Origin of the sequence: Desulfovibrio sp. (assembly GCF_034006445.1) — a bacterium.
Classification (GTDB): Bacteria; Desulfobacterota; Desulfovibrionia; order Desulfovibrionales; family Desulfovibrionaceae; genus Desulfovibrio.
The window spans coordinates 1-57,671 of the sequence record NZ_JAVESS010000007.1; the positions used below are offsets into that span (position 1 = coordinate 1).

The following is a 57,671-nucleotide window of genomic DNA, read 5'->3' on the forward strand; positions in this document are numbered from 1 at the left end:
GCCCCGCCTTGCCGCCCGCCGGAGGCGGCCCAAACAACAGAAAAGAAAAGCTCCCGTGCCCGCAGGGCACAAAAGCCACCTCTCAAAGGACAAGCCCTGCTTCATTTTCTTCAGAGCGCCAGTCCGCTGACCTACACATCGCCGCCCGCCGGAGGCGGCCCAAACAACAGAAAAGAAAAGCTCCCGTGCCCGCAGGGCACAAAAGCCACCTCTCAAAGGACAAGCCCTGCTTCATTTTCTTCAGAGCGCCAGTCCGCTGACCTACACATCGCCGCCCGCCGGAGGCGGCCCAAACAACAGAAAAGAAAAGCTCCCGTGCCCACAGGGCACATGCCGTCACCTGGGCTATTGGTCAGCCGTAGTGTGCCCAATGTGTAACCGGGCAAAACAACCTTCACCATCATGGACGTAGTAACGCTGCGCGGCTATTGCTGCGGGAGCTTCCTCGCTTCGCTCGGTGATCTTCCTCCGCGCCGCGCAATGCAGCGCACGCTTTCACCTTGAATATAAGTTCGGTAAAGGCGTGTCATTGATTATTGGCTCCCGCATCCATCCAGCATGACGGGACTTTTTTTTTGACGGGTTTCGGCGTATTCTGTCTCTAACACAGATTAGTGATTGGAGTGATTTGAATGTCCATTTTCAGGCAAAAAATACATATATCAGCGCAGGATATCGACCGGCAGGGCCGGGTCAACAATGTTTGCTATGTGCAATGGATGCAGGACCTTGCCACAGCACACACCGCCGACAAGGGCTGGGACATGGCCCGCTATGAAGAGCTGGCGCAGGGCTGGGTAGTGCGTCGTCACTCTGTTGTCTACAAGCGTCCGGCCTTGCTTGGTGAAGACATTGTGGCTGCCACATGGATATCCTCATTCGCCTCCCGCCAGTGCATACGGCGTTACCGCTTTGTGCGTGAGTCTGATGATGCCGTGCTGGTTGAGGCCGAAACCCAGTGGGTATACATCGATCTCACCAGTGGGCGGCCTGTCAGAATACCAGATGAGCTCAAGGCCGTGTTTGCATGTATTGCTGACGACAATGGAGACAAAGATTTTTTGCTGGCGTAGCGCGAATTGCCCATGCAGCGCGTACACCCGCCAGAGCATGGCACCTAAAAATGTTTTGTTGACGAGCAACCTTTTAGTAAAAGGGGCTGATCAACCACGTCCCACCTCCTAAATGACTTAGTGAATTTTATCTTAGGCAAAGAGTTTTCTGATCCCAAGCTGGGGGAACAGCGACAGTCCTTCCAGCGTCACGCCATCGGTAAACATCTCAGTTCTATCTTAACAACATCCTTGATTTAAAATTTATTTGTATTGCCGTGTGGACGAACGGCAATGCTTGTTCCTTTGTTTCAGCGCAAAGGATTTTACGTGCAGGGCAAAGGGCATGTAAAAAAATATTGAGTAACAGTAGGGTGTTGAAAAATTAAATGCTCGGTGCTCACAAAAGTGTCGTCCATACTACATTGGCCAGTGGTGAACTCTGTCACAACCAAAATTATCCTCAATGGGAGGAAAATTCGTACTTCACGTGAACAGAGGAGTGGTTATGAGAACGAGGTTCAAACGCCTTACGCTTCTGGTTGTTGCCTTCGCTGTTTCTTTTGCCGTCAATGCGGTTGCCTACGAGCTTCATAACGGGCCCACGGGCGTATTGTATTACGAGAAAGACAAGTGTTTTAACGGGTATACACTATTCACTCCCACTGAAAAAAACAAAGTCACCTATCTTATGGATATGGAGGGCAATATTGTTCACACATGGGAAGTCAAAGGCGCTGAGGGTTCCAGTTTTCACTCCCGTCTGCTGCCCAACGGCAATCTGCTCCTGTTGCGCAACGTAAAGGATGAAGATGCCAACGCACAGATCGGTGGCTGGGCGGGCATTCTTGATGAAGTGGATTGGGACGGCAATGTGGTCTGGTCGTACCGCATGGCCGACAAGGATCATATCTCGCACCATACCTTTGACCGCATGCCCAACGGCAACACCCTGATTCTGGGTTGGGAGCGGATCTCTAACGACAAAATGGCCGCCAAGGGGCGTGACCCCAAAACCATCCCCTCTGAGCCCGTAATGATCAAGGGCAAGCCGCACACCGACTTCTGGGTGGACTTTGTGCGCGAAGTGGACAAAAACGGCAAAACCGTGTGGGAATGGCATCTTATGGATCATGTGGGCAAGGGACAGGACCAGCTCGACCCCAACTACGTCGTCCCCAAAAAAGTTGGAGTAGGGTACGACAACTATGACTGGTCGCACTTTAACACGGTGGAATTTGTGCCTGGTAAAGACGGAAACGATAAAGTTCTCGTGAATTCGCGCAATTTTTCCGAAGCCCTGCTTATCGACAAAAAGACTGGCAAAATTGAATGGCGCTGGGGCAACCCCTCGTCCCACGGCAAAGGCCAGGGTCCTACATGGTATGACGATCAGTCCCAGATCATTTTTGGCTCACATAATGCCGCTATGATTGGGGAAAACATGATGTCCATATTCGATAACGGTTCTGAGCGCGCCGAGCCCAACCGCTCCCGCGTGCTGGAAGTGGACATGACCACCGGCAAGATTGTTTGGGAATACGCGGCCAATGACGGCAACAGTTTCTTCAGTTACCGCCAGGGCGCAGCGCAAAAGCTGCCCAACGGCAACTATCTTGTTACCTCTACTCAGCACGGCCATCTTTTTGAAGTCACCCGCGACAAAAAGGTTGTGTGGGAATTCATCAGCCCCATCATGGAAGGCAAAAACACCCCGATCATGCTGGATGCCGAACACGTGCTGCGCACCCCCAAAGGCGTTCCTGTAACGCACATGTACCAGAACATGATCCATCGTGCGTACCGTTACGGCCCCGACTACCCCGGCCTCAAGGGCAAGGATCTTTCGCCCAAGGGCTATATCGTCACGGGCGGGCAAAAGTGGTTTGAAATGAATAAAAAGTAGGCGTGTCAGCAAAGGCGCACCGCACAGTATTGTAACCGGCGCGGATGTGAAAGCATCCGCGCCGTTTTTGCGACATATGAGGTTTGTTTGGTCACTATTGGAGTGGTTTTGCTTGCCTTTGTACTATTAAACAACGAGGATAAGTGCTCAACGCAATTTTTTTACTTTTGAAAGGTGCAGCAATGGACACTGCCTACGCGCAAAGAATTTCAATGTTAAAAGCGTCAGAAATACGCGAGCTTTTAAAGATTACCGAACAGCCTGATGTTATATCCTTTGCCGGAGGCTTGCCCGCGCCCGAACTTTTTCCCACTGAAGCCATCAGCAATATATGCGTTTCAGTGCTGGCGCACGACGGGCAAAGAGCCTTGCAGTATGCCACTACCGAAGGATACCTTCCTTTGCGCCAATGGATAGCGGGCAGAATGAACGCCACATTGGGCACTGCTTTTAGTGAGGACAATATCCTGATAACCAATGGTTCGCAGCAGGGACTGGATCTCAGCGGCAAGGTTTTTATTGATGAAGGCGACGTTATTCTGTGCGAAAGCCCCACCTATCTTGCGGCTATTACCGCTTTCAGGGCTTATGGCTGCCGTTTTGTGGAAGTGCCCACCGATGAGGACGGCATGTGCACGGATGATCTTGCCAAACTTCTTGAAACGACCACGCGGGTCAAGGCGATTTATGTGATCCCCAACTTTCAGAATCCCACAGGGCGAACCATGAGTTTGGAGCGCCGCAAGCGCCTTGCAGAACTGGCCGCCCAGCACAGGGTTATGGTTCTGGAGGATAACCCCTATGGCGAACTGCGCTTTGAGGGCGAATTTCTTCCGTCAGTGCAGTCGTTTGACAGAGATGGCCGGGTCATTTCCTTTGGGTCGTTCTCAAAAATACTCTGTCCGGGTTTTAGGATTGGCTGGGTAGCTGGCAGCAAAAATATCGTGCAAAAATACGTTCTTGTTAAGCAAGGCGTTGATCTGCAAAGCAATACTTTTGTCCAGGCCGTCATCGCCGCCTATCTTGAAAAACATGATATTGATGCTCACATCAAGAAGATCCTTGGCGTGTATAAAAACAGGCGGGATGTTCTGCTTTCTGCCCTGGGGCGTCATTTTCCGCAGGGTGTTCGCTTCACGCGGCCGGAAGGGGGGCTTTTTGCCTGGGTGACCTTGCCAAAATCAATGGATTCTCGAAGTATTCTTGATGCCTGTATAAAGCGCAAAGTCGCCTTTGTGCCGGGCGGGCCATTTTTCCCAAACGGCGGACAGGAAAATACCCTGCGCCTGAACTTTTCCAATATGGAAGAAGCCCGTATTGAAGAAGGCATTTCCATCATTGCTGATGTGCTCAACGATTATGTGGACAGCGCGCAGTAAAAGCGCGCTTTCCGGCAGGGTGCCGGGCCACGGAGCAGGCGCACAAAAAAACTGGAGGGCCATATGCCATTCGTGAATATCAAGGTGACAGGCGGTAAAGAAGCTCCCACTGCGGAGCAGAAGGCGGAACTTATCAAGGGCGCAACAGACCTGCTGGTGCGTGTGCTGAATAAAAATCCTGCCACCACCGTGGTCATTATTGAAGAAGTAGATATGGACAACTGGGGCGTTGGCGGGCAGAGCATCACCGAACGCAGAAAAATGGGCTAGCTATAAAGGGGGCAGTATAGGCAAGCCCCTTTGTGTCTCCGGCAAGGATGGAGGGCAGCGTCAGGATTTTCGCCGTACGGCCCGCAGGAAGCGCGACAAGGCCGAGCTGCCCAAAGACTTCCGCCCTCTGCATGGCCTGCGTCATTGCTATGCAAGGATGCTCATCAGCAGCTGCCAGGTTGACCTTTACAGTCTTTAAAAGCTGCTCGAACACAGAAGCCCGGCCATGACACAAAATATAGCCATTTGCGGGATGAGGCTCTGTGCAAGGCAGCCAGTGTCATTGATACCCGCAGGGATATCAGCATGCGGGAAAAAGGCTGAAAATTTACCCCTTGACGACTTACCAAAAAATAGTAAATACAGTATCAAAGGGCAGGACATGAATTGGACTGTGACCATTCTGAAGCGTGCGCGGAAGCAGATTCAGGATATGCCGCGCCCCGTATACGAGGCCTTGTTTCTTTTGGTCGCCGACATACAACAATCCGGCCCGGTACAGGGCCAGTGGCCTAATTATAGCAAACTTTCTGACAGTCGCCACCATTGCCATATTAAAAAGGGCAAGCCCTGTTATGTGGCCGTATGGCAGGTGACGGATAAAAAGATCAAACTGATCGAGGTGCTTTATGCTGGAACGCACGAAAAAGCCCCCTATTGAAACGGTGCCCCTTTCCTTCGCGGTTCCCCCGGCGCTGGTTGCAGAAGTGCGCGCCTTCATGCGCCTGAAGGGCATTGCCGAAGAAAAGGAAGCATATTCCATTGAGGAAGTGTTCCCCTTCAGCAATGAGGAAAAGCCCACCGTTTATCTGCGGGGCGCGCGCTATCGGGAAGACTTGACCCAGGTGCAGCTTGCGGAAGCAACGGGCATCCCCGCCCGCCATATCAGCGAAATGGAAAACGGCAAGCGCCCCATTGGCAAGAAGAACGCCCGGCTTCTGGCCGATGCCCTGAACATTGATCCCCGTCGCTTGCTGACGGTATAGCATAAACATACATAGTAGACCTTGCAGGTCTTTTGAAAGCCTTCTCGATTCGTCGAGAGGGCTTTTTTGCGTTCTGCCAGTACGTGACGGGGGCGATATCATCCATCTATTTTAAAAAGCACTAAAATTTCTAGTTAGTGACAGCTAGGCGCGGAACTTCATTATAGCGTGTGGAGTCGGGCGGCTAAAAAGAAATGGGCAAAATTCAGGAGAAGATTTCTGCGTAGTCGGCAGGTTAAAGAAATTACGCACGGAATGCCATGCTTGAAGTTATTCCACATTGAGGAATGTTGTGGCTCTCATGTCAATCCCCACTTTGACTCGTCATCCCTACCCATGTCGCGCTTTGCTGCGCAGGCCCAAAATCTCATGGTACAGATTAATCAATTTGGATGATGGGCGCATGTCGAAAGTGGAGATTTTTTCATGAACCAGCGGCAAAAAGTATGTCAATCCCCCGGTTAGCTGTTCCTAGCTGTACAGAGCTGCACACGGGGAAAACCGGGTGGTGCATTTTGCACAAAAGAATATCGAAGATGGAGGAAGAGGGGAGAGGCTAAAAATAAGTGGAGCAAACTGGGAAGGAAAACCCTGTCAAGTAGGCTTAGACGCTTCTTAGATACCCTGCGGTGTGTCAAAGCAAATAACCCCCAAAACGCATGTTACGTTCAATGAAAAGAAAGGGTGCTGCCGCAAATAGGTAGAGCGTAAAAGAATGTCAATGGTGCTTATTGCCGAAATAATCCGGCTTATTCCCCAGGATCTATAAGGATTTCAAAAAGCCGTGATAGCGTTTTTTCAAAACATGGAGGTAATTTTTATGCAGATTCGTGAAAGTAACTCGGGCACAAAGCCCACCGGGAAGAATGCCTTGCAATTTGGAACCAATCTCCAAACTGCTGGAGAAGAACAGACCGCTGAGATTACTGGTTTTACGGTTAAGTCGCTCCAACAGCGCAGGTGGCTCGGTAAGCCATCCGCCTTCCTCAAGGTCGGACGTCTGGTGCGTTGCGCCAATGACGCCACCGGCTTTGCACGTAATTTTGAAAGACTGACCACCTTGTTTTTTGCTAATGTGGAAGATTCTTTCACGAAGATGCTGACCACGGGCAAGATGAACTTTACGGACTTTATCAGCTCTTTAATCAACAATCTTGCCCGCCTCGCTATCCGTCAATTCATCCTTGGCCCGCTGGTGAGTGGCCTTGGCAGCCTGATGGGGGATATGTTCTGTAGCTGGACAACAAGTTCCGCAACCTCGGGCGCGATGGCTGATGCAATTGCGTGGGTAAGCGGTTCGGCTTTGAGCTTGACGAACCCGGCGACCCTGGCACTTTTTAGGTGAGGTTATTGTACAAGAAAGCCAAGGTCGAAGGGAGTGAGCATAATAGCCCGAATTAGCCACCAGACGGGTTGAAACAAAAATCCCGGCTCAAGTTCATGGGTCGGGATTTTTTGCGGCCTTAATCCGTGCTGCGGGGGGGCAAACCTGTCCAGATTCCCTCTGCCGGGCAAAAAGGAGGGCTGTTACAAATATGCGCCGACCAGGAGGTTAATCGGGCTTTTTTTGCCTGATTGTTTTTATGATACTGTGAATTTATTTAATATATTTAATGCACCGCCTCGGTCTGCCAACAGTTCATAAGCCCCATTATGGTCAGGCGTGGCAGAAAGAGGAGCGACCTCGCCGGTAGGAGCAGCTTGTTATGCGTGCGGGAATGGTGCGGGGAAAAGTAAAAGCTCTTACGGTGTTTCCACCGTAAGAGCTTGATTTTTCTGGCGCGCCCGAGAGGAATCGAACCCCTGACCAAGAGCTTAGAAGGCTCCTGCTCTGTCCAACTGAGCTACGGGCGCGTGATCCGTATGCCATTGGCATCCGGCTTTGTGGCGCACCACTATAGGGAGAGCGCCTCTGCTCGTCAATATCTTACTCTGACGACAGGCATGTCCGATCTTACGCTGACGAAAGGCATATTCCGGCAGCGGGTTGGCTGCAAGTCGCGACGCTTCTGGGCCCTTCCAGGCCCTTTTAGGGCGTGACTCGCGGTTTGGGCTCTCCCGACCGTACAGATCTGTTTCGTTTTTCTGCCAGCCATGCGCTGTCAGGCTCTGTTAATTGCCGAAAACAAGCGGCTCTTCAGCCAGGGTTGCCACCATCACGGCCTTGATGGTGTGCAGGCGGTTTTCCGCCTCTTCAAAGGCCATGTTGCGCGGCGATTCAAAAACTTCGTCGTTGACTTCCATGCAATCAATGCCGAACCGCTGGAAGATTTCTTCGCCAACGGCTGTGCTGCGGTTGTGGAAGCTCGGCAGGCAATGCAGAAACTTGCAGTCGTCATTGCCCGTCAGGCGCATGGTGTCGCCAGTGATGCGGTAGGGAGTGAGCAGTTCTATGCGCTCTTTCCACACATCGTCAGGTTCGCCCATGGAGACCCATACGTCCGTTGACAGAAAGTCGCAGCCACGAACGCCGTCTTCAACGCTCTCGGTGCGGCTGATACGGGCCCCGGTTTCTTGGGCGATCTGGCAGGCAATTTCATACACCTCGTCAGAAGTCCACAGCGCCCGAGGGGCCACAGAACGAAAATCCACGCCCAGCAGGGCAGAGCCAACCATAAGCGAATTGCCCATATTGTAGCGCGCGTCGCCGAGATAGGCCATGGTCTGACGGTTCAGCGGCTTGGGGCAGCATTCGCGCATGGTCAGCATGTCCGCCAGAAGCTGGGTGGGATGCCATTCATTGGTCAGCCCGTTCCACACCGGCACAGAAGCATGTTCGGCCAGCGCTTCAACCCTTTCCTGGCCAAAGCCGCGGTACTCGATGCCGTCATAAAAGCGGGAAAGCACGCGGGCGGTGTCGGCCAGCGACTCTTTTTTGCCCATCTGCGAGCCGGAAGGTCCAAGGTAGGTTATGTTCGCGCCCTGGTCATACGCAGCCACTTCAAAGGAACAGCGGGTTCTGGTGGAATCTTTTTCAAACAGGATGACAATGTTTTTGTCCCGCAAAAACTTTGGCTCCCGGCGCGTTTTTTTGGCCTGCTTGAGGTTGGCCGCCAGGTCCAGCAGATAGGTGAGATCTTCCGGCGTGAAGTCGGTTTCCTTCAGAAAGTCTCTTTTTTGCAGTCTGTTCATGCGCTGTTCCACCTTTGAATGGAGTGATGGGCCTGCCGTATGGTAAAACGGGCCGGCCCTGCTGTGCTGATTAAAGCCGTTTTTTTGCTGCCGTTTGCGCCGTCAAAAGGGCGCGGGACGTCATAGCGGCAGAAGCATGGCTATTTCGTCACAGCAGTAGAATTTGGGGCATTTGCTGCATTCGACCCAAACGCTTGGGGGCATGTCGTCCCTGTCAAATTCCTTGAAGCCGCATTTGGCGAAGAAGTCCGGCACGAGAGTAAAAACAAAGACTCTCGGCAGGGCAAGGCTGCGGCAACGCTCCACCAGCATTGACACAAGACGCCTGCCAAAACCCTGTCCCTGGCAGGACGGATGCACCGCCACAGAGCGGATTTCGCCCAGGTCGGCCCAGAGAACGTGCACGGCCCCGCAGGCCACGATGACATCGCGGCCGCCGTCCGCTGCGGGCGCTGTGGCCACCATGTAGTCCTGTATGTGTTGGTACAGGTACTGGGGGCCACGGGCCAGCATGACGTTGGCCGAAGCATACTGGTTGATAAGCGCCGACATGCCGTGCACATCCTCAACCGTAGCGGGCCGGATGACCAGCTTTGAAAGGTCGCTTATGCAGACATCGGGAACAATGGGCCTATCATCAGCGCCTGAGCGCGGAATGGCGATGGGCATCTTTTTTGCCTCTGGTTCTGGGGGGTAAAGAATTGAAAACCGCCAGCCTGTGAAATGCCTGGCGGCAGGCACAACCTGAAAAACGCAAGCCGTAAACGGCGAAATTTTGAAACAAAGATTTCACATAGCACTATTGCTTTTTGGGCGCAAGATACTTTTAGGCTGGCTGGGTACTGGCGGGGTATTGGCGTGCTACTGGCGTGCTACTGGCGGGGTGCTGCGGGAGACTGCGGGGTACTGCGGGAGACTGCAGCGGCTGCAGGTGCAGGCCGCGTCGCAGTGCGTAAAACTTGGCCGGATGGCGTGGGGGGCAAGCCCAAAGCGGGCGGCCGTGGCAGCAATGCACGGGCTTTGTGACAGTGCGGTGTGCAACTATCCAGACTTACAGATGTTTACTTGCGCTAGTCTGCGGGCAACCGACGCGCCCTGGCGTGTGGTAACCACCGGGTATAGGTATACGCAGACGCCGCTGCCTGGAGCAGTATCACTTTGAAAAAAAGTACACGTCTCACACTGCACGAGGGCGCAAAGCGTTGTAGCATGGTGTGAATTCCGCCAAAAGTCGTATTTTCGACAGAGTGGCAAATTGAAACGTAAAGCATTGCAACGTTAGGGAAGCACTGATTCAAGAACCTTCTGGAAACGCGTAGTTATTTTCTTTGGCAAGGCGCGATCTTTTGTTGAAGCAGGAGTGGGCTCTTCCGTCCTCGACTGTTTCAAAAAAGTGAAGCAACGCGCCAAACGGAATAACTACGCGTTTTCTTAGTCTGCTCTAGCTGCAGAGACTGAGGGCATGCTCGCAGATATCTTCAGTATAAAAGCGAAAGGCGCTTTCTTCCGCAGTTTTGGCCACAAGCAGTGCGATGCTGGCCCTGTTTATCATTTCCATAAAGGGCAGTTCTTCTTCCTCAATGGCATCTGTCGTGTAAATGCCCGCATGCAGGTGAAGGGGAAAAACATTGGAGGGCTCATATGCGCCGCGCTCTATCTCGCTGGCGGTATGCGCAAAGGTGGCGATCAGGCTTTCATGGTCTGTAAAAGGCATAATTCCGGCAAAAGTATCGCCAGTGATGTGACAGCAGCGGGCAAGCGGGCCACGGCAGTTTTTTTCAAGTATGCGCGCAATGCGCCGCAATTCTTTGTCGCCCGCCTTGACCCCGAGCATTTTGTTGTAGAACTTGAAATTCTTTATGTCTGCCAGCCAAACGGCAAAGACCGTATCCGGATTTTTTCGCAAAAGTTCTGTTGCTTCCAGTTGCAGACGATGACTGTTGATGCCGCCGGTTACGGGGTCGACAAAAGCCAGCTTTTGCAGTTGGCGGTCGCGCCATTCTGTCAGCCGGTATACGCGCCAGGCCAGGAAGAGAAAGCAGATCAGCGCCAGAATGGTAACAACGCCTCCACCGTACAGCAGCAGGGGAGAGACGAGATCCAGCGCGTCCAGCGGCACCGCGCAGAAAAGAAGCCAGTTGTTGCTCTGAATGGGGTCAAAAGCCGCAAGATACTGTTTATTCTCATTATGATACAAAAAATAGTGCCTATGGCCCTGAGCCAGCTTGTTCAGGGCTTCCTGGTGGTCGGCTTCATTCACATGACCAAGGTCAAAAATGTTCTCCACGCCGCTGGCGGGGCCACGGTCTGAGGACAGAATAAAGTGCCCCTGAGCGTCAATCAGCCCCGCAAAGCCTTTGGCATTGAAAAGGGGCGTGCTGAGAATATTCAAAAAAACGTCCGCCCTTGTCAGCCCGATCAGTACATGGCTGACGTGCTCATCACTGGGCACGGGCACAGTACAGTAGATCACCTGACCTGGGGCGTAGGGATTTTTGCGGGGAGGGGAGAGAGCCGCTCCTCCCGCAAGGGCCGTGTGAAACGATTCCTCTTCAGAGAAGTCCACGTTGCGGGCGACAATGCCCTGCGCATCAGCCACATCGCCCAGGCCCGAGGGGGTGATGAGTCCGATGTGTGTAAAGCTGCTGTTGTTGCGGATTTCTTTATGCAGCGGAAGCGTTTTTTGCTGCGACATGTAGCTGACTGTGGTGGCAAGGCGTGAAGGGTCTGAAAATTTTGCGCCAGCTGGCGTTGCAGCAGTATTCGCAACTGCGTTGTGGTTTCATACAGGTGTATTATGTTTACCTGCTCGATCTGCCTGGTCGCGTGCCGCAGCAACATGAGGCTGCAGACAAGGAAAAGGCCGCCGACAATAAAGGCTATGGCGTAGATGCGTTTAATCTGCTGCTTGCTTCTGTACATGCCGATCCTCTACAGAATGATATGTATAGTAAATACCTTAATCTATTTATTGGCAAGAGATAAAACAGCCGTTCCCATCTGTAAAGAAATTTCTCCTTTTATTTTGCTATATTACCTAAAGTTTTTAAATTATTCGAACGTGCGGGTGGCATCTGTTAGCACACGCAGATGCGCTGCAGCGCTTGCCCGTCCTGCTTTTTGGATCAACGGGAAGGTATGTGTGCGGAAGCACATATTTTTATTTTTTACGCAGGCAGACTCCTTAAGGCTTGCCGCCCAGTATATACTTTTGTGCACTATTTGGGTGAACTGCAAAAGGTGTAAATTTTTAGCAGCAGGGCACTATGCGCCTTTTTTATCATGAATTTAAATAGATTTTCTTATAGTTGTTTTATTCAAGTGTGTTATGAAGTCATGACATGGCGATGTTGAGATTTTCTTGTCGGCAGATTTTTACGGCCTAAAAATTTCTGTTCTTTTCCAGTATGTTATTAATGCTGTTTACTCTTAACCATGTGGTGCGGTAAGATACAAGCAGCGCAAGCGAAAGGCTGTTTGATTGTGCAAACAACCTGCAATGAACGGATGCCTCAGTCCTGCGGCCTGGCGGATACAGGCGGATATAAGGCATGGCCCCGCCCAGGTTGCCAGAGACATTCATTTACCTCTGAGGATTATTTTATGACGCAACAGTTTACCCGCAGAAAATTTCTGCAATCGGCCTGTATCACCCTCAGCGCGCTGACGGTGAGCGCCAGCGGCCTTGACAAGGCCCTGGCTGCCGTTACTGGTATTGGCCCCATGGCCACATGTGATATCCTTATAATCGGCTCGGGCGGCGCGGGATTGCGCGCCGCTGTGGCCGCCATGAAAAAGAATCCCAAGCTCAGCGTGGTGGTGGTCAGCAAATGCATGCCCTCCCGCAATGCCACCTGTATGGCCGAAGGCGGCATCAACGGCGTTACGGATTTCAGCAAGGGCGATTCCTACGAACTGCACTGCTATGACACCGTCAAGGGCGGCGACTACCTTGTGGACCAGGATTCCACGCTCAAGTTCTGCGAGCAGGCTGGCCCCACGATCCTGGAACTGGACTATCTTGGCATGCCTTTCTCCCGCACGGAAGACGGCAGGGTAAAGGCCCGGCCTTTTGGCGGCGCGTCCAAGGTGCGCTGCAACTATTCCGCCGACAAGACTGGCCATATTGTGGCCCATGTCTGTCTGGACGAGGCCCTGACCCATGGCGTGAAGTTCCTCATGGATTACGAACTGCTGGATCTTGGCGTTGACAACGGCCGTTGCGAAGGCGCGGTGCTGCGCAACATCCGTACCGGAGAAATCGCCCCGGTGCGCGCCAAGGCAGTGGTGCTGGCCACGGGTGGGTATACCCGCATTTTCTGGAACCGTACGTCCACCCCGTACATTGCCACTGGCGACGGCGTGGCGGCGGCCCTGCGCGCAGGCGTGCCTTTTGCGGATCCGGAAATGATCCAGTTCCACCCCACTGGCGTGGTGCACGGCGGCGTGCTTATCACCGAGGCGGCGCGTGGAGAGGGCGGCTACCTGCTCAACAACAAGGGCGAGCGCTTCATGAAAAACTATGCGGCGGCCAAGATGGAACTGGCCCCGCGCGACATCGTGGCCCGCGCCATTGAAACCGAAATCCGCGAAGGCCGTGGCTATGGCCATGGGCTGGAATCCTATGTGCTGCTGGATCTCGTGCATCTGGGCAGGAACAAGATCATCAATGACCTCCCGCAGATCCGCCACGTCGGCAAGCTGTTTGAAAATATAGACCTTGTGGACAAGCCCATGATCATCCGCCCCACGGCGCACTATTCCATGGGCGGCATTGCCGTGGACAAGTTTGATGACATGTCCACCCCCATGCCCGGCCTGTTTACCGCTGGCGAGGCTTCCTGCGTGTCCATCCACGGCGCCAACCGTCTGGGCGGCAACTCGCTGGCCGATGCGGTGGTGACAGGAAAGATCGCCGGAAACGGCGCGGCTGCCTATGCGACCACGGCTGATCAGAGTGCGGGCAAGGGCCTGGCCGATCTGACGGAGCAATGGCAGAGCCGCTTCAAGAATGTCACGAGCGGCGGCGACGCCAAGGCTCTGTATGCCCTGCGCGAAGAAATGGGCGCACAGCTCTGGGACAACATGGGCATCTTCCGTACCGAGGCCCAGCTTGCCTCCCTGGCGGGCACCCTGGACGAGATGCGCTCGCGCTATGCTGCCCTGCGCGTGCCCAACGCCAACCCTGTCTTCAACTCCGTATTCACGGAATACGTGGAGCTGGGGAATATGCTGCAACTGGCTCAGGCCGCCTGCCTTGCCGCCACAGAGCGCAAGGAATCCCGCGGCGCCCACACGCGCGAGGACTATCCCAAGCGTGATGACGTCAACTACCTCAAGCACAGCATGGTCACCATGGATGAAAGCGGCAAGCTGCACATGGGCTGGAAAGATGTGCAAATCACCAAATTCAAGCCTGAGGAGCGGAAATACTGATGGCTACCCTTATTATTGACCGCTTTGACGGCAAAAAACACTACGAGCAGGCCTACACCCTTGCCACCGACGATGTGGCGGGCAAGACGGTGCTCAATACCCTGTTGTTCATCAAGCAGACCCAGGACCCCACGCTGAATTTCACGGCGTCCTGCCGTTGCGCCATTTGCGGCGCATGCGGCGTGAGGGTCAACGGCCATGCCATTCTGGCCTGCGACACCAAGATGGACGACCTCATGAAAACCTATGGCACGGATACGTTCCGCATCTCGCCCCTGGCCAATTTCAAGGTCATTTCAGACCTTGTGGTGGACTGGGAACCTGCTGTGGACAATCTGCGTAAAATCCATCCCGGCATGGTGGCCAAGTCCGAGTTTTCCGAGAAGGAAGGCTGCCGCCAGACCCAGGCGGAATTTGACCGCATCAAGAAGCAGTGGGACTGCATCATCTGCGGCTGCTGCGCTTCGGAGTGCAACAAGCTCACGGCCGACAACCGCGATTATATGGAACCCTTCGTGTTCACGCATGCCTGGCGTGTTGCCAATGACTCACGCACCAAGGATCCCCTGCTGCACGGCAAGCCTTCCGTGGCTGGCGGTCTGTGGAACTGCGTACACTGTCAGGAATGCGCCAACCGTTGCCCCAAGGGCATCAGCTCCGCCGACGACATCGCGGCCATGCGCGCCATGGTCATGGCCAAGGGCATGACCGAGGGCGTTGGCCCCGCCCATGCCAAGTCCTTCTATACGGACCTGGTGGACGATTCCGGCAGGCTTAATGAAGTGCGGCTTGCCCTGCGCACAGAGGGCGTCAGCACCCTGAGCAGAGCGGGCATGGCCATCACCCTGCTGCGGCAGGGCAAGATGAACCCGCTGGAAGTTTTCGGCGGCGAAACCATTGAAGGGCACGATGCCCTTGTGAAGATGATTGAGGCGGCGCACGCCGCTGCGAAGGAGTAACCGTATGCAGACCGAATATGCCTTTTTCCCCGGCTGCGTGCTGACTCAGGCCGCCAAGGAATCCAAGATGGCCCTTGAAGCTGTGGCCCCGATCCTGGGCATCACGCTCAAGGAGATCCCCGGCTGGAGCTGTTGCGGCGCTTCGCAGGCTCAGGACGTGGATCACGTGGCAACCCTTGTGGCCAACGCCCGCAACCTGGCGCTGGCCGAAAAGATGGGGCTGCCCATACTCACCTCGTGCAGCACCTGTCTGCTCATGCTGCGCCGCGCCAAGGAAGAGCTGGACAGCGGGCAGAAAGACCGCATCAATATCTTTCTGGCCAAGGGAAACATGGCCTACAAAGGCACCAGCGATGTGACCAGCCTGCTTTGGGTGCTGGCCCGGAATGCCGACGTGCTCAAGTCCAAGGTCGTCAAACCGCTCACAAACCTTAAAGTGGCGGCGTTCTACGGCTGCCACAGCCTGCGGCCGGAATCGGCCCTTGGTTTCGAAAGCTCCGTGAATCCCTCAAGCTTTGAAACCATTGTCAGCGCCGTGGGCGCACAGACCGCGCCCTTTGCCAAGCGGCTGGACTGCTGCGGTTTTCATGCCGTCTATCCGGCGGAAAAATCCGTCATGCACATGACCAGCGAAATCGTCAACGACGCCGCTGCCGGCGGCGCAAACTGCATTGTCACCCCCTGTCCCCTCTGCCAGATGCAGCTGGACATCTATCAGGACAATGCACAGGAAATAAGCAAGTCCAAGGCCCGCGTGCCCGTGCTGCATCTTTCGCAGTTTGTGGGGCTGGCCCTTGGCATCCCCGGCAAGCAACTGGGGCTTGACTATAACGTCATTGACGCCACCAAGCTCGGCTAAGGAAATACCAGCGCGTTTCCAGGAGGCTCTTTAGTCAGGGCTTCCCCAACACGGCATGGCTGTTCGCGTTTTTTGAGCAGTTTATGAATGAAACGAGTTGACTGTTTTGCAAGGATTTTCCTGAAAATCCTTGCCACGAAATGCGAGTAGTCAGGCTTTTGCCTGCCGTACGCGAGCATTTCAAGTGTTAAATGCTCTGGTGGCGCAACGTCAGGCGGCCCTTTTCATCCGGCAAGCGCGCGAGTGCCCGCTTCCGCCATGAAAAGGGCCGCCTTTGTATTTTTGCGCAAAAGGGGTACAGAGATTACAGGATTAGGATCTGAACGGGGAGAGCGCCACGTTGCAGTGTTTTGTGGGGGAGGGACCCTTTTGAGAAAGGGTCTCCTCCACCACGCCCCCACCCCCTAAAATTTTTACCGTGTTTTAGCAGAGTACAACAAGGTTTCTGTTCGAGCGCTGGGATGTTGGAGGCAGTGCCCGCCAGGCATCACTCCATTGCCGCATGTATCTGGCCTACTCTGTGTGGGTCTGCTTGCAGCGCTGGCTGCTGTTCTGGTTGTTTTTGGAACAAGCGGTGCGCATGCGCCGGACGGACAGTGGCAGATCGTTGAAATCAGAGCATTTCAACTTTGAAAAAGTGTAAATGCTCTAAGGCTGCACGACAGTGCAGCGCGCCGCAACGTGTCATGGATTCAGCCGCAAATCACATTTTTCGGCTGAATGAAAACTTTGAACTATGTAACATTTCAAAGTTAATCTGCTCTGGACCGAAACGCTGCATTTTTCATTTGCTGCGCTGATGAAAATGGCGGCGTGAACATTTTTTTCTGAACTGTGTCATGCTGCGACATCGTGTTCGGGCAACTGTTGCACGCAGGGATGGACTGTACTTATTGTCACATGAACCGCCAGTATAGAGTTTGCGCGAAATGCCATTTGCGCGGTGCTATGACCGCAAAGCAACTTTTGCGACTGACCGCAAAAAGAAGCGCAGAGGGGAGCAGTGCCGGAGGCGCTGTTATGAAAGCAAAAAAAATCAAGGCATATTAAGCGAAGGGCAAGTAACGACACGAAATTTTTGCAGACTGTTTAATCAATGAATGAGGAAATTTTCTTTCTTATTGACGCAAAATGCCAGTTCGTTTAACTCTAGAAATCGTGAAAAGTATCAGGAAGGGAGGAGGAAGCACATTAGTTTTATGTTGTGAGAAACGAGTTAGGGTGAATATTTTCACAACTCGCAATGTAGTGGGGCAAAAATTATGAATACACTTGTTTTTTGCTGTGTGGCGCTGCCCTTCATTGTGGCGCTTGTACTCTATTTCACACAGCTTGACCGCACCCGCAAGCTTCTCGTGCCTGCAGCGGTTGCGGTGATGGCGCTGGCAGCCGTGATCATGGGATCTAACGGCGCGTTCCGCCTGGAGGCGGACTCATTTTGTGGCATACCGCTGGACAGCCTGTTCAGCCTGCTTGATCTGTTGTTGCTGCTCTATATTCTGGGACTGGGCTGGAAACTCGGCAGCAGAACGGTCATGGGCATGACGGCACTGCAACTGGTGGGCCTGCTTTACCTGAAGTTCGTTCTCGCGGACGGAGCAGCCCCCATCACGGCTTTTGCGCCCGACGGCCTTTCGCTTATCATGGTTATCATCATCTCTGTCGTGGGTGGTCTTATCACCATTTACGGCCTGGGGTACATGGATATTCATGAAGAGCACCTGCATTTGCGCGTATCGCGCAAACCCCGTTTTTTCGCCATTATATTCTGTTTTCTTGGGGCCATGAATGGCCTGGTGCTTTCCAACAATCTTTCGTGGATGTTCTTTTTCTGGGAAGTAACGACACTCTGTTCCTATTTGCTTATCAGTCATGATCAGACGCAAGAAGCCAATGCCAATGCTTACCGCGCCTTGTGGATGAACGTTCTCGGTGGTCTTGCCTTTGTTTCGGCCATGCTTTTTGTCCAGAAGAGCCTTGGCACGCTGTCCACTGAAATCGTCCTGCAAAAAATGACGGCTATGGATGTAAAGAGCACAGCCATGCTGCTGCCTTTCGCCTTTTTCTGTCTGGCAGCCTTTACAAAGTCGGCCCAGGTGCCGTTTGAAAGCTGGCTGTGCGGAGCCATGGTGGCTCCTACTCCGGTTTCGGCCCTGCTGCACTCCGCCACCATGGTCAAGGCTGGCACCTATCTTTTGCTGCGCATGGCCCCGGCCTTTGCAGATACCACCATGTCCACCATCGTGGCGCTGTTCGGCGCATTCACCTTTGTGGGCACGTGCATTCTCGCGGTCAGCCAGAGTAATGCCAAAAAGATTCTGGCCTATTCCACCATCGCCAACCTTGGCCTGATCATCGCCTGTGTGGGCATAAATACGGCGGCGTCCATGATGGCGGCCACAACCATCATCATCTACCACTCCGTATCCAAGGGCCTGCTCTTCATGTGCGTGGGCGCCATTGAACAGCGCATCGGGTCGCGCGATATCGAAGACATGCGCGGCCTGTACAGCAAGATGCCCCGCACGGCCATTATCACGGCCATCGGTATCTTTACCATGATGCTGCCGCCCTTCGGCATGCTCATAGGCAAGTGGATGGCCATTGAGGCCATCGCGCGCGCCACCCAGGCCATGACGCCCATCATCTTCTTCATTGCGCTGGGGTCGGCCTTCACGGTGCTGTTCTGGGCACGTTGGGCCGGCATTCTGGTTTCTTCGGCCAATCTGCACGAACGGCCGGCACACGGGAATCCCAAGGCTACGGTCATGTTCGCCCTGCGTTCACTCTGCGGCCTTGCCATCGTGTTCTCCTTCTTTTCGCCGATGGTGCTGAAGACCTTTGTGGAGCCTTCCGTTGCTGGCGTGTACGCACGTCTCGGCCTCAAGGGCGAGGGCTTCATCCCCGGTGCGTCGCTCACGAGCGGGGCGGGGTACTTCTGGATTTACCTGCTCTTCATCCTCTTGGGCCTCGGAGCCTGGGTCGCCTGGAAGGTCGCCAGAAAGGTGCCCAACGGTGCGCATACGCAACCGTACTTCTCCGGTCTGGCGCAGGAGCAGGCAGGGCAGATAGGCTTCAAGGGCCCCATGAACGCCTTTGAACCCGTGCGCCTGTCCAACTTCTATCTGTCTCAGTACTTTGGCGAAGGCACCATCACAAGGGCCATTGATATTATTTCCACGGCCTTTCTCATCGTTCTGGTAGGAGGTCTGCTCTGATGCTGTCCATCCTCAGTGCTATCGGCGGATTGATCTTGTCGCCCCTGGTAGGGGGGCTGCTGACCGGGGTGGACCGCCGCGTCACGGCGCGCCTGCAATCGCGTCTTGGGCCGCCTCTGCTCCAGCCTTTTTATGATGTGCTCAAACTGTTCGGCAAAGAAGCCTACGTCACCAACGCGTGGCTGGTTTTCAGCGCCTATATGACGCTTATTTCCTCGGCTCTGGCCCTGTTCATCTTCTTTATGGGCGGCGACCTTTTGCTGTTGTTCTTCGTGCTCACGGTGGGCGCGGTCTTTCAGGTGGTGGGCGCGCTGTGCGTACCCTCGCCGTACAGCAACATCGGCGCGCAGCGCGAACTTTTGCTCATGCTGGCCTATGAACCCATACTCATTCTGGTGTTTGTGGGCTTTGCCATGTGCACGGGTTCCTTCTCCATTGAAGCCGTTTTTGCGCAGGATCAGCCCCTGCTGCTCAAGATGCCCCTGCTGTTCCTGGCCCTCGGCTATGCCCTGACCATCAAGCTGCGCAAGTCGCCCTTTGATATCTCGGCCAGCCATCACGGCCATCAGGAACTGGTCAAGGGCGTGCAGACCGAATATTCGGGGCCGTTCCTGGGCATCATTGAAGTGGCTCACTGGCTTGACCTGATACTCATTCTCGGGCTTTGCGCCATGTTCTGGCATACCAGCGTCATTGGCATGGCCACGCTGGTGGTTGCCTCGCTGTTCACGGAAATTCTCATCGATAACGTCACGGCCCGGCTTACCTGGCAGTGGATGGTGCAGAAGAGGTCTCTGCTGCTCGGCATGGGATTGGCCCTGGTTAATCTGTTATGGCTGTATGTGGCGTAAGGAGGCAGGCATATGGGTTTTCTGGATAAGATGATTAAGCAGAGCCGTCTGAAGTCTCCCTGGATAGTCCACTTCGACTGCGGCTCCTGCAACGGTTGCGATATTGAAGTTCTGGCCTGCCTCACGCCCATCTATGACGTGGAGCGCTTTGGCGTGGTCAATGCGGGCAACCCCAAGCATGCGGACGTTCTGCTGGTTACCGGCACGGTCAACCACCGCAACCGCCACGTGCTCAAGCAGATATATGATCAGATGCCTTCGCCCAAGGCCGTGGTTTCCATAGGCGCGTGCAACCTTTCCGGCGGCGTCTTCAAGGATACCTACAACGTGCTTAACGGCGCGTACAACATCATCCCCGTGGATGTCTTTGTGCCGGGCTGCCCGCCCAAGCCCGAAGCCATCATTGACGGCGTGGTGGAAGCGCTGGCAGTGCTCAAGGCCAAGATGGGCATGGGGCCCATGCCCGAAGCGACCTTTATGCCAGGTGACGAAGACGGAACGCCCGCTGGCGCACGAGATGAACAAGCGCCCGTTGCCGAAGGCGACAAGTCACAGCAAAACGCGGGTTAGCCCGGAGAGGATGCAACCATGTTTTTTGAAGCCAAAGACGTGACGCCCGATACGCTGCTTGCTGAAGTGCAGCGCCTGGCCAACGCCAAATGTCGTTTTGTCACCATGTCGCAGACGGTCGTTGACGAGAACACCCTGCGGCTGTTCTATCACTTTGACGAAAACCTCACCATGTCCGACCTGCGCCACAATCCCGAATTGTGCATGTGGGCGCCCACGGACGCCAAGGGCATGGTGCACCTGCGTATGGATGTGAACAAGGACGCGCCCATCCCGAGCATCAGTTCCATATACTTTTGCGCGGTGCTCATTGAAAACGAGACCCAGGACCAGTTTGGCGTGCGCTTTGCGGGCCTGCCCCTGGACTACCAGGGCGGCATGTATCTGGAAGGCGAAGTGACCCACGCCCCGTATTTCACCATGACCACCGTCCGGCGTCCCGCCGCGGCTGCCAAGGATGACGCCAAGGCAGAACCCGCCAAAGGAGATCAGGCATGAGCAACCGCACCACAGTGATTCCTTTCGGGCCGCAGCATCCTGTGCTGCCCGAACCTCTGCACATCAAGTTTGTGGTGGAGGACGAAACCGTTGTGGGGGCCATTCCCCAGCTCGGCTTCGTGCACCGCGGCCTGGAAAGCCTCGTGCGCACCAAGGACTATAACCAGATGGTCTTTGTGGTGGAGCGTATTTGCGGCATCTGTTCCTGCATCCACGCCAACTGCTACTGCAACGCCATTGAAGACATGATGGGCATCACGGCCCCGCCGCGCGCCCAGTTTTTGCGGGTCATCTGGTCTGAACTGCACCGCATCCATTCCCATCTCTTGTGGCTGGGACTTTTTGCGGACTCCTTCGGCTTTGAAAGCGTGTTCCAGCAGTTCTGGCGCATCCGCGAACATGTCATGGACATTTGCGAAGCCACGGCGGGCAACCGCGTGATCCTGTCGGTCAACGTGGTGGGCGGCGTGCGCCGCGACCTCGCTCCCGACCAGATCCGCTGGATGCTTGGCCGCCTGGACGAACTGCAAAAAGGCATGCGCGAACTCACAAGCACCATGCTGGATGACTATACCGTGCAGGAACGTACGCGCGGCATAGGCTACCTCAGCAAGGACGACGCCCGCCTGCTGGGCGCTGCCGGCCCCACCCTGCGCGGCAGCGGATGGGAAATCGACGAACGCATGCATGGCTACGCAGCTTACAGCGATCTCAACTTCATCCCTGTGGTGGAAAACGACGGCGACTGCTACGCACGTTCCAAGGTGCGCTTCTATGAAGTCCTGCACTCGATGGATCTTATCCGCGAAGCCCTGAACCGCCTGCCGGAGAGCGAGCTTACCGTCAAGGTGCCCGGCAATCCTGATGGTGAATCCGTCTTCCGCGTTGAACAGCCCAGAGGCGAACTGTTCTACTACATACGCGCCAATGGCACCAAGTATCTGGAACGCATGCGGGTGCGTACGCCAACATTCGCCAACGTCCCGCCCCTGCTGCACATGTTGCCGGGCTGCAAACTGCCCGACGTGCCGGTCATAGTGCTCAGCATAGACCCGTGCATCTCCTGCACAGAGAGGTAGCCATGTACATGCTTAAAAACGTATTGCGCAACCTGTCGGGCAAGCCCGCCACGCGGCTGTATCCGCTGGAAGAGCGTGAGCCCTTCCCGGCATACAGGGGCGTAATAACCAATGATGTTGAAAGGTGCATATTCTGCAGTACCTGCGCAAAGGTCTGTCCCACGGACGCCATCACTGTAGACGCCAAGGCCGGACAATGGGTGTATGACCCCTTCCTGTGCGTGTACTGCTCGGCCTGTGTGGAAAAATGCCCCACCAAATGCCTGATGCAGGTTCCAACGCACCGCAAACCCTCGGTAACCAAATTCCGGGTCTTGCGCACGGGCACACCGCGCGTCAAGAAAAGCGCCGGAGCCAAGGCCAAGGCTGAGGGCAGCGCCAAGGATAAACCTGAAAGCGAATAAAGGCACGGGCTTGCCCATGCCGTAGCCGGATACAAAACAAAAGACCGCCTTTACATGGCGGTCTTTTTTTGTTTTTACTGTCGGCCCGCGCATTTTTCGGCAGAATGGCAAATTGAACTGCGAGCATTTCAAAGAGAATCGGCATCCAGGGCGAAAACGCATACGGCTTGCGGCAAATCCTTGTCTGGCGGGCGTGCAGGGGGTGGGGCTGGCAGCATATCCATACAATATGTGAATTTCTGCCCGCATGGATTGGCAGCGCGACAGCCTCAAAGGGGCCGGCCAAGGGCTGATCGTAAAAATATCTATTACTTATCCTGGCGGGCACTGGTGCGAAGGGCATTGCTTTATCTCAAATTTTCACGTGTATATATATTGTTGTTTATAGAGAAGCACTAAAAACAAATTTGTAAAATAAATGCAATTACTAATTTTTTATTTTTTTATATAACATGGAAAAAATAGTAAATATCTGTTAATTTTTTTGTCTACTATTTAGTATATACAATAACATAAAGTATGCATTGTGTGTGTACATTTTTAAATATGCAAATACTGTATTGCATGGTCATATACTTTTCCTGTGGTCGTGATAATGTTTTTCGGTAATATGGTATTGCAAAATGAATGTTTATGCACGATACTAGGGAAAGCACCCCTGTACCTCAAACACCGTGACCGACTCTGGCAACACAGGTTTGCGGCAGTACTAACCTTTTGCAAGGCGAGTGCTGATTTTTCAGTTATCCCATGTGAATTGTTTAACTTTTATTCAATGATTCTGGGCTTGGGATCATATCTACGCTGCCTGAGCACGGGCGCGCATGATCTGGTGTATATAAAGTAAACCTGGAGGAGAAACTTTATGAAAAACAGATGGATGGTTGGCGGCAGTCTGGTTTTGTTGTTGCTGTTTACCGTGGGTCAGGTCTTTGCGGCTGAAGGGCAGGCCCCGGCTGCTGCTGCACCGGCTGCTGAAGCTCCCAAGGCTCCGGCTGCGGCCATTGATGATCCTGCCATTGCCGCACAGCTGCAGTCGGCACCGGCCGGGCTGAAAAAAGCCATTGCCGAACAGATCAAGGTCGCCCCCAAAACGTACGACGCCACTGCCACGCCTGGGTACCTGGGCATCCCCGGTGGCCCCTCGGTTAACCTCATTCTGGCCTTTTGCTGGGCCCTGTGGGTGGGCTGGATATTCTCCACCGTGGGCGCTTTTGGTGGCGTTATGGCGGGCGTGGGCCACATGACCGTGCACGGCCTTGGCAACTACGCAAAGTCTTTCGGCAAGACGCCCCTCAACAAGGCTGTTACCGACTCCGTGCGCGCCTCCAACCAGATGCTCGCCGGTCTTTCAGCCGTTATCAGTACCTTCAGCTACTACCGCATGAAGCGTCTGGTGCTGCCCCTGGGTATTGCCCTGGGTCTTGGCTCCATTGTGGGCGCGTACCTGTCCACTTCGCTCACTGCTGGCAAGCTGAACTTCTCGTCCTACCAGGGCTATTTCGGCATGTTCGTTCTGGCGCTGGGCCTGTATCTTATCTGGGAAACCTCACCCATGGGGCAGCGTTCCAAGGCCAAAGCCAAGGAAGCCGCCAAGGCTTTTGAAGCCGCTGCCAAGAGCAAAAACACCGGCGAAAAAGCGTCCACTGGCGTGAGCATGATTTCCTTCAGCATCACCCGCTGTGTGTTCACCTTCTGTGGCGTCGAGTTTGCTTTCAACCCGCTGCTGCCCTTCGTCGGCGGCGTCGTTATCGCCAGTATCGCGGCCTTCCTTGGCGTGGGCGGCGGCTTCCTGCTGGTTCCCTTCATCACCAGCGTAACCCAGCTTCCGATGTATCTGGCTGCGGGCACATCCGCTCTGGCCGTTCTGGTGAGCATGATCACGGGTATCACCACCCTCATGCTGCACGGCGCGCTGGTGGACTGGAACTTCGTGAGCATCGAACTTCTCGGTATCACGGTAGGCTCCATTGTTGGCCCCTACACCTCCCGCTTCTTCTCTGAAATCTGGCTCAAGCGCCTCTTTATCGTGCTGGCGCTCTATGTGGGCACTGACTACGTGCTGCGCGGCTTCTTCCAGATCAAGATGTTCGGCTAGCGAGCGCGCGGCCGCCGTGGAACGCTAAATCCTTAAAGTCGGTGCCTCGGCAGTTGGGCAGCCTGACCCTGGGGTTCACGTATAACGGCAGTCACGGTTCCAGATAAAAATAATGGCGCGGCGGAGAATTGTCTCCACCGCGCCATTGCGTTATGGTGTGGGCACACTTTTTTAACTGCCGGCAAACCCGAAGACATAAAGGGCTACTGAACACCTCATGATAGACACATTTCTTCTTTGGCTCGATCCTGTTCTGGTTCTGCCTTTTCGTGTGATCCCGCACCCGGAAGTGGGCTACTTTTTTGGCGTGGGCTGTCTGGCGCTTATTACTGTGCTTCTCGGCCTTGTCACCCTGAGCGTGGCCAACAGGCTGCATGCCAAACGCCTGAAGAAGTATCAGGACCAGATGCAGCACTATCACACGCTGAGTGAACAGGCCCTGTCAACCGGAAGCAAGGAAACCTTCAAGGCCGTCAACCGCCAGGGACATGAAGCCTTTGGGTACCATTTTTCGTTGAGCGGTGCGCTTTTTGTGGCCTCGCTCTGGCCTGTTCCCATTGTATTTGCCTGGATGCAACTGCGTTTCGGCCTGCTGAGTCCGGTTCTGCCCTTTAATTTGCCGCTTTTTGGCAACCAGCCGGGCATGGTTTTCTGGTTTCTGCTGTATTATATTCCGCTGCGTATGTATTTTTCGAAAGTCTGGCGAAAACTGCAACTGCGTAAAAGGGAACCCCTTTCAGAGCAAAAGGTCATGTATCCCTGAGGCGTATCCCCAGGGGGCCTTGGCGAAAGGTTGCCGCAATGAATGGAGCGTGTACGCATTTTTATGGAATGCGTCTGTTCGGGCAGTAGTCGTGACTCAGCTGTCCGAGTGTTTTTGATCAGACGTATGAGGTTGCCGTGGGGCTGTGATATTGAGTGGGGGAGAGTGGCTAGGGATTTTATCTTGACAATGAAATTCATTTTCACAATGATGGGGCACGCCGCGCGAACCGGTTTTGCCCCGGCTCGTCACCATAAGGAGATCCCGCATGTACACACGTTTTGGCACGACAGAAGAGATGGTCATTCAGACTGTTGAAGAAAACAACGCAACCTTTCTGCTGGCCATCGACAGCACCGGCCTGTATATGACAACGCCCAATTACGTGGGCAAACCTCTCGCCGACACCAACCGTTACAGCGCCGCGCGCCAGAATGTTAACGAGAGGCTGCGCGCACTGGGATTGGACCCCGAAGAACTGTGGGCCAACAACCAGAATCTTATCAAGAGCGAAACCGTGTCCGCCAAGAAGGTCAACCCGCTCAAGGCCTCCAAGCGCGGTTCCAAGGGCTAGGCAATCTGGTCTGGAGCAGATCAACTTTGAAATGAGAAGCATTTCAAAGTGTTCATTCAGCCAAAAAATGCGATTTGCGGCTGAATCCACGCCACGTTGTGGCGCGCTGCACGACAGTGCAGCGCTAGAGCATGTACACTTTTTCAAAGTTAAAATGCTCTAAAGGCTCCAGAGCTGGCAATACGCATACCTTCAGCGACGCCGTTTTCACGACGGATGCTGACATGTACTTTGGGGGAGGCCCGGCATACGGGCCTCCCTTTTTGTATTGAAAAAGGCGGGTTCGCAGGAACCCGCCTTTTGCGTCAGATACAGAGGCAATTGCCGATACGATGGCGTGATGCGGTGGGGCTGTTTTTTGCCCCGCTTCAGTACAGACAACTCGCTGTAATACACTGCAATACAATAAGAGTTTTAGGGGGTGGGGGTGTGGGGGAGGAGACCCTTTTGCAAAAGGGTCCCTCCCCCACAAAACATCATCCACGACTCTACAAAAGGGTCCCTCCCCCACAAAGCATCATCCACAATGCCCCAATTATACAAAAAAACTACACAAACAGGGTTTTCAGCTTATGCGGCTGGCAGCGTAGATATTGCGAGGGGGCATCGGCAATGGACGCGCCAAGGGCTGCCGCCGCATGCCAGGGCCAGCGGGGGTCGTAGAGCATGGCGCGGCCAATGGCCACCATATCGGCCTGCCCGCTGACAATAATGCCCGCAGCCAGTTCAGGCTCGGTAATGAGCCCGACGGCAATGACGGGCAGGCTTGTGACCGCCTGTTTGATGGCCTGGGCAAAGCCGACCTGATAGCCGGGAGCCAGGCTGATCTGCTGATCCGGCGAAAGTCCGCCGCCGGAGACGTGAATATAGGCTGCCCCGGCCTTTTCAAGTTCCTGCGCCAGGATGGCGCACTCCGGCACATCCCATCCGCCGGGGGCAAAGTCCGAGCCTGAAACGCGCATGCCGACGGGAACGCTGGCGGGCAGGGCCTTGCGCACCGCCGCGAACACACGCAGGGGAAAGCGCATTCTGTTTTCCAGGCTGCCGCCGTAGGCATCGTCCCTTTTGTTGGACAGGGGCGAGAGAAACTCGTGCAGCAGATAGCCGTGGGCCGCATGCAGCTCAATGGCCTTGTAGCCCGCGCGAACGGCGCGCTGCGCTGTTGCCACAAAGGCTTCCAGCAGGCGGTCGATGTCGGCCTCGGTGAGCGCCAGGGGCGTCTGCGAAGCTGCGTCAAAGGGCAGTGCGGAGGGCGCGTATACGGGCCAGCCGCCATCCTGCGGGGCGATGGGGCCGCGTCCTTCCCAGGGGCGGCCTGTGGAGCCCTTGCGGCCTGCGTGTCCTATCTGAACGGCCACGGGTATGGAAGAAAACGTGCCAATAAAGTCCAGCATGCGGCGGTGCAGTTCTTCCTGCTCGTCGTTCCACAGACCAAGGTCACCCTGAGAGATTCTGCCCTCAGGTTCCACGGCGGTGGCTTCGACAATAAGCAGACCTGCGCCCGAAACGGCCAAATTCCCGTAGTGCATATGGTGCCACTGCGTCGGACGTCCTTCATCTGCGGAGTATTGGTCCATGGGGGGAATAACGATACGGTTGGCGAGCACGAGCCCGCCGAGAGTGATGGGAGAGAAAAGGGTATTCATGCAAACTCCTGCCTCACGGCCACGGGGCCGTAAATGCGTTGTCCCTGGCTCTTCCGCATCTGGTGCAGCCAGGGTAAACAGGCTTAGCGCCCGCTGTTGCGGGGCAATGTTGTTTCAGTATGCGCTCAGGCCCTGCCCAGGGCAAGTGCCCTGCCGGGCTGCCTGTGGGCGCTGATTTCTTCAGCAAGTACAGAGTGTTACTCTGTTGCAAGATCTGACCGCGCTACTGTTCAGAGGTTTTGGACGCTGCAGGCTTCAGGGACGTCACGGGATTTCTTTTGCACCTTGTTTGTAATGGTGGTATAATAGCTAAAATTATTTGCGATTATGTCAAGCTCGCTTGGCGCTGCAAAGGCGGCTGCCGTGGGCGGTAATATGCTGGCTACACGAGGCAGCTATGCGAGGCAGTTACGCCAGGCGGCTACTCGGCGATTATAAAAAACAGATATGCGGCTGCGGACGCTTGCGCCCGCACGACGCCAACGGAGGCTTGCGTTAAGCAGCACTTGGGGGCCGTCGCAGAAACGGGGGAAGAAGGGGCGCGCCTTCTTCCCCCGCAGCTATTTCAGGCCTGCCGTTATTTCAGGCCTGCCGTTATTTCAGGCCTGCCGTTATTTTAGCCCCACGGTTATTTCATCCCTGCCGCTATTTTAGCCCCATGGTTATTTCATCCCTGCCGTTATTTTACTCCCGCTGTATGCCGCTCGGCAACACGGGCAGGATGTCGCCGCAGAACTCTTTGCTGTGCTCTTTGCCCTTTGGTGCTTTATTCATTCAGGCTGACAGCCCTGCATGCGGCTCCGAGTATCGCGCAAGCGACAGAGGCCTTTGCCCTGAAAAGTTTTGTAATCTCACGCAATAAGCTGTGTTGTAAAAAGCACTGCCCCAAAGTGGGCAGTGCTTTTTGCTTGTGCGCGGCGCAACGTCAGCGCCAGAATACTCTCGTGTAGAAATTGCTCTGGCGGCTGCGTGAGCAGACGCTCGCCGTGCTAACATAGTAAGAGTTTTAGGGGGAGGGGGTGTGGGGGAGGAGACCCTTTTGCAAAAGGGTCCCTCCCCCACAAAGTCTTTCAAAAAAACTGTTCTAGACCAGATTACCTTTGAAATGTTACACATTTCAAAGGGGTCATTCTGCCGAAAATGCGATTTGCGGCAGAATCCACGCCACGTTGTGGCGCGCTGCACTCTCGCGCAGCGTTAGAGCATTTAACTTTTTCAAAGGTTAAATGCTCTAGCCTTTATTGGCGGCGTTCTGGGCGGCGCTGAGCGCAGCCTGAAGGCGGCTTTCATCTTCATGCGACAGTGAAGACTGAATGATTTCACCGCCGGAACCGCGCAGTTCGGCCAGCACCTTGTCGGTAATTTCAGAATCCACCAGCACGAAGAGTGCAGACGAACCCGGCTTGAGTTTTTCGCCAAGCTGCTTCATGAAATCATCGTTGATGCCCACATCGCTCAGCGCGCCGCCCACAGCGCCCGCGCCCGCGCCTACCACGAGGCCCAGCAGGGGATTCAGAAAGATCAGGCCGATGAGGGTTCCCCAGAAGCCGCCGCTCAGTGCGCCGGTGGCCGTGAGGTTGAAAAGCTGATGCAGCTTGACCTTGCCATCCTGTTTACGGGTAACCACTACCGCGTCTTCAAGGTCCACGAGGTAGGATTTCTGCATCTTCAAAAACTTGACGCGTTCTTCACTGGCCTGGGTTTCGTTGGGATAGGCTACAGCAATAAGTGTACGCATGAATGCTCCTTGGTTGTCAACGTCGCCGCGCAAAAGGCGCGGCAGTAAGCAATCATTAAATAATTAATGATTATGTTTAGCAGCATACCCCGACAGGCGAGGCAAGGCAACCGCGAGCGCCTGGGCACCTTGGGTGCGCCTGTGGCGCCTGGGGCACCTTGGGTGCGCCTGCCAGGGGCCGCCTTGAGTGCGTCTGGCCACCCGTGGCTACAGTTTATTTACAGGCAGCTTCACGTACTGGATGCCGTTGACCGCAGCGCCGAATCTGCCGGTGCGCATGTTGGCCTGGATGGACGGCAACAGCAGGGCGGGCACAGCTTTGCCGGTGTCATCGGCCTTGCGCTGCGCGACGAAACTGTTTTTATCAATGCCTGTATGCAGCCTGGTGTTTTTTGCTTTCTGTTCGCCGACGGTGGCCATGCACTCCGGGCCGCGCGTGCCTTCAGGCGGATAGTCGTGCCCCACATAGATGCGGAAGTGATCGGGCAGGGCAAAGAGCTTGCGCGACGAATCGTAGGAATCCTCGGCGCTGCCGTTGGGGAAGTCGCAACGGCCCGAGCCGACGTCCGGCAAAAAGATGGTGTCGCCCACAAAGACGGTGTCTTCAATGATGTAGGTCGTGTCTGCCGGGGTGTGCCCGGGAGTGTGGATCATTCTGGCCTTGAGGTCGGCGATGGTGAATTCTTCATCATTGTCAAACAGGTAATCGAAGTCGGAACCATCGGCGGGGGTGTCGGCGGCCGTCTGAAAAATGGGAACCCAGGTGCTGATAATGTCCAGAATATGCTTGCTGATGGCAATCTTGCCGCCCAGCTTTTCCTTGATGTAGCTGGCGGCGGTAAGGTGGTCGGCGTGGATGTGGGTTTCAAGAATCCACTCAACCTGCAACTGTTTCTGTTGCACAAAGGCAATGACGGCGTCGGCAGACGTAGTGGCCGTGCGGCTTGAGGGCATGTCGTAATCAAGAACGCTGTCAATGATGGCGCAACGCTTCTGGGTATCTGTATCGGACCAGACCACGTAGGTCCAGGTAGCGGTAATGGGATCAAAGAATCCGCGCACATTGGGTGCAGCCATGGTAAACTCCTTGGGCATCGGCGGTGCTTTGCCGGAACGGGAACGTTTGAGTGACCTTGCAGACAGGGGCTCTATGCCGGTCTGCCAACTGCCGGAGAAAGGGCGTGGGCTCCCGCCTACTGGCAGCTAGCGCCGGGGCTTTTGCCGCCCTTGCTGCCGCCGATGGCGCATGTGCCGCCACTGGAGCACGAAGCCCCCTGCCGGTTCCACGGCGCATACATGAGCAGCATGGCCATGCCGCACCAGTTGGTGAGGCCCGAAACGGTCAGCCCTGCGCCGACAAACAACGCTCCAAAATAGAAGGCCCGATGGACAAAGAAGCCCATCAGCACAAAGAGCAGGATAAGGAGTCCCGCCGCGAGGCGCACCTGTTTTTCCAGCGAGGGAACAGAACCACTGGTTGTGGCAGGGGCCGCGCCCACGGTGGCGAATCCTTCTTTCTGGCAGGCGTCCAGGCCGCCCTCAAGAAAGCGCACATTGCTGAAGCCTGCTTCGGTGAATTTTTCAGCGGCGGTTTTGGCGCGCGAACCGGAGTGGCACAACGTGATAATGGGTGTATCGGCAAGCACGCCGTTGCGCAGGGCCGTATCGCGCGGGGCCAGATCCAGCAGTGGAGCAAGGGCCGTTGGCGTGGTCAGGCGTTTTTCAGCATATTCCATAGGCGTACGCACATCCACAATGAGCGCCTGTCGCAGGTCAATGCTGTGCAGCTCTTTTGCGGTGATACTTTGAACAGTAGACATATCATCTCCTTTGACGATTATGCCGGGATGTATGTGGCGTGAATGGATTTCAGGATAAGGCAGAGGGGGGGGCTAGGCAGTATCCCTATAGAGCATTTTTGCATTGAGAATATCCATTCTCAATGTTTCTGCGGCGCTTGCTTCGCCGCGTAACAGCGCAGATAAATAGCGCTTACGCCTCCGCGGCGGGCGTCTGCTCCCGCATCCGCCAGAGCAATTTCAAAGTGAAACTGCTCTAAATATAGTTATATAGTTTGCGCGGGATTGCAACAGCGGTACTGACTGTTCTTCATGTGAAGAAAATGGCGTACCTCTGGACGGCATAATTGGCCAGTTTCACAATAGATAAATAGTAATATTGAGTTGTAAAGTATGATTTGAAGAGAAAAAGTTTTGAAACATGCGTCGAGCGCGGGGGAAGAGAGGATGGGCTTCAGTCGTGCGAGGGCGCGCGGTTGCAGCGTCAGAAAAGCAGCGCAGCGGGAGTTGTGGAGCGCGGGGGCGTGCGCTGCGGGGGCGTGTGGGGGGCGGCGGAGCGGCTCACCCGCCAGACGGGCAGCGTGGCGTGGCTACGTGGTCTGTGCGCGCGCGCGCTCGCGCATGGCCATGCGCAGCCTGTCGGCCAGCATGCAGCAGGCGCACAAGAATACGGAAATGGCGGTGGCCGTGAACACGCCCCTGTAGCCGAAGCCCGCGTTGACAACCATGCCGCCAATGAGTGGGGCCAGCATGCCGCTGGCGTCAAAGGTCGCCATCATGACGTTGGAGTTGATGGAGCGCGTGGACGGTGTGGAACGGTCATACACGGCGGCGGCCAGCAGGGGGTAGAGCAGCCCGAGGCCAAGGCCGTACAGGCAGGTGAGGGGCACAAAGGCCCACAGCGGCCCCCAGGCCAGCCCCAGCATGCAGAACGACAGCACAAGGCTGCACAGGAGCGTCACCCTGTAGCGGGGCAGCGCGTCCAGCCTGTTGCTGCCTGCAAGGCGCACCAGAATGATGGTGATGGTATAGACGGAAAAGAACCATGCGGGGTGCGCGCCCGTGACCGCGCACAGGCCCTTGATGAAAAAAATGGCCAGGATGGTCATGATGCTGAAGGTCAGACAGGCCATGTAGACAAAAAACAGGCCGGAATGACTTACGGAGTGCCACAGCGCCCGGCGCGAAACGCCACCGCCGTCTTCGGGGGGCATTTCGGGCGTTTTCAGTCGTGGAGCCAGGGGAATGAGCATGAGCAGCGAGGGCAGGCCCAGCAGGGCGGAAACGGCAAAAAGGCCAGATTCGCCGCCCAGGAGGGGCAAGAGCGGCTCCGCTGCGGCGGGTATGATGGAGTAGGGCAGCAGCATGGTGAGAGAAAAGATGGCGAAGCCTCGGGCACTTTGCCCCCTGGGGATGCAGCTTACCAGCACGGCCACGGTGCAGCTTGAAAAAACGGCCAGGGCAATGCCCTGCACAATGCGCAGTATCCAGATCAGGCCGATGACGTGCGGGCCGCCCACATGCGCATAGCCCAGCATGACGCAGCTTGATACGAGGATGGAAATGGTCATGGCCATAAGCTTGCCGCGCCGCAGCAGAAATACGCTGGCCAGCGGGCGGAACAGCAAGACCATGGCGAACATGGACGACAACAGCACGCCGCGCCAGTTGGGGCTGATGGTCATGGTCTCGAGCCACTGCTCAAAGCAGTAAAAAACGGCGATAAAGCTGTTGCAGAACATGGTCATGCAAAACAGCAGAATAAAATCACGGCTCAAAAGAGTTTCCGGCGGCTCCGGGGATACGGGGTGGCACTCGGGCGGCAGGGGCGAAGCGGCAACGGACGGCATGGGGCCTCAACGGGTTTATGCCGCAACCGCTGCAGCCACGGGCTGCCATCGGCTGCTTCGGGTGAAGCTGCGGCTCAATCAGATTACCATTGAAATGCTTCACATTTCAATGTGCCATTCTGCCGAAACATGCGAGTTGCGGTAGAATTTGCTCTAGAGCATTTTGCTTTTGAAACATTCCATGTTTCAACGCACCATTCTGGCGAAAAACGTGGTTTGCGCCAGCCATCAGCAGGCTGCTTGCTCTATTAACCAATTGCTGTCTTAATCCGTAGCTTCCTTCGTCGCAACGGCTAAAGCTCGCCAGAATCCACGCCACTTCGTGGCGGCTGCCGCCTTCGCGTCAGCAGAGCAATTTCAAGCGGCAGCCGCTAGGCGACGAGAAGCCTTACGGATGGCGACAGCATCGCTAGTGAAATTGCTCTAATGATACTCGCCCTTGAGAAATTTGTCGGCGCAGGCGGCAACAGCCGCCTCATCCACCATCAGCATGTCCATCTGGCGAGTCATGATAAGCAAACGCCCCAACTGATCCAGCCGGGCACACAGTTCGGGCTTGGGATACTTCTGGTAACGTGCGCGTATCCTATCACCCGTAAGCTCAACGGTAAAGCCGAGTTCTTTGAGTATCATGCCTATACAGCGAACCCTGCGCACTCTTTGTTCATCACTGGCGGCCCCGCCAGCAAACTCGAAACGTATGTAGTTTTTGCTCAGGGATTCGCCGCACCAGGTGTCCAGAATGGCGTAATGGTAGCCCACACGGGAAGAAAAATTCAGATATCGGTCAGAAACAATGGCATAACTGCGCTGGCCAAAGCGTGAACTGCCTTCCTGGTTGCCGCCGATGACGCTTTGCCCCATGACGGATAAAAAGCCCCGCATGTTTATGGGGCGCGGGCCGCGCGCCTGCACGGCGGGATTGAGCATGCCGTCAAGAACATGCCTGAAGGGCACGCTGGTCACATCGTCAGGGTGTACACGGCGCGATTCCGGGTTGCGCAGCCCGCCGCCGAGGTCGATGACATAGAGGTCCAGCGGTATGGAGCTCACAAGCTCGCTGGCTACCCCCGCGCTGTTGTCGGTGACGCTGTCGGATATCTTGAACATCTCGGAATAGCTCATTTCATGAGCATAGCGCATGATGTCGTGCAGCGAGGTACAGTGCTTGGGGGTAAAGGTGTCGGCCCTGGGATCCACCAGGTGCAGGGGCAGAATATAGGGAGTAATGCGGCGCAAGAGCATAAGGGCGGGGCTGTCGGCCCTGACCTGTGGGCGGGTAAGCCGCAGGGCCAGCAGTTCCGGCACTTCGCCGTCAAATATGCGGCCCATGAGGGCGTCAACCGTGACCACCTGGCCAGCGGCAAGCACGCCGGTGACGCCGGGGATGTTCATGAGCGTGGGCACGCCGAATTCCCGGCATATGGACGCCATGTGCCCGGTCAGGCTGCCTGTCTGGGCAATAATGGCCGAGGCCCGGCGCATGACCGACATGGCGCTGGGCGAGGAGTGATCCATAAGCATTACGGCGCCTTCAGGAAAATGCGTAATGTCCTCGCCGTCGCCCACAAATACCACGGGGCCGCAGCCCACGCCCCTGGCCGCCACATCCGCTCCTGAAAGCAGGGGCCGCAGATGCCCCAAAATGGGGGCCGTCTTTTCTTCCGCCATGCTGTCGAGCCCCATGGGGCGCGTTTGCAGCAACACAATCTGATCGTCCTCGTCCACGGCCCATTCCATATCCTGCGGATACTGGTAATGGCGTTCCAGTTGCATGACCATGTCCGCAAGCTGGCGCACCTGGTCGTCGCTGAGGCAGGGCACGTCCTGCAGGTCTTCCGGCACGGGCGTAAGCTCGCTTTCCACCCCGGCTTCGGTGCGCACCAGCCGCAGGCGCACGGCCTTGTGCGCAATGGTGGCCTTGGTAATCTTGCCCGTTGCCCGCGACACAAGCCACTGATCGGGTGTGCCGGAGCCGTCCACCACCATTTCGCCCAGCCCCCACAGGCCGTTGATGACAATGCTGTTGGAGCGCAGGTCAACGGGGTGGCGCGAAAAAGCCACTCCGGCAGCGCGGGAGCGCACCATCTCAAGACAGCACAGGCCCATGCCCGTGGCGTCCAGGGCATAACCGTGTTCGGAGCGATAGGCCAGAGCTCGGGGAGAAAACAGGCTGGCCACCACAGCCTTGAAGGCGGGTATCAGTTCATTGCGGGTAACGCCAAGCAGACTGCGGTATTGCCCGGCAAAGGATTGCACCCCGTCTTCGGCTATGGCGCTTGAACGCAGGGCCGCGACCATCTGTGGATCATCACCGTAGGCCAAGTCCCAGGCCTTGAGCAGGGCCTCTTCGACCTCCTGCGGCACAGGCGCTTCACAAATGATCTGTTCCACCTGGCGGGCGATGGCGTTGATGCTGTCCGGTTTTTCCGGATCTATGGAGCGCAGCAGGGAATAGATGCTCTTGAAAAGCCCGGGAGTGCGCAAAAGAAAAATGCTCCCGGCCCTGATGGTGATGGCGAATCCGCGCGGTACCGGCATATCCAGCATGTTGCGCAGTTCGCCCAGGTTGGCGTTTTTGCCGCCCACGCTGTAGGCCATGCTGGCGTCTATTTCAATGAGATCAAGGGTGAGGGTGGGCACATCACCGCTGGCGCGCTGGTCCAGCTCCTTTTCAATGCGTTTGGCAATGTTTTGCAAGGCGGCGTGCAAATCCTGATGCCGTTGATTGGAAATGTCATTGAGCGTGGTCGCCATGCGGTCGCAGCGAAAGATGGCCCGCCGGGCCTCCTTGCGCACCTGACTGGTTTCCATATGGCGCTCGCCCTGCTGCGTGGCGTTGAGGCCAGCCAGAATGCCCGCAAGGTCGGCGTTGGCCTGCAACAGTTCCTTGAACGAGGCGTACCGCCGATGAAAGGCGACCATGGCCTGCTCGCGCGTGATGCGCGGCTTGCGGCCAAAAAGTTTTTTCAGCTTGCTGACCACGAAAACACCCTTGGTATGCTGTTTGAGGCGTTGTATCAGCCTTCGGAAAGAGATGCGCCCACAACCACATATCGCTGGGCCGGGCCGCGGCCTTCCTTGCGCACAAGACCCATCTGCACGAAGAGTTGCAGATCGTACTGCGCAGTACGCATGGAAATGTCCTTGCCCAGCATCTGCTGATATTCCTGGCGGCTTATGCTGCCCATGGCCACAAGGCGCGGCCACATCTCCGTCTGGCGGGAGTTGAGGCGGGCCATGGCCGTGCTCGTCATGCCGCCTGCGGCATCAGCGGTGTTCGCGCTCACGCCCGAGGCCGATGCAAACGCGGATTCCTGGCCGGGAGCGCGCTCAAAGCCGGGGGCGTACTGCGGCGTCTGGCGTGGCGGGCTGGCAGAGGCGGTGAAGCCCGATATGGGAGCCGCAGAGCCAGGCATGGAAGAAAAAGACTGCCCTGCAGCCTGGTTTTCTGTGGCGTCGCCAGGGGCCATGGCGGTTGCCCCATTGAAAGACTGCGGGTCGTCCCTGGTTGCAGCGCCGTTGCCGTCGCCGCCCGCGCCATGGTCAATCCGGCCTTGCAGACAGTCGCGGCCGTCCTGCATCTGCGGGTCAGCCATTTGTGCGGCCGCCTGCTTTTCGTGAACGTCGGCGGCCTTGACCCCATTGGACAGGGTTATGGAACCCAACTGGATATTTTCGGCATAAAGGATGTTTTCTTCGCAGAATGTCAGGGCGCGGGTCAGCGTATTTTTCAGTTCGCGCACATTACCGGGCCAGGAGTGGGCCATGAGCTTGGCAAGAGCGCCCCTGCTTATCTGCGGCATCTGCGGCATTTGCGGCATTTGGGCGGCGTTGGGCATCTTCGCTCCCTTGCCCGTACGGGAAGACAGTGCGGAGGAAAAGCCGTTGCTCTCGGCGTCGGTCTCGGCCTCGCTTGCCGCATCCATTTCGTCGGCCCTGGCCCTGGCCTTCACGGCTTCTGTGAGAAAATACACGGTCAGCGAGGGAATGTCGCTCTTTCGTTCCCGCAGGGGAGGCGTGTGGATGGTGATGACGGCAAGGCGGTAATACAAATCTTCGCGGAAGGAGCCCTCGCGCGCGTCTTCAAGCAGGGAAGCGTTGGTGGCGGCGATGATGCGCGTGTCAAAGGGAACCTCCTGGTCGCTGCCAAGAGGGCGTATGCGCCGGTTGGACAGCGCGCGGAGCAGCGCCTGCTGCACCTTGGGCGCGGCGTTGCCCACTTCGTCCAGCATGAGGGTGCCGCCTTCCGCCGCCAGAAACGCGCCCTTTCGGGCTTGCCGGGCCTCGGTAAAGGCTCCTTTCACGTGGCCGAACAGGGTGTCCATAAGCAGGTTTTCATCCAGCGCACCGCAGTTGATGGTGATGAACGGGCCGGAGGCCCGCGAGCTCAGGCGGTGTATGGCTTCAGACACCAGTTCCTTTCCTGTGCCGGTTTCACCGATGACAAGCACGTCGGCCAGAACCTGAGAGGCCTTGCGCACCTGATCGTACAGGGTCTGCATGGCGGGTGACGTTCCCACAAGGCCGCTGGCGGGCAGGTCTTCGGGGTGGGGCAGGTCGGGCGCGGGTTCGCGCTGCCATTGCGCGTCCTGCAGGGCCTCGTGGCTGAGGCGCTGTATCCTGGCCTGGCGCAGGCGTCCCAGCAGGACGTTGATGTCTGCCTTCACGCCTTCCAGTTCCCTGGGCATGGGCGGCAGGTCAAGGTCGTCGGAAACCCCCGTGATGTTGTTCTTGTGCAACGCCCACCCAAGGATGTTGAGCGATTTGCTCATCTGGCGCGCCAGCCACCACAGGCTCAGCGTTAAAAGCAGCATGCCCCCAAGAAAACTGACGGTGTATATGCCCGTGACCTGCATGCCGGCGCGGGTGGTCGTAAAGCTGGTGTCCAGAACGGCCAGGCCGCCAAGCACAATGGGCGCGCCGCCCGAACCGGGCGTAAAGCTTATGGGCACATAGCTCACCCGCTCCACCCGCATCTGGCCGTTGCTCCATACGGTGCTGCTTTCTGTCATGGGCAGCTGGTTGGCCTGCCCCGCCTGCACGTCGGCAACCATGCTCCAGTAATTGATGTGTTCCGGGCTTGGGCGAAAAGCCATGCTGAAGCCGGGACGCCCGTAGTCGCCCCAAAATCCCGCCCGCACGGCGTCGTTGGCCAGGCTTTTGCTCGCCAGAGCCGCGTCTGGCGTTTCGGACTGAAACAGCATCCAGCCGTCCCTGTCGAAAAACAGGCTGCGCACGCGGGTTTCGGCTCCTGACGCCGCAATGGGGGCCTCCGGGGATGAATAGCGCGAAACGATGTCCCGCAGATCCTTCATATCAAGGGACAACAGCAGGTAGCCCTTGAAGTTGCCCTCGCTGTCCTGCACGGCCGTAAAAAAGCGCAGCACATGAAGGGACAGGCTTTGCAGGGATTTATTGACCGGCACCATAGAGTACACGGCCTCCATGGGTTGCCCCACATTGACATAGCCCGGCTGCTGTTCGCCGCTGAGGTTGTGAAAAGGGCTCGAGGGGCTGTCCAGCGCCACATGCATGGGCACATTGATGACCTGCCCCTCGTGGTTGAGCAAAAGATAGCGGTTCTCGGGGGCAAGGCCCACGTAGGCCACCTCGCGGTAATGCAGGCCGTCGGCCCTGGCGCGGAACTCCAGCCTGTTTTTCATGTCAGCAGGGTCCATGGAACCTGCGGCCAGAATAAGCAGCTGGTTGCGTGTTTCTGCCAGCGCGTGCTCAAGGGCCAGCCTCATGCCCTGGGCCTGAAGCTGCGCGTTGCGCGCTATTGCGCGATTGACGATGTTTTCGATGCTGCTGCCGGTGGCGACAAAGATAAGAAGCAGAACCACGGCCAGCAGGGGGAGGCCCAGTATGAGCATTCGGCTGACAAGACTGCGATTCATGAAAAAGGAGGTGATATCCAACGTGCTGCCGCCGGGAAGCGTTCTGTAGAAGCGCATCAGGGAGCCCCCTTTTGTGGTTGCGCAAAAAAGCGCAATCTTTGTGGCGACTATAGGTCAGTTGCGAAAAAGTGGCAAGATGTTTCGTGCAAACATAGGAAAAAATCGGCCAATTACGCCAAATATCATGCAATGGCACGGGGATTGCTATCTTTTTCACATTCACTGCGTGAAAATCGGTGTGGCCCGGTGTGGGAACAGCCGAAGAGAGTCCAAAAGGAACGCAAACTGAGTGGAGGGTTTTATGAAGAAGATGCGCAAGCTCATGACGTGGCTGGCAGGCTGCGCGCTCATGCTTGCCGCCATGCCTGGTCTGGCCCTGGCAGCTGGCGGCAAGGCAACGTCGGTGGTTCTTGTGGCCGATACGCGCAAGCTGGACGGCATACTGTACTGGTGGGCCGAAATGTACAATGAAAGCCATTTATTTTTCGCCATCCTGACCATGCTCATCATTCCTACCGTGGGATGCATTCTGGGCTGGCTGGCTGACATCGTCATGACGCACATCGGCATTGACCTCAAGCACCGCGAACTGGCCGAAAAGTAAGGGGGCACAATATGGAATGGCTGTATATTTTGATGCCCATTTCCGGCGTGAACATTTTTTGGCCGGGGCTGCTCATTCTTGGATTCGGCGTGGGTATTATCGGCGGCTTCTTCGGTATGGGCGGCGCATGGATGGTGACCCCCGGTCTGAACATCCTTGGCTTCCCCATGGCTTTTGCCATCGGTACCGACGTTGCGCAGATGGCCGGTAAATCACTTATTTCTACCATGCGTCACGGCAAGTTCGGCAACGTTGACTACATGCTGGGCGTCACCATGCTCATCGGTACGATCTTCGGCGTTGAACTCGGCGCGCAGATGGTCATGTGGCTTGAGCGCATAGGCTCGGTGGACAAGGTCGTGCGCTGGCTCTACGTGGTGCTGCTCATATCCATTGCCTGGCTGGTCTTCCACGACGCCGCAGTGCGCCGCCGTAAGGAGCGCGAGGCCAAGGCACATCAAACGGAACTGGACGCCACCGCTGTGGGTGTCGACTGGGCTTCACGTCTTCAAGCCATCAGGATTCCTCCCGTTGTACACTTCAAGCATGCCAACATCACCTGCTCTGCGTGGCTGCCCATCGCGGTCAGTTTTTTCACGGGCTGGCTGGCCGGTATCCTCGGTATCGGCGGCGGTCTCATCCGTATGCCCGCTCTGGTCTATCTTGTGGGCTGCCCCACCCATCTGGCAGTGGGCACGGACCTCTTTGAAGTTGCCATTTCCGGCCTGTACGGCACGGCGTCCTACGCGTACAAGGGTCGCGTGGAGCTCCTGGCCGCCCTCATCATGCTGGCTGGCGCTGCCGTTGGAGCGCAGATAGGCGTGGTGGCCACCAAGTACGTCAAGGGTTACGGCATCCGTTTTGTCTTCGGCCTGGCCGTTCTCGGCTGCCTTATGTCGGTTGTACTCAAGCTTCTTGAAGCCGAATTCCCGGCCTGGGGCTGGTTGCTTGGCCCTCTGGCCACCGTTGAAGTGCTTGGCTTCGTGAGTGCCATTTCCATCTACATCGCGGTGAAGATGGTGCAGGGCGCCAAGGCGGAATTGGCCGCCAAGAAGATGCGGGCAGCGAACAGCTAGGAGGAACACAGTCATGAAGATTCGTAGTTTGCTGCTTATAATGGTTCTTGGACTGACCACCTTTCTTGCCGCCTGCAACTTCGAAGGCGGAGTGGAACAGGGCCGCTGTGTGGCCTTTAACCCCGAAGGCAAAACAATAACCATCGTTGTTGACGTTACCCATGACCAGTTCAACCCCCATTACAGTGGCGGAACGCATACCTACAAGTTGCCCACCACTCCTGGTGAAATGGGTCCCACGCCTGAAGTGGGCGGCCGCCTGATGATCGATCTGGCCAAGAATAACGTGCTCATTTATGACAACAACGCCAACGCCGTGCGTGAAATACCCGTGCAGTTCGTTGACGTGGAAAAGAACATCCGGCCCAAGCATCCCAAGGTGGCTGGCAAGACGTTCCCCATCGTGGACAAGGAACAGCAGACCGTTACGGTGTACTCCAGCCGTCTGAGCTCCCTGATCACCTTCAAGGTGCCTGCCAGCGAAATCGACCTGCCGGTCTATGCCTGGACGGCCGGCAACGAGATGCGCGTCGCCTTCCGCACCAGCGACAAGGATCAGGCCATCCGCATCATGAACGTGAGCAAGACCAACATCTTCAGCAAGTAAGCATATACAGCGTCACACTGCCGGGGCGGGCCATAAGCCTGCCCCGGCAAAAGCCTTTGGAGAGCAGAATGAACAGCTACAAGCAGCACCTGTATATCAGTGGCATACGTATAACGGCCAATGCGCTCATGGTGGCGGCGGTCTTTGCGGCCGCGTATCAATCGTCGCGCAGCTTTAATTCTGCTGAACTGGTCTTCTGCGCCTGGTTTTTCGGCATCTCCATTCCCCTGTGGGCCGGAGCCTTCTGGCTGACACGGCTGGTGCGGCGGCGGTTTCCCGCAGAAGGGGTGAGCATGGTGGAGTTGCCGCGCAAGGGGCTCAGCCTGGTGAGCTGGCGCGTGCTGGAGTCTTCGTCGCACTCCTTGACGGTGCAGCGCTCATGATTGCCGCCCCCGCGTGCAGAGGATATAATGTGCCCATGCAGACCGTTCTTGACGCCAGCATATGGGAATCCTGCCAGGACATCCGCCAGCGCCAGCACAAGCTGGGGATGGTCTGCGCGGTTTTTCTGGTTGTGGCCCTGCTGGGACTGGTGGACGGGCTTCAGGGGCTCATGCGGTCAGGGGCAACCACGCTTGAACTTTTGCCGGGAAAATCGGCGGCGCTTTCAGGCCAACTGACGATCAAAAATCCTGTGATGCGGGATATCGAAGTAAGTTTCACTCCGGCGAACGCCCCACTGACGTTCAATCTTGAAGGTTTTTTTGCGGGATACTGGTTTGGCAACGGCATGTGGCGCGGCGTGGTAAGTGCCGAAAATCAGGCGGAACCTGGTGAATACCACATGCGGGTGGCCTTCAGGGGCGCTGCCGCCAGCACCTTTCAAAACTATATGGTGCAGGTGCATGCCGATGCCAATGACATGCGCGCCCAGTCCACGTCCTTTGTCCTGCGGCTGACCGGGGTCAATCCCTTTGTGCTGGCGGTGGGCTTTGTGGGCCTGGCGCTCCTGGTTGGCGTGGGCGTCTATCGGCAGGGCTACAGGCTCATCCGCATGCTGGTGCGCATGGGCTGCGGCGAAATTGTGCGCGTGCAGGAAGAAAAGGACGGCGTGCGTTTGTGGTGCCTCCTTTACGGCTCACGGCCACCGTATGAGGGCACGGTCTGCGCTGTCATCACCGCCGGAGGCGGGGTGCTGGCCCATGCCCGCGCATGCACGGCGGCCAAGGGGCTTCTGCAGCTTTTCATCTCATGGCCTGCCCCCGAGAAGAATGAATCCGGCCCTGTGTGCAATGAATCCGGCCAGGTACAGAAAGAATCCGGCCTTGTACCAAAAGAAAAAAATTTCGCCGTGCGGCCTGGCTGCCTTGTCTGCCTGCGACCCCCGTGTTCGCAGTCTCCTCCGGCCCCTACAAGCTGAGCCAACCGGCGTTGCGCGGCATGCACATACGCGCCTTTGTGCATGCCGCATTTACCATATCCTGTCCGCCCTGGAGTGGCTGTTCCTGCGAGGGAGCGCCGCCGGGGCGGATTTTTCGCGCATATGCCGGTAAAGCCTGGCGCAAACCCGAAGTCCTGCCCCTTACCGCTCTTGCCGCCCGCGCGGGCATGCGTTAATATTCTTGGGTTATATGCCCTTTGCGGGCGCAAAACCAAGGTGGATTTCATGCTACAACAGTGCCCTTGCGGCAGCGGACGGTCTTTGGACCAGTGCTGTGCCCCCCATATGGATGGAACGGTCTGGCCCAACGATGCCGAAACACTTATGCGCTCACGGTATTCGGCCTATGTATTGGGCCGTTATCAATGGCTTGTGGACAGCACGCACCCGGACTACCGGGACGACATTTCTGTGCAAAAGCTGACGGAACAGGCCAAGGATGTCCACTGGCTGCGCCTGGATATCGGGCGGGTGGAAGACGGCGTGCCCGCAGGGCGGAACGGCGAGCTTTTCGATGTGGTGGAATTTCACGCCTACTACGAAATGGAAGGCGTCCCCCGGCAGCTTGGCGAACGCAGTTTCTTTGCCCGGCACGAAGACAAGATTTATTATGTGGACGGCGTCGGCCTGAGGCCGGAAGCCTACCGCAGGCCGGAGGTCAAGGTGGGGCGTAATGATCCCTGCCCCTGCGGCAGTGGCAAAAAATACAAAAAATGCTGTGGAGCCGAAAAAGCTTGAACCAGCGCAGCACAGATACGTCTGCACGGGGCGGCGGCAAAAGCGGGCCGTTGACGGCCATCCGCCAGTTCTGTCTTGAATGCCAGGGAGCATCGGGCAGGGCTGTGCGCGCCTGCGCTGACAGGCACTGCCCCCTTTGGGAATGGCGTCTTGCATCCTTGCCTGACGAGTCCTGCCCCGCGCCCGAGGCGGAGGCGGGGCTTCAGGCTTTGCGCGCCATCCGGAGGCAGTGCATGCTCTGCGCTGGCGACAGGGAAGAAGTGCGCGCCTGCGCCACCCGTGAGACCTGTGCGCTCTGGCGTTACCGTTTCGGCGTGCGCCCCCAGACCTACAAGCTGGTACGCCGCCGGTTTTTTGCCCCCAAACCACTGAGTTTGCTGTGAAACGCGCTCCGTACGCGGGCTGCGGCCAGGCAGACTGAGGCCAGGCAGACTGAGGCCAGGCAGATTGCGGCCAGGCGGATTGCGGCCAGGCGGGCAAATACAGGCCGCGCCGCTATATTTCAAGGGCACCCGCCCACGTAGCCGTCAAAGCAGTTTTTAAAATTGCTTTAAGAAAACACTGATGTATTCCGTTTGGCGGCCTTGCTTCACTTTTTATGAAACAGTCGAGGACGGAAGAGTCCACTCCTGCTTGAAAAAAGAACGTGCCTTGCCAAATGAAACAATTGCGCGTTTCCAACAGGCTCTTTAATCAGTGTTTTCTTAAACCTTGGGCCGCCATAACGACAGGCAAAAGGTATAAGGGAGAAGCCTATGTCTCATTATCTTGAATGGTCACGGGCCTACAGTCACAGGCTGAACGCGGCGGACGCCGCCCCTCTTCAGGCCAGGGCCGCCGAACTGGGCGTCCGTCTGGAGCGTGAGCTGGCTCAGGGCGTTCTGCCTTTTCTTTCAATGCCGTACAGGGCGACGCTTGAGCGGGATCTGCCGCCCATTCTTGAAAAGGTGCGAACCCGCAAACACATGGTTGTTCTGGGCATAGGCGGTTCGGCTTTGGGCGCGCGGGCACTGCAAAAAGCCTTTGCGCCGGGTCAGGACAGGCCGGGGCATGACGGCCCGTGCCTGTGGATTGCCGACAACGTGTGCGCTGAAGAATTTGAAGCCCTGCTTGGCAGCCTCGACGCGGCGGACACGTCTGTGGTCTGCATCAGCAAATCCGGCGGCACCATTGAAACCCTGGCCCAGTATTTTCTGGTGCGCCAGTGGCTTCAGGACGCTCTGGGCCAGGGCTGGCATGACCACATGGTGGTTGTTACCGACGCCACATCCGGCTATCTGCGGCAGGAGGCCACCCTGCTCGGTCTGGCTTCGCTGGAAGTTCCGGACTATCTGGGCGGGCGCTACTCCGTGCTTTCCGCCGTGGGGCTGCTGCCCGCCGGATTTCTGGGCATTGACTGGCAGGCCCTCCTGGACGGCGCGGCCAGTGTGGCCCGTCAACTGGTGGAAAATCCGCGCGCCATGGGGCAGCACCCGTCCTTTGCGCTTGCCTGCTGGGCTCACGCGCTGGAACTGCAGGAATACAGCCAGCTCATCCTGTTCTGCTACGTGCCGCAATGGGCGGCCCTTGGCCCCTGGTTTGCGCAACTGTGGGCCGAAAGTCTGGGCAAGGACGGGCAGGGTATTCTGCCAGTGGCTGCCACAGGGGTTACGGATCAGCATTCGGTAAACCAGATGTTTCTGAGCGGCCCGCGCAACAAGGGCTGCATCTTTTTAACCAGCCGTGGGCAGGCCGCAGGCCGTGCCTTTGGTCAGGATCTGCCGCAGGAATGGGCATGGCTGCGCGGCAAGCCCCTGGGCGCGCTGCTTGAAGCCGAGGCTCTGGGCACGCGCATGGCCCTGTGCATGAATGCGGTGCCGCTGGTGCACATTGATATGGACGGTACGGGCCCCAGGGCCGCCGGGGCCTTTATGCTGCTCTTGGAGGCGGCGACCCTGTTTACTGGCTGGCTCATGGGCGTGAACCCCCTGGATCAGCCCGCGGTGGAACTGGGCAAGCGCCTGGCCAACGCCCGCCTGGGCGCGCCCGGCTATGCTACCGAACATGCGGATCTGGATACTTTTATGGCCGTGCCCACGCAAGAGCAGGCATTTTAAGGAAAGCAGATGTTCTTCAAAAAAAAGCGGAGCGCAACGAACAGTGATTCGGGCTGCGCGCCGCGCGGCCCACAGGCTGAAGACGGCGCACAGACGTATGCCGGCGGCGTTCAGGACTGGAGCCCGAGCAATCCGGGCGGGCCTGTTCCCAATGCACAGGGTGAAGCTGAAGGCGGCCTGCCGCTGAGCTACGCCCGTCCTTTGTCGTGGCTTTCACTGGTGGTCATTTTGCTCACCAGTCTGGGGCTTTCTTTCTTTATCTCCAATTCGGCGCGCGAAACGCTGCTGACCCGGCAGGAAGGCTTTGCCCGCCTGCTGGTAGAAAACCTCAACAGCCAGATATTCCGGCGTTTCGCCCTGCCGACACTGATGGGCTACGGGCGCATCGCCCTGCGCCAGCCCGCACAGTACGAAAGACTTGACCAGGTCGTGCAATCCGTCCTTCAGGGGTTGCCGGTGGAACGCCTGCGCATTTACGACTTTTCCCGGCTGGTGGCCTATTCCACCCACAAGGAAGAAGTGGGCCGGGCCGGGCTTTCCCCCGACAATCTTGATGACATACTGCACGGCGGAGCGCCTTCGTCTGAAATAGTCTCCACCATACCCGCCTGGCAGGCCCCCTTCAGGCTGCCGCTGGAGGAGGGCACCTTTGTTCTGCGCGTGCTCTATCCGCTCAAAGGCGAACCCCTGCAACCAGGGCAGGAAGCTCCCATCATGGGGGCCCTTGAACTCACGCAGGACATTACGGGCGACTATGAGCAGGTGCTGACTTTCCAGGGCATCATTGTGGTCATGTGCCTCATGTCTTCCGTGGTGCTTTTCGGCCTGCTGCTCATGCTTATCCACCGTTCGGAGCGTGTACTGGCCGAGCGTATGCAAAAAAACCGGCAGCTTGAAAAGCAGCTGCACAGCAATGAGCGTTTTGTGAGCATGGGGCGCGTCATCGCCAGCATTGCCCACGAAATACGCAATCCCCTCGGCATCATCCGCTCCAGCGCCGAATTGCTGCAACGCCGTACAGACCAGGCCGATGCGGGCACGCGGCGTATTCTGGGCGCGATTTTTGACGAATCTGTGCGCCTGTCGCAGACGGTAAACGATTTTCTGGACTACGCCCGCCCCCGTCAACCCAAGCAGAACCTTGTTGATGTGAGCCTTGTGCTGGATCAGCTGCTGGCCTTTCTTGAAGGCGACATGGCCCGGCGCGGCGTGGCAGTGGAGCGTGAGACTGAAGAATCGCTCTTTGTACACGGCGACAAGGATTTGCTGTACCGCGCTTTTTACAATATCCTGATCAACGGACAACAGGCGATGGACGGGCCGGGCATCCTGCGCATCAGCGGCAGCCACGACGGCGACGGCCATGTCCGGCTGGAATTTCTTGATTCCGGGCCGGGCTTTGACGCAGCCACTGTGGGCAATCTGCTGGATCCCTTCTTTACGACCAAAGACGGGGGCACAGGCCTGGGGCTGCCCATTGTACAGTCCATTATCACCAGCCACGGCGGCGAGATCCAGCTGGAAAACGGCCCGGAAGGCGGCGCTCTTGTACGTGTGCTGCTGCCCGAGGCCCATACCGGGGCACAGGAATAGTCTTATGAGTGAAAAAGCGCATATTCTTATTATTGACGACGAAAAAAACTATCTGCTTGTTCTGCAAACCCTGCTGGAAGACGAAGGATACGTCGTCACCGCCATCAGCGACCCCGAAACCGCCCTGGCCTTTCTTGAAGAAAGCGAGGTGGACGTGGTGGTGACGGACATGAAGATGCCCAAGGTCACCGGGCGTGAGGTGCTTGAAAGAGTAAAGAAACGCTGGCCCTATATTCCGGTGCTCATCATGACGGCCTTCGGGTCCATTGAAAGCGCTGTGGACGTGATGAAGTACGGGGCCTTTGACTATATCACCAAGCCTTTTTCCAATGACGAGCTTTTGCTTTCCATCCATAACGCCGTGGAACTTGCCCGCGCCCACAGGCAGTACCGCCTGTTGCAGGAAGTTATGGAAGACCGCTACGGCGTACACAAGATCGTGGGGCGCAGCCGCGCCATACGCGACGTGCTTGTCATGGTTGAACGCGCCGCGCCCAGCCGCTCGACAGTGCTCATTACAGGCGAATCGGGCACGGGCAAGGAGCTTGTGGCGCGCGCCATACACTACACAAGCCCCCGCAAGGACAATCCCTTTGTGTCCGTCAACTGTATGGCCCTCAACCCCGGCGTGCTGGAAAGCGAGCTTTTCGGGCACGAAAAAGGCTCCTTTACTGGCGCAGTGGCCATGCGGCGCGGCCGCTTTGAACAGGCCGACGGGGGCACGCTTTTTCTGGACGAAATAGCCGAACTCACGCCCGACCTTCAGGTCAAGCTTTTGCGTGTGCTTCAGGAACGGCGGTTCGAGCGTGTGGGCGGCGGCGAAGAAATTGAGGTGGACATTCGCGTGGTGGCAGCCACGAACAAGGATCTTGCCGCCCTGGTGGAAAAAGGCGCGTTTCGCGATGACCTGTATTACAGGCTCAACGTGGTGCAGGTTCCCCTGCCGCCCCTGCGCGAGCGCCGCGAAGACATCCCGCTGCTGGTGGCCCACTTTGTGGAAAAAGTCTGCGCTGACAACACCATGGCCGCCAAAACATTCAGCACCGAGGCCCTCAATTACCTGACGGGCTACGAGTGGCCGGGCAATATCCGGCAGCTTGAAAATGTGGTGGAGAGCTGTCTTGTGCTGGTGCCCGGCGCTGTCATCAATGTGGACAATCTGCCCGCAGAAATCCGCGATGAAGAATCACAGTTCAAAAGCGCCGTGGACCTTCTGCCCGTGCAGCTCGACCTTGCCGACACCCTGGAAAAAATCGAAGCCGCCCTCATACGCAGGGCGCTGGTGCGGGCAGATCTTGTGCAGGTCAAGGCTGCGGAATATCTTGGTATTTCAAAAAGCCTGCTGCAATATAAGCTGAAAAAATACGCCATAACAGGGCATTAACAGGGTATTAGAAAGTTTTACAGAGATGTTTTGTGGGGGTGGGACCCTCCTTTGGACCAGATTACCTTTGAAATGTTTTACATTTCAAAGGTGTCATTCTGCCGCAAATGCGATTTGCGGCAGAATCCACGCCACGTAGTGGCGCGCTGCACTCTCGTGCAGCGGTAGAGCATTTACCTTTTTTCAAAAGGTAAATACTCTAAAAAGGGTCTCCTCCCCCACGCCCCCACCCCCTAAAATATATTTGGTTCTTGCTATACAATGACGTGAACAGGCCCGTCTTCTGTGGAAGACGGGCCTGTTCGCGTATGGGCGGGGCAAATGCGCTGATGCGTAATGGCGTGTGTTCAGGGAACACGCAATGAAGAAATTTTTACAGAACTATATTCTCAAAGATGCCCCGCCCTTGAGCCAGAACAAGACTGGCATGGCCTGCTGCCGCTGTAGGTAGAGGAACCTGTGGTATCCTTATTTAACTTGTCAAACCTGATTTTTTACGTAAGGATACCCCATTACATATATTGCAGTCAGAATTGCGCCAATGGCACGTGGCTTTGGGTGTGCGTAGGAAGGCGGCAATTGCCCTGAATTGTTGATTGATTGAACAGCTAGAGCAATTTTACTTTGCAATTGTTTAGGCGACCGCGCGAGCAGTCGCCAGCAGCGAAGGCCCAAGCACAGCTTCAGCTTTTGCAAAAACGCCGCCGTGTGCCTGTGCCTGTCCGTAAGTGGTATCAGGTCAGGGAAGACAGGACGGCCAGTTTTTTATCCGGCGGCTGCCAGGGCAGCCGCCGGAATTGCAGAAGGTCTGCGCGATCTGGCCCGGTGCATCAGCCTTTGCGGTTGGCCAGACGCTTTTTGAGGTTTTGGGCCACAACTTCCGGGTCCATCGGCTTGCGGGCAATGCCGCTTTCCATGGCAGCCTTGGCGGTGGCAGCGGCCACTCGTGGCGCTACTTCGGGGTTGAGCGTGGAAGGGATGATAAATTCCGGGTTCAGCTCTTCAGGCTTGACCAGATCGGCTATGGCATAGGCCGCCGCAATTTTCATGGCGTCGTTGATATCCGTGGCGGCCACGTCCAGAGCCCCCCGGAAGATGCCGGGGAAGGCCAGCACGTTGTTGATCTGGTTGGGGCAATCTGAACGGCCCGTGGCAATCACTTTGGCCCCGGCGTCCTTGGCGCGCTGGAGCGGCCAGATTTCAGGTATGGGGTTGGCCTGCGCGAAGACTATGGGGTCTTTGGCCATGCTGCGTATCATATCTTCAGTGAGGGTGTCCGGTGCGGACACGCCGATGAAGACGTCCGCGCCCTTGATGGCGTCGGCCAGGCCGCCCTTGATCTTTTGGGGATTGGTGCGGCGGGCGATGTCTTCCTTGTAGGAGTTCATGCCCTCCGGGCGGCCTTCCCATATGGGGCCGCGCGAGTCGCACATGATGACGTTTTTCAGGCCAAGCGCCATGAGCAGCTTGATGATGGCAATGCCCGCTGCCCCTGCGCCGCTGGTGACGACGGTGATGTCTTCCAGTTTCTTGTTCACGATCTTGAGGGCGCTGATAAGCCCGGCCAGGGTGACAACGGCCGTGCCGTGCTGGTCATCGTGAAAGATGGGGCCCTTGAAGATGCCGTTCTTTTTCAGGCTGTCTTCAATGACAAAGCACTCTGGAGCCTTGATATCCTCAAGGTTCACGCCGCCGAAGGTGGGCGACATGAGTTCCACCAGTTCAACGATTTTTGCGGTATCCTTGGTGTTGATGCAAATGGGGAAGGCGTCCACATCGCCAAAGGTTTTGAAAAGCAGGGATTTGCCTTCCATAACCGGCATGGCGGCGGCAGGGCCGATGTCTCCCAGGCCCAGCACAGCTGTGCCATTGGAAACCACGCAGACAAAGTTGGAGTGGTTTGTGTAGACATCAAGCGTTTCGGGCTGACGGTAGATTTCCATGCAGGGCTCGGCAACGCCGGGCGAATAGGCCAGGGTAAGGTCATCGGCGTCATTGACGGGCACTTTGACGCGCACCTCTATCTTGCCCTGATACTCTTTGTGCATGGCCAGGGCTTCATCCCGCAGATTCTTGATACGAGACATGATACACTCCTTGACTGACGTGTTTCTGCCTGGGGGGTCGAAATAAACGGCCTCGCGGGCGGTTAGGGCAATTTCACTAGCGATGCTGTCGCCATCCGTAAGGCTTCTTTGTCGCCTGACGGCTGCCGCTTGAAATTGCTCTGGCGGATGCGGAAGCAGACGCCCGCCGCAGAGGTGTAAGCGCAGTTTATCTGCGCGGTTAAGCACCGAAGCGAGCGTATCTTAAACTTTGAGAATGTACATTTTCAAAGTTAATCTGCTCCAGGACGAAAAAAAACGGCAAGGAGCGCCAGGCGCCATGATTCCTTGCTGCCCCACAGGTATACAGGAAGAGCCCTGGCAAGCAAACAGCTTGTTTGCCCCATAATTTGCAAGCCGGGGAGATGTGATCCTGTGATGCCAGTTGTTTTTAAAAAACCCGCGTGGCAAGGTTATGCGTATCCGTGCCATGGTTACTTACTGTATAAAGGAGATAGATAGCGCCATGACAACCACCAATGCGAATAATGGCAGTGCGGAAAGGCTGCAGGGCAGAAGACGCAGCATCCAACGTCCGCGCGTGCATGTGGAGGTGCTGTCCTGCCTGTTGGAAGACATACAATCTGGCGTATACCAGGTGGGGCAAAAACTGCCTTCTGAACGTGAGCTTATGGATGAATTTGGTGTTGGGCGGCCTGCCGTGCGCGAAGCGCTTTCAGCCCTGGCGCGCATGGGTCTTATAGAGGTGTCGCCCGGCATGCGCGCGCGGGTCTGTAGGCTTACGCTCAACCCCCTGCTGCGCGAAATGCGCGCCACCATGGAAATTTACTCCAGCACGCATGACGGCTGGCGGCAGATGCACGATCTGCGGCAGTTTTTTGAAACGGCGGTGGCGCGTCATGCGGCCCGGCATATGACGGACGAGCATCTGGCTGAACTCGCGCGCATACTGCAAAGGCAGCGCGCCCTGCTGGACAATTCGGAAATACGGGAATTTGCCGAGGCGGACATTGATTTTCACCGCTATCTTGTCAACTGCGTCTCAAACAGTTTTCTGGATATCATTTCCAACGGCTTCGCGGGCTGGCTGATCACGCCCCTGTACGCCTCCATGCAGGTGCGCAAGCAGAGTGAACTGGCATACAATGCCCACGTGCGGATTTATGAAGCGCTGCAGCAGCGCGACGCCGACGCGGCGGAAGAGGCCATGCGCGCCCACCTGGGAGAAATGCGCGGCATTTATCAGGTGGATGTCATGTCTGACACGGAAAAAGACCGCTAGGGCCGTTTGCGCCAGAACCGTTTGCGCCAGAACCGTTTGCGCCAGAATCGTTTGCGCCAGAATCGTTTGTGAATGAAATGAGTCAGCTGCCCTGCAAGGATTTCTCTGAAAATCCTTGCCACAAAATGCGGGCAGGCAGGCTTTTTGCCTGCCATACGCGAGCATTGCAGTGCTCAATGCCCAAAAAAGTAAAAGCCGCAACGGAGATTCCGTTGCGGCTTTTATAGGCCGGACACCCGGCAACGTCTGTTGCCGCTGCTTCCTTTCGGACCTGACGGAGTTGGCAGTGATGCCGCCGCCCGGCCTGGCAAATGCTTTACCTGTAAAGATGTGGGCTGTCAATGCCCGGCCAGTGTCGTTCCCTTTGCACGCAGCCTGTTGTTTCGCTCTTTTGCCGAAGTGGCGACAACGCGGGCCTGTTTTATCCTGCGGCCCCCATGCGGGCTTTTTTCCTATCCAGCAGGCCGGGCAGGGCAGTGGCGTTGCTCAATATCCTGTCCATCATGCTGTCGCTCAGGCCGCCCATCTGCTGAATCCGCTGGAGTTCTTCCAGCGGGTCGTAAAGCGGCCAGTCCGTGCCAAAGAGTATCCTTTCCGGGGGGCAGGCAGCCAGCAGCTTTTTGACCAGCATGGGGGTCGCAAAGGGCGTGGTGCTGGACGTGTCGAACCAGAGGTTGGGCCGCTCCCTGACCATGAGGGTCTTGAGCGCGTGCGCCCACATGCGGTAGCCGCCAAAATGCGCGGCAATGACCTGAAGCCGGGGGAAGGCGTCCAGAATGGCCGCAAGCTTGTAGGGGCAGGAGGGGTTTTTTTCAGGGGAGATTCTGTCGCCGATGTGCATCTCAAACACAAAGCGCCCTTGAGACGCCTCAAAGATGGGCAAAAGGCGCGGGTCGCTGAGCCAGAATCCCTGAAAGTCCGGGTGCAGCTTCATGCCGCGTATGCCGGCCGCTTCCAGACGGTCCAGTTCCGCTTCCCACTGCTCATAGCCGGGGTGCACCGTGCCAAAAGCGATAACCTGGTCCGGGTAGGCCCTTTGCAGGCTGATGGCGTAACTGTTTGCCGGAATGACCTGTGCGGGCGCCGTGGCTGCGCACAGCACCACACACCTGTCAATTCCGGCCTTGCGCTCGCGTTGCAGCAGATCATCTATGGTGCCATTGCCAGCGCAGGCAACATCATAATGTCCGTTAAGGTGTTCCACGGCCTTGTGCGCAATCTTGGGATGAAAGGCGTGGGTGTGGATGTCAATGTACATGGCTAGGCGTTGCTCACCCCGTTTACGACATTGACGGGCGTGCCCGCACTCCAGCGGCGGATGTTTTCCGCGGTGAGGTCAATGATGTTCTGACGCGCCCTGGTAGTGGCCCAGGCGATATGCGGTGTAATAAGCGTATTGGGGGCCGTGAGCAGGGGGTTGTCCGCTTTGGGGGGTTCTTCGGAAAGAACGTCCGTGCCAAGCCCGCCCAACTGGCCGCTTTTGAGGGCTGCGGCGGCTGCGGCCTCGTCCACAAGCGGCCCACGGGACGTATTGAGCAGTATGGCCCCCTTGCGCATGTTGGCCAGGGTTTTCGCATTGATTATGTGCTGCGTTTCCTTGGTCAGTGGGCAGTGCAGGGAAATGACGTTTGATGCGCAGATGAGATGCTCAAGCGTGGCAAAGGCAAAGGGGCTGTAAGTGGGCGGATCCTTGGGAACACGGCAGTAAGCAAGAACGCTCATGCCGAAAGCGTGCGCCAGTTCGCCCATGCGGCGGCCGATGGAGCCAAAACCGATAAGCCCCATGGTCAGCCCTTCAAGGCAGACGGGCGGGAGCTTCCAGTAGCACCATTGCTTTGACTTCAGCCAGTCGCCGTTTTTTACGCTCTCGGTGTGCAGGCTGGTGTGGCGGCACAGTTCCAGCAACATGGCCATGGCATGCTGCGCAACGTCGCTCACGCCGTAGGCCACCACATTGCACACAGGTATGCCGCGCTGGGCAAGCGCGTCCACATCGATGATATTGTAACCGGTGGCCAGCACGCCCACCATGCGCACACCTTCAATGGCGGGCAGGTCTTCTTTGAGAAGCGGGGTCTTGTTGGTCAGCAGGACGTCGGCGCCCTTGGAGCGTTCAGCCAGCTGATCCCTGCTGGTAGACTCGTACACGGTTACATCGCCCAGGGCCTTGATGGGACCCCAATCCACATCGCCGGGGTTGAGTACCCCACCGTCAAGAATGACAATCTTCATTGAAATATCCTCGCTTGTGGGCAGTGTAGCCCGAGCCGGAAGCCTCCGCAAGTGGCCCGGGTCAGGGAGGCTTTGTGTGCCTGCACAGGGCTTGAGCCTGAGAGTACGCGAGCCTGCCCGCTTCTGAGATGTCGGGAGCAGTGTACCTTTGAAAAAAGGAAGATGCTCCAACGCTGCACGCAGGTGCAGCGCGCCGCAACGTGGCGCGGATTCGGCCAAGAATCGAATTTTCGGTCGAATGACAAATTGAAATGCAAAACATTTCGAAAGTAGTCCGGCATGCGCAACATATCATTGAACATATCCATGCTCAATGGTTGAAGCTGCCGCTGGCGTGCGCGGCAGGGCTGTGCATCCGCCTGCGCTTTACGTCGGGGGATTGTCACGCGCCGCCAGAGTGACGGTGGGGTGCGCGTACAAAAAAATGTCTTATTGGGGGAGCAGAATGCAAAAAAGGCCACCCTTGCGGGTGGCCTTCAAGTTCGTCACACAGACCAGAGGTCTAGTGGGCGATCACGCGGAAGTCGTCGCGGCGGTTCTTGGCCCAAGCGGCTTCGTTGTTGCCCTGCACGGCGGGGTTTTCCTTGCCGTAGCTGATCATTTCAAGCTGGTTGGGGTTCACGCCAAGCATAACCAGGTATTCATACGCACCGCGAGCGCGGCGTTCGCCAAGGGCGAGGTTGTATTCCTGGGTGCCACGATCGTCGCAGTTGCCTTCGATGCGAACGCGGATGCTGGGGAACTGCTTCATCAGATCAGACTTCTGCTTCAGCATTTCTTTGTACTGGTTTTCGACGTTGAACTTGTCAAAAGCGAAGTACACGCGGCCATCAGTGATCTGCTGGACAGCAGCGCGCATTTCAGGGGTCATGCCATCGTCATAGCCGGGTTCGCCAGTGGTTTTTTTTGCACAACCAAAACCGGCGGCCAGAGCCATAACCAAAGCGAGAATAAGAGCGTAGCGTTTCATTGTGTCCTCCTGAACAGCTCATTCTCCAAGAAATTAATACCTTTCCTTTCAGCACACATAAGGGCGCATTGCCCTTGCATAACAGATGGTATCTGCACCGTAATTTTTGTCAAGAAGTGTGTTGGGTTTTCGGCCCATTTTCGTAAAATATTTTTTACCCGGCATGCCATGAAATCGTTGAAAACCGGGTAAAAAATATCTTTATCCAATTATTCTGATAGTGCAATTATTTTTGTACCCCTGGCATGCCCCAACGGGGAAATGACGCATTTCCACCACCGGTGGGCACCCGCTTGGCGTCGCCGCCATGCCGGGTGATCAGGTAAATGCCGCGCCCGCCGCCACGTGAGGAGGAAAATGCGATAAAGTAGCTGTCCGCACAGAAGGCGGGCTGCTCGTCGCTGCCGGGGCCAAAGGTCACCTGGCGCTCCATGCCCGTGAGCATGTCCTGCACAAAGATGCGGTGGCCGTACTCCGTCATGCGGCTGTACACCACAAGAGTGCCGTCAGGCGAGAGGTTGGCTTCGGAATTGTAGGTGCCGTTCTTGCTCACTCGCGTGATGGAGCCGCTGCCGAGGTCTTTGAGGAAGATCTGGGGGCCGCCCAGCCGCGAGGAGGTGAAGGCCATCTTGGAGCCAGTAGCGTCAAAGGTCGGCGATACGTTGATGGCGTCGCTCTGCTCAAGCACCTTTTCTTTCTGGAAAACGTGGTTGAGCTGGAAGATGACGGGGTATTTGCCGTTGGAAAGCGCCACGGCCACCTTGTTGTCGGGCATGAACGCAGGCCCGATGACCACGTTGCCGGGGAAGCGGATACGCTGCACCTTGCCGCTGGCGCGGTCCCAAACGCCCAGAGCGTGGGACTGGGGGTCAATCTGGGTAAAGACCACAAAACGGCCGTCAGGCGACCATGCCGGAGACATGGCCTCACCGGGCATATTGGTGATCTGGCGCAGATCGCGGCCCGTGGGCTTGACCAGCCAGACGTTGGAATCCATCTTGCCGTTTTTCTTGATGAAGGCCAGCGTGGAGCGGAAGAAGGAACCGTTGCCCGTCAGGGCTTCCAGCAGGTCGGCGCAGAAGCGGTCCGCCACTTCGGGCAGATCGCGGGAGCTGACCTTGGGATATTCCTTGCCAAAAAGGCGGCCGCCGGTGTTGGTTTCAAAGGCGCGTATCTGCACAGGGCGGGTGCCGCTGTCGCCTTCAGGCCAGAATGTGGTGACCACAATGTCGGATCCGGCAAGCTGAAAGCGCTTGAAATCCAGTGAGGGCGGTTCGTAACCGGCCAGAACCGCGCCGCCGAGCACGGCCTTGGGATCGGTCAGGCGCATGAAGGGCAAAAAGCTCAGGTTTTCCTGAACAATCTTTTGCAGGTCTGCGCCCATGCCCGAGGCCGGAGTCTGCGGGCCTTTGAGAGGCGCGGCCAGCGCCAGGTTGACGATGTTCTGGCCCGGACCATAAATGTCCACGCGCATGGCGGCCTGTGCCCCGCTTCCCAGGGCCAGCCAAAGCCCCAGAGCCAGGAGAAGAAGCAGTTTTTTCATGGCGTCAGCAGTCCTTGTTGCATCGGCGCGCTAACGGCGCACCAGAGTAAGAGTTATATCCAGCGTTGCGTCAAGCCCTGCAGGAGGCGGCGGTATGCTGCCAACCTTGGCAATGCCTTTGTGCACGAAGGAATCAAGCATTTTGTCGCCGCTGTTTTCAATAAGGGCGGCATCCTCAATGGCCCCTGTCTTGGGGTTCACCTTCAGACGCACCGTAGGATAATAGGTACCGGGCGGGGTTTCAACCGGTATGATGATGGATTTGGCAAGCTGTTGTTTCACAGCGACAAAATACGTGCTGTAATTTTTGCCGTATTTGTACTGGGCTTTGATTTTCGAGCCATAAAGTCTTTTTGCATCCGGGGCAGGAGTGGATGTGGCCGGGGCCGGGGCTACGCTGCGGCCTGCGGGCCCTGCGACCTCGCTTGTGGCGGCGGACGGCTGCGCCCCTGCGTCGGGAAGGGGCGGCAGGGGCGTTGGCGCGATGGTCAGGGGAGATGCCTGCACTTGCGCAGAAGGGGCGCTTGTTGCCGCACCTGCAGCGTCCTTGTCCTGATCCCTGCCCTGATCCTTGCCCTGTTCGCTGTCCTGGGCCCTGGCCTGATCCTTTTTCGCCTGCGAGTTCCCAAGGCTTACCTTGGCCGGGGTGCTGTCCTGGCTACGGCCTGCCAGTGGCGCTGCCTTTTCGTCGGTTTTTACGGCCTTGCCGCCCGAGCGATCTTTGGCGGGCGGAGCCGGGGCCACAACCGTGGGCCTGATAGCGGGCAGATCCTTGCCAGTGGCCTTGGCGGCCTCTTCTGCCCGTTGGCGCGCGCGCTCTTCCGCGCCAGCGGCCATGTTGTCGCTCATGGCGGCCTCGGCCTTGACGCGGGCCTGCTCCTCAAGGCGCAGCGATTCCGCATCATCCGGTATCTGGTTGCGCGTCTTGCCCTTGGGAGTGCCTGTCCAAAAGGACAAATGCACTTCCAGCGGTTTTTCATACGGCGTTCTGCCAAAGGAGCCGATCTGGCGCACCGCGCCGCAGGCGGAACTGTCCAGGGCTTCCATGCCCGAGGGGCGCAGCGGGGTGCAGTTCAGCACATGGCCCTGGCCGTCAAGCCCCACTTTCAGCAGAACCTGAAAGTCGCCTTTC

Annotated in this window: 47 protein-coding genes, 1 tRNA gene, 1 other RNA gene and 1 pseudogene (1 of these 50 running past the window's edge); 32 read left to right on the plus strand and 18 right to left on the minus strand. The window is 56.9% G+C overall.

Translation table 11 applies throughout. The features are described 5' to 3' along the window. Positions 1 to 632 precede the first annotated feature (632 nt). The 7 genes from RBR41_RS08160 (at position 633) to RBR41_RS08190 (ending at position 6,938) form a co-directional block, all read left to right on the plus strand. Positions 633 to 1,073, plus strand: a complete 441-nt coding sequence (locus tag RBR41_RS08160; RefSeq protein ID WP_320352091.1) for a thioesterase family protein — start codon at positions 633 to 635, stop codon at positions 1,071 to 1,073. A gap of 487 nt (positions 1,074 to 1,560) precedes the next feature. After that, on the plus strand, positions 1,561 to 2,958 hold the full coding sequence (locus tag RBR41_RS08165) for an aryl-sulfate sulfotransferase (protein WP_320352092.1): 1,398 nt from the start codon (positions 1,561 to 1,563) through the stop codon (positions 2,956 to 2,958). A gap of 212 nt (positions 2,959 to 3,170) precedes the next feature. After that, the gene (locus tag RBR41_RS08170; protein WP_320352093.1) at positions 3,171 to 4,337 is read left to right on the plus strand and encodes a PLP-dependent aminotransferase family protein; all 1,167 of its coding nucleotides are present in this window, start codon (positions 3,171 to 3,173) and stop codon (positions 4,335 to 4,337) included. Between the two features lie 63 nt (positions 4,338 to 4,400). Continuing rightward, positions 4,401 to 4,607, plus strand: a complete 207-nt coding sequence (locus RBR41_RS08175; protein ID WP_320352094.1) for a 4-oxalocrotonate tautomerase family protein — start codon at positions 4,401 to 4,403, stop codon at positions 4,605 to 4,607. Between the two features lie 226 nt (positions 4,608 to 4,833). Further along, on the plus strand, positions 4,834 to 5,268 hold the full coding sequence (locus RBR41_RS08180) for a hypothetical protein (RefSeq protein WP_320352095.1): 435 nt from the start codon (positions 4,834 to 4,836) through the stop codon (positions 5,266 to 5,268). Continuing rightward, positions 5,237 to 5,593 carry a helix-turn-helix transcriptional regulator gene (locus RBR41_RS08185; protein ID WP_320352096.1) on the plus strand — a complete coding sequence of 119 codons (357 nt, stop codon included), beginning with the start codon at positions 5,237 to 5,239 and terminating at the stop codon, positions 5,591 to 5,593. The genes RBR41_RS08180 and RBR41_RS08185 overlap by 32 nt, the downstream gene beginning before the upstream one ends. Before the next feature lie 820 nt (positions 5,594 to 6,413). After that, a complete protein-coding gene (locus RBR41_RS08190) occupies positions 6,414 to 6,938 on the plus strand; it encodes a phage tail tape measure C-terminal domain-containing protein (protein ID WP_320352097.1) in 525 nt (174 codons plus the stop codon). Positions 6,939 to 7,370: 432 nt separating this feature from the next. Here the strand turns inward: RBR41_RS08190 and RBR41_RS08195 are convergent. The 4 genes from RBR41_RS08195 to RBR41_RS08210 form a co-directional block, all read right to left on the minus strand. Beyond that, a tRNA-Arg gene (locus RBR41_RS08195) sits at positions 7,371 to 7,447 on the minus strand. A gap of 258 nt (positions 7,448 to 7,705) precedes the next feature. Then, positions 7,706 to 8,725, minus strand: coding sequence for an ornithine carbamoyltransferase (argF, locus tag RBR41_RS08200; protein ID WP_320352098.1), 1,020 nt, complete (start codon positions 8,723 to 8,725; stop codon positions 7,706 to 7,708). A gap of 120 nt (positions 8,726 to 8,845) precedes the next feature. Further along, positions 8,846 to 9,394, minus strand: a complete 549-nt coding sequence (locus RBR41_RS08205) for an N-acetyltransferase (protein ID WP_320352099.1) — start codon at positions 9,392 to 9,394, stop codon at positions 8,846 to 8,848. A 772-nt stretch (positions 9,395 to 10,166) separates the two neighbouring features. Further along, positions 10,167 to 11,420, minus strand: coding sequence for a diguanylate cyclase domain-containing protein (locus RBR41_RS08210; RefSeq protein WP_320352100.1), 1,254 nt, complete (start codon positions 11,418 to 11,420; stop codon positions 10,167 to 10,169). Positions 11,421 to 11,443: 23 nt separating this feature from the next. On the opposite strand from RBR41_RS08210, the gene RBR41_RS08215 reads away from it, so the two are divergent. The 13 genes and pseudogenes from RBR41_RS08215 to RBR41_RS08275 all read left to right on the plus strand — a co-directional run bounded on the left by RBR41_RS08215 (position 11,444) and on the right by RBR41_RS08275 (position 26,034). Next, positions 11,444 to 11,710: a hypothetical protein gene (locus tag RBR41_RS08215; RefSeq protein ID WP_320352101.1), complete on the plus strand. Its 267-nt coding sequence runs from the start codon at positions 11,444 to 11,446 to the stop codon at positions 11,708 to 11,710. 618 nt (positions 11,711 to 12,328) lie between these two features. Then, a complete protein-coding gene (sdhA, locus tag RBR41_RS08220; RefSeq protein WP_320352102.1) occupies positions 12,329 to 14,161 on the plus strand; it encodes an 8-methylmenaquinol:fumarate reductase flavoprotein subunit in 1,833 nt (610 codons plus the stop codon). Next, on the plus strand, positions 14,161 to 15,120 hold the full coding sequence (sdhB, locus tag RBR41_RS08225; RefSeq protein WP_320352103.1) for an 8-methylmenaquinol:fumarate reductase iron-sulfur subunit: 960 nt from the start codon (positions 14,161 to 14,163) through the stop codon (positions 15,118 to 15,120). The genes sdhA and sdhB overlap by 1 nt, the downstream gene beginning before the upstream one ends. 4 nt (positions 15,121 to 15,124) lie before the next feature. Beyond that, positions 15,125 to 15,979 carry an 8-methylmenaquinol:fumarate reductase membrane anchor subunit gene (gene sdhE, locus RBR41_RS08230; protein ID WP_320352104.1) on the plus strand — a complete coding sequence of 285 codons (855 nt, stop codon included), beginning with the start codon at positions 15,125 to 15,127 and terminating at the stop codon, positions 15,977 to 15,979. A 1,262-nt stretch (positions 15,980 to 17,241) separates the two neighbouring features. Then, complete coding sequence (locus RBR41_RS08235; protein WP_320352105.1) at positions 17,242 to 19,197, plus strand: NADH-quinone oxidoreductase subunit L; 1,956 nt, start codon at positions 17,242 to 17,244, stop codon at positions 19,195 to 19,197. Then, the gene (locus RBR41_RS08240; protein ID WP_320352106.1) at positions 19,197 to 20,048 is read left to right on the plus strand and encodes a complex I subunit 1 family protein; all 852 of its coding nucleotides are present in this window, start codon (positions 19,197 to 19,199) and stop codon (positions 20,046 to 20,048) included. The genes RBR41_RS08235 and RBR41_RS08240 overlap by 1 nt, the downstream gene beginning before the upstream one ends. Before the next feature lie 12 nt (positions 20,049 to 20,060). Next, positions 20,061 to 20,501: pseudogene (locus RBR41_RS08245) on the plus strand (NADH-quinone oxidoreductase subunit B family protein); the annotation flags it as partial. A 135-nt stretch (positions 20,502 to 20,636) separates the two neighbouring features. Continuing rightward, complete coding sequence (locus RBR41_RS08250; protein ID WP_320352107.1) at positions 20,637 to 21,116, plus strand: NADH-quinone oxidoreductase subunit C; 480 nt, start codon at positions 20,637 to 20,639, stop codon at positions 21,114 to 21,116. Further along, entirely contained in the window at positions 21,113 to 22,195 is a 1,083-nt protein-coding gene (locus tag RBR41_RS08255) for a nickel-dependent hydrogenase large subunit (protein ID WP_320352108.1), read from the plus strand. The genes RBR41_RS08250 and RBR41_RS08255 overlap by 4 nt, the downstream gene beginning before the upstream one ends. A 2-nt stretch (positions 22,196 to 22,197) precedes the next feature. Next, a complete protein-coding gene (locus tag RBR41_RS08260) occupies positions 22,198 to 22,599 on the plus strand; it encodes a 4Fe-4S binding protein (protein ID WP_320352109.1) in 402 nt (133 codons plus the stop codon). Positions 22,600 to 23,464: 865 nt separating this feature from the next. Continuing rightward, entirely contained in the window at positions 23,465 to 24,697 is a 1,233-nt protein-coding gene (locus RBR41_RS08265) for a sulfite exporter TauE/SafE family protein (protein ID WP_320352110.1), read from the plus strand. Positions 24,698 to 24,914: 217 nt separating this feature from the next. Next, complete coding sequence (locus RBR41_RS08270) at positions 24,915 to 25,460, plus strand: hypothetical protein (RefSeq protein WP_320352111.1); 546 nt, start codon at positions 24,915 to 24,917, stop codon at positions 25,458 to 25,460. A gap of 268 nt (positions 25,461 to 25,728) precedes the next feature. Continuing rightward, positions 25,729 to 26,034 carry a hypothetical protein gene (locus tag RBR41_RS08275; protein ID WP_291302957.1) on the plus strand — a complete coding sequence of 102 codons (306 nt, stop codon included), beginning with the start codon at positions 25,729 to 25,731 and terminating at the stop codon, positions 26,032 to 26,034. Positions 26,035 to 26,582: 548 nt separating this feature from the next. On the opposite strand, the gene RBR41_RS08280 is transcribed toward RBR41_RS08275, so the two are convergent. The 7 genes from RBR41_RS08280 to RBR41_RS08310 all read right to left on the minus strand — a co-directional run bounded on the left by RBR41_RS08280 (position 26,583) and on the right by RBR41_RS08310 (position 39,024). After that, complete coding sequence (locus RBR41_RS08280; RefSeq protein WP_320352112.1) at positions 26,583 to 27,680, minus strand: NADH:flavin oxidoreductase/NADH oxidase; 1,098 nt, start codon at positions 27,678 to 27,680, stop codon at positions 26,583 to 26,585. A 1,231-nt stretch (positions 27,681 to 28,911) separates the two neighbouring features. Then, a complete protein-coding gene (locus RBR41_RS08285; RefSeq protein WP_320352113.1) occupies positions 28,912 to 29,418 on the minus strand; it encodes a DUF1269 domain-containing protein in 507 nt (168 codons plus the stop codon). 207 nt (positions 29,419 to 29,625) lie between these two features. Beyond that, positions 29,626 to 30,495: an MBL fold metallo-hydrolase gene (locus RBR41_RS08290; RefSeq protein ID WP_320352114.1), complete on the minus strand. Its 870-nt coding sequence runs from the start codon at positions 30,493 to 30,495 to the stop codon at positions 29,626 to 29,628. Positions 30,496 to 30,611: 116 nt separating this feature from the next. Continuing rightward, on the minus strand, positions 30,612 to 31,238 hold the full coding sequence (locus tag RBR41_RS08295; protein WP_320352115.1) for a rhodanese-like domain-containing protein: 627 nt from the start codon (positions 31,236 to 31,238) through the stop codon (positions 30,612 to 30,614). A 569-nt stretch (positions 31,239 to 31,807) separates the two neighbouring features. After that, positions 31,808 to 33,067: an MFS transporter gene (locus RBR41_RS08300; protein WP_320352116.1), complete on the minus strand. Its 1,260-nt coding sequence runs from the start codon at positions 33,065 to 33,067 to the stop codon at positions 31,808 to 31,810. 423 nt (positions 33,068 to 33,490) lie between these two features. Next, positions 33,491 to 36,052 (minus strand): PEP/pyruvate-binding domain-containing protein, encoded by a 2,562-nt coding sequence (locus RBR41_RS08305; RefSeq protein ID WP_320352117.1) that lies wholly within the window; start codon positions 36,050 to 36,052, stop codon positions 33,491 to 33,493. Between the two features lie 35 nt (positions 36,053 to 36,087). Then, positions 36,088 to 39,024, minus strand: coding sequence for a sigma 54-interacting transcriptional regulator (locus RBR41_RS08310; protein WP_320352118.1), 2,937 nt, complete (start codon positions 39,022 to 39,024; stop codon positions 36,088 to 36,090). Positions 39,025 to 39,268: 244 nt separating this feature from the next. Between RBR41_RS08310 and RBR41_RS08315 the strand changes: the two genes are divergently transcribed. From RBR41_RS08315 to RBR41_RS08365, 11 genes are all read left to right on the plus strand, one after another. Next, entirely contained in the window at positions 39,269 to 39,571 is a 303-nt protein-coding gene (locus RBR41_RS08315) for a DVU0150 family protein (protein WP_320352119.1), read from the plus strand. An 11-nt stretch (positions 39,572 to 39,582) separates the two neighbouring features. After that, positions 39,583 to 40,647: a sulfite exporter TauE/SafE family protein gene (locus RBR41_RS08320; protein ID WP_320352120.1), complete on the plus strand. Its 1,065-nt coding sequence runs from the start codon at positions 39,583 to 39,585 to the stop codon at positions 40,645 to 40,647. A gap of 13 nt (positions 40,648 to 40,660) precedes the next feature. After that, the gene (locus RBR41_RS08325) at positions 40,661 to 41,254 is read left to right on the plus strand and encodes a DUF4881 domain-containing protein (RefSeq protein ID WP_320352121.1); all 594 of its coding nucleotides are present in this window, start codon (positions 40,661 to 40,663) and stop codon (positions 41,252 to 41,254) included. Between the two features lie 68 nt (positions 41,255 to 41,322). Beyond that, positions 41,323 to 41,637, plus strand: a complete 315-nt coding sequence (locus RBR41_RS08330; protein ID WP_320352122.1) for a hypothetical protein — start codon at positions 41,323 to 41,325, stop codon at positions 41,635 to 41,637. Between the two features lie 29 nt (positions 41,638 to 41,666). After that, a complete protein-coding gene (locus tag RBR41_RS08335; protein WP_320352123.1) occupies positions 41,667 to 42,614 on the plus strand; it encodes a hypothetical protein in 948 nt (315 codons plus the stop codon). Beyond that, a complete protein-coding gene (locus RBR41_RS08340) occupies positions 42,581 to 42,811 on the plus strand; it encodes a hypothetical protein (protein ID WP_320352124.1) in 231 nt (76 codons plus the stop codon). Before RBR41_RS08335 ends, RBR41_RS08340 begins: the two co-directional genes overlap by 34 nt. 49 nt (positions 42,812 to 42,860) lie before the next feature. Continuing rightward, positions 42,861 to 43,373 carry a YchJ family protein gene (locus RBR41_RS08345; protein ID WP_320352125.1) on the plus strand — a complete coding sequence of 171 codons (513 nt, stop codon included), beginning with the start codon at positions 42,861 to 42,863 and terminating at the stop codon, positions 43,371 to 43,373. After that, a complete protein-coding gene (locus tag RBR41_RS08350) occupies positions 43,370 to 43,756 on the plus strand; it encodes a hypothetical protein (RefSeq protein ID WP_320352126.1) in 387 nt (128 codons plus the stop codon). Before RBR41_RS08345 ends, RBR41_RS08350 begins: the two co-directional genes overlap by 4 nt. 372 nt (positions 43,757 to 44,128) lie before the next feature. Next, positions 44,129 to 45,469 (plus strand): glucose-6-phosphate isomerase, encoded by a 1,341-nt coding sequence (locus tag RBR41_RS08355; protein ID WP_320352127.1) that lies wholly within the window; start codon positions 44,129 to 44,131, stop codon positions 45,467 to 45,469. A gap of 9 nt (positions 45,470 to 45,478) precedes the next feature. Beyond that, positions 45,479 to 47,062: a sensor histidine kinase gene (locus RBR41_RS08360; protein WP_320352128.1), complete on the plus strand. Its 1,584-nt coding sequence runs from the start codon at positions 45,479 to 45,481 to the stop codon at positions 47,060 to 47,062. A gap of 4 nt (positions 47,063 to 47,066) precedes the next feature. Then, positions 47,067 to 48,446: a sigma-54 dependent transcriptional regulator gene (locus tag RBR41_RS08365; protein WP_320352129.1), complete on the plus strand. Its 1,380-nt coding sequence runs from the start codon at positions 47,067 to 47,069 to the stop codon at positions 48,444 to 48,446. Positions 48,447 to 49,276: 830 nt separating this feature from the next. Here the strand turns inward: RBR41_RS08365 and RBR41_RS08370 are convergent. Continuing rightward, positions 49,277 to 50,524, minus strand: coding sequence for an NAD(P)-dependent malic enzyme (locus tag RBR41_RS08370; protein ID WP_413785142.1), 1,248 nt, complete (start codon positions 50,522 to 50,524; stop codon positions 49,277 to 49,279). Positions 50,525 to 51,017: 493 nt separating this feature from the next. On the opposite strand from RBR41_RS08370, the gene RBR41_RS08375 reads away from it, so the two are divergent. Next, entirely contained in the window at positions 51,018 to 51,794 is a 777-nt protein-coding gene (locus RBR41_RS08375; protein WP_320352131.1) for an FCD domain-containing protein, read from the plus strand. A gap of 219 nt (positions 51,795 to 52,013) precedes the next feature. On the opposite strand, the gene ffs is transcribed toward RBR41_RS08375, so the two are convergent. From ffs to RBR41_RS08405, 6 genes are all read right to left on the minus strand, one after another. Then, positions 52,014 to 52,103, minus strand: an RNA gene (ffs, locus tag RBR41_RS08380) — signal recognition particle sRNA small type. A 112-nt stretch (positions 52,104 to 52,215) separates the two neighbouring features. Beyond that, positions 52,216 to 53,052 carry an amidohydrolase family protein gene (locus tag RBR41_RS08385; protein WP_320352132.1) on the minus strand — a complete coding sequence of 279 codons (837 nt, stop codon included), beginning with the start codon at positions 53,050 to 53,052 and terminating at the stop codon, positions 52,216 to 52,218. 2 nt (positions 53,053 to 53,054) lie between these two features. Then, on the minus strand, positions 53,055 to 54,026 hold the full coding sequence (locus RBR41_RS08390) for a D-2-hydroxyacid dehydrogenase (RefSeq protein ID WP_320352133.1): 972 nt from the start codon (positions 54,024 to 54,026) through the stop codon (positions 53,055 to 53,057). A 502-nt stretch (positions 54,027 to 54,528) separates the two neighbouring features. Then, positions 54,529 to 54,996 carry a peptidoglycan-associated lipoprotein Pal gene (gene pal / locus RBR41_RS08395; RefSeq protein WP_320352134.1) on the minus strand — a complete coding sequence of 156 codons (468 nt, stop codon included), beginning with the start codon at positions 54,994 to 54,996 and terminating at the stop codon, positions 54,529 to 54,531. 226 nt (positions 54,997 to 55,222) lie between these two features. Then, positions 55,223 to 56,539 (minus strand): translocation protein TolB, encoded by a 1,317-nt coding sequence (locus tag RBR41_RS08400; protein ID WP_320352135.1) that lies wholly within the window; start codon positions 56,537 to 56,539, stop codon positions 55,223 to 55,225. A 30-nt stretch (positions 56,540 to 56,569) separates the two neighbouring features. After that, positions 56,570 to 57,671, minus strand: the 3' portion of a protein-coding gene (locus RBR41_RS08405; protein ID WP_320352136.1) for a TonB C-terminal domain-containing protein. It continues 191 nt past the right edge of the window; the window shows 1,102 of its 1,293 coding nt (coding positions 192-1,293); its start codon lies beyond the right edge, outside the window; the stop codon is at positions 56,570 to 56,572.

Excerpts from the sequence above, each read along its gene's own strand:
- RBR41_RS08160 (WP_320352091.1), top strand. The coding sequence starts at position 633 with ATGTCCATTTTCAGGCAAAAAATACATATATCAGCGCAGGATATCGAC.
- RBR41_RS08165 (WP_320352092.1), top strand. The coding sequence starts at position 1,561 with ATGAGAACGAGGTTCAAACGCCTTACGCTTCTGGTTGTTGCCTTCGCT.
- RBR41_RS08170 (WP_320352093.1), top strand. The coding sequence starts at position 3,171 with ATGTTAAAAGCGTCAGAAATACGCGAGCTTTTAAAGATTACCGAACAG.
- RBR41_RS08175 (WP_320352094.1), top strand. The coding sequence starts at position 4,401 with ATGCCATTCGTGAATATCAAGGTGACAGGCGGTAAAGAAGCTCCCACT.
- RBR41_RS08180 (WP_320352095.1), top strand. The coding sequence starts at position 4,834 with ATGACACAAAATATAGCCATTTGCGGGATGAGGCTCTGTGCAAGGCAG.
- RBR41_RS08185 (WP_320352096.1), top strand. The coding sequence starts at position 5,237 with ATGCTGGAACGCACGAAAAAGCCCCCTATTGAAACGGTGCCCCTTTCC.
- RBR41_RS08190 (WP_320352097.1), top strand. The coding sequence starts at position 6,414 with ATGCAGATTCGTGAAAGTAACTCGGGCACAAAGCCCACCGGGAAGAAT.
- argF (WP_320352098.1), bottom strand. The coding sequence starts at position 8,725 with ATGAACAGACTGCAAAAAAGAGACTTTCTGAAGGAAACCGACTTCACG.
- RBR41_RS08205 (WP_320352099.1), bottom strand. The coding sequence starts at position 9,394 with ATGCCCATCGCCATTCCGCGCTCAGGCGCTGATGATAGGCCCATTGTT.
- RBR41_RS08210 (WP_320352100.1), bottom strand. The coding sequence starts at position 11,420 with ATGTCGCAGCAAAAAACGCTTCCGCTGCATAAAGAAATCCGCAACAAC.
- sdhA (WP_320352102.1), top strand. The coding sequence starts at position 12,329 with ATGACGCAACAGTTTACCCGCAGAAAATTTCTGCAATCGGCCTGTATC.
- sdhB (WP_320352103.1), top strand. The coding sequence starts at position 14,161 with ATGGCTACCCTTATTATTGACCGCTTTGACGGCAAAAAACACTACGAG.
- sdhE (WP_320352104.1), top strand. The coding sequence starts at position 15,125 with ATGCAGACCGAATATGCCTTTTTCCCCGGCTGCGTGCTGACTCAGGCC.
- RBR41_RS08235 (WP_320352105.1), top strand. The coding sequence starts at position 17,242 with ATGAATACACTTGTTTTTTGCTGTGTGGCGCTGCCCTTCATTGTGGCG.
- RBR41_RS08240 (WP_320352106.1), top strand. The coding sequence starts at position 19,197 with ATGCTGTCCATCCTCAGTGCTATCGGCGGATTGATCTTGTCGCCCCTG.
- RBR41_RS08250 (WP_320352107.1), top strand. The coding sequence starts at position 20,637 with ATGTTTTTTGAAGCCAAAGACGTGACGCCCGATACGCTGCTTGCTGAA.
- RBR41_RS08255 (WP_320352108.1), top strand. The coding sequence starts at position 21,113 with ATGAGCAACCGCACCACAGTGATTCCTTTCGGGCCGCAGCATCCTGTG.
- RBR41_RS08260 (WP_320352109.1), top strand. The coding sequence starts at position 22,198 with ATGTACATGCTTAAAAACGTATTGCGCAACCTGTCGGGCAAGCCCGCC.
- RBR41_RS08265 (WP_320352110.1), top strand. The coding sequence starts at position 23,465 with ATGAAAAACAGATGGATGGTTGGCGGCAGTCTGGTTTTGTTGTTGCTG.
- RBR41_RS08270 (WP_320352111.1), top strand. The coding sequence starts at position 24,915 with ATGATAGACACATTTCTTCTTTGGCTCGATCCTGTTCTGGTTCTGCCT.
- RBR41_RS08275 (WP_291302957.1), top strand. The coding sequence starts at position 25,729 with ATGTACACACGTTTTGGCACGACAGAAGAGATGGTCATTCAGACTGTT.
- RBR41_RS08280 (WP_320352112.1), bottom strand. The coding sequence starts at position 27,680 with ATGAATACCCTTTTCTCTCCCATCACTCTCGGCGGGCTCGTGCTCGCC.
- RBR41_RS08285 (WP_320352113.1), bottom strand. The coding sequence starts at position 29,418 with ATGCGTACACTTATTGCTGTAGCCTATCCCAACGAAACCCAGGCCAGT.
- RBR41_RS08290 (WP_320352114.1), bottom strand. The coding sequence starts at position 30,495 with ATGGCTGCACCCAATGTGCGCGGATTCTTTGATCCCATTACCGCTACC.
- RBR41_RS08295 (WP_320352115.1), bottom strand. The coding sequence starts at position 31,238 with ATGTCTACTGTTCAAAGTATCACCGCAAAAGAGCTGCACAGCATTGAC.
- RBR41_RS08300 (WP_320352116.1), bottom strand. The coding sequence starts at position 33,067 with ATGCCGTCCGTTGCCGCTTCGCCCCTGCCGCCCGAGTGCCACCCCGTA.
- RBR41_RS08310 (WP_320352118.1), bottom strand. The coding sequence starts at position 39,024 with ATGCGCTTCTACAGAACGCTTCCCGGCGGCAGCACGTTGGATATCACC.
- RBR41_RS08315 (WP_320352119.1), top strand. The coding sequence starts at position 39,269 with ATGAAGAAGATGCGCAAGCTCATGACGTGGCTGGCAGGCTGCGCGCTC.
- RBR41_RS08320 (WP_320352120.1), top strand. The coding sequence starts at position 39,583 with ATGGAATGGCTGTATATTTTGATGCCCATTTCCGGCGTGAACATTTTT.
- RBR41_RS08325 (WP_320352121.1), top strand. The coding sequence starts at position 40,661 with ATGAAGATTCGTAGTTTGCTGCTTATAATGGTTCTTGGACTGACCACC.
- RBR41_RS08330 (WP_320352122.1), top strand. The coding sequence starts at position 41,323 with ATGAACAGCTACAAGCAGCACCTGTATATCAGTGGCATACGTATAACG.
- RBR41_RS08345 (WP_320352125.1), top strand. The coding sequence starts at position 42,861 with ATGCTACAACAGTGCCCTTGCGGCAGCGGACGGTCTTTGGACCAGTGC.
- RBR41_RS08355 (WP_320352127.1), top strand. The coding sequence starts at position 44,129 with ATGTCTCATTATCTTGAATGGTCACGGGCCTACAGTCACAGGCTGAAC.
- RBR41_RS08360 (WP_320352128.1), top strand. The coding sequence starts at position 45,479 with ATGTTCTTCAAAAAAAAGCGGAGCGCAACGAACAGTGATTCGGGCTGC.
- RBR41_RS08365 (WP_320352129.1), top strand. The coding sequence starts at position 47,067 with ATGAGTGAAAAAGCGCATATTCTTATTATTGACGACGAAAAAAACTAT.
- RBR41_RS08375 (WP_320352131.1), top strand. The coding sequence starts at position 51,018 with ATGACAACCACCAATGCGAATAATGGCAGTGCGGAAAGGCTGCAGGGC.
- RBR41_RS08385 (WP_320352132.1), bottom strand. The coding sequence starts at position 53,052 with ATGTACATTGACATCCACACCCACGCCTTTCATCCCAAGATTGCGCAC.
- RBR41_RS08390 (WP_320352133.1), bottom strand. The coding sequence starts at position 54,026 with ATGAAGATTGTCATTCTTGACGGTGGGGTACTCAACCCCGGCGATGTG.
- pal (WP_320352134.1), bottom strand. The coding sequence starts at position 54,996 with ATGAAACGCTACGCTCTTATTCTCGCTTTGGTTATGGCTCTGGCCGCC.
- RBR41_RS08400 (WP_320352135.1), bottom strand. The coding sequence starts at position 56,539 with ATGAAAAAACTGCTTCTTCTCCTGGCTCTGGGGCTTTGGCTGGCCCTG.